Origin of the sequence: Cohnella sp. GbtcB17, from assembly GCF_019091135.1 — a bacterium.
In the GTDB taxonomy this organism is placed as follows: Bacteria; Bacillota; Bacilli; order Paenibacillales; family Paenibacillaceae; genus Cohnella.
Genome location: NZ_JAGXJW010000005.1, coordinates 57672 through 115342, shown reverse-complemented (window position 1 = coordinate 115342; position 57671 = coordinate 57672). Strand labels below are relative to the sequence as shown.

At 63.2% G+C, this 57671-nt stretch carries 43 protein-coding genes (2 of these 43 cut by a window edge); 6 read left to right on the top strand and 37 right to left on the bottom strand.

All coding sequences use genetic code 11. The annotated features are described in order from the left end of the window. The 5 genes from KVT38_RS03875 to KVT38_RS03855 form a co-directional block, all read right to left on the bottom strand. Positions 1 to 904, bottom strand: partial view of an ABC transporter substrate-binding protein gene (locus KVT38_RS03875; protein ID WP_217592372.1) — the 5' portion only. The gene continues 425 nt to the left of window position 1, outside the view; only the first 904 of its 1329 coding nucleotides appear in the window; its start codon is at positions 902 to 904; the stop codon falls past the left edge of the window. Positions 905 to 1036: 132 nt separating this feature from the next. Further along, positions 1037 to 2656, bottom strand: a complete 1620-nt coding sequence (locus KVT38_RS03870; protein ID WP_217592371.1) for an ABC transporter substrate-binding protein — start codon at positions 2654 to 2656, stop codon at positions 1037 to 1039. 87 nt (positions 2657 to 2743) lie between these two features. Further along, positions 2744 to 3649 carry a carbohydrate ABC transporter permease gene (locus tag KVT38_RS03865; RefSeq protein WP_217592370.1) on the bottom strand — a complete coding sequence of 302 codons (906 nt, stop codon included), beginning with the start codon at positions 3647 to 3649 and terminating at the stop codon, positions 2744 to 2746. A gap of 23 nt (positions 3650 to 3672) precedes the next feature. Further along, the gene (locus tag KVT38_RS03860) at positions 3673 to 4668 is read right to left on the bottom strand and encodes an ABC transporter permease subunit (RefSeq protein WP_217592369.1); all 996 of its coding nucleotides are present in this window, start codon (positions 4666 to 4668) and stop codon (positions 3673 to 3675) included. 33 nt (positions 4669 to 4701) lie between these two features. Continuing rightward, positions 4702 to 7494 carry a beta-galactosidase gene (locus KVT38_RS03855; protein ID WP_217592368.1) on the bottom strand — a complete coding sequence of 931 codons (2793 nt, stop codon included), beginning with the start codon at positions 7492 to 7494 and terminating at the stop codon, positions 4702 to 4704. Between the two features lie 420 nt (positions 7495 to 7914). Here KVT38_RS03855 and KVT38_RS03850 point away from each other — a divergent pair, with 420 nt between their 5' ends. From KVT38_RS03850 to KVT38_RS03835, 4 genes are all read left to right on the top strand, one after another. Next, positions 7915 to 8121, top strand: coding sequence for a hypothetical protein (locus KVT38_RS03850; protein ID WP_090117551.1), 207 nt, complete (start codon positions 7915 to 7917; stop codon positions 8119 to 8121). Then, positions 8111 to 9370 (top strand): DNA polymerase IV, encoded by a 1260-nt coding sequence (locus KVT38_RS03845; RefSeq protein ID WP_217592367.1) that lies wholly within the window; start codon positions 8111 to 8113, stop codon positions 9368 to 9370. Before KVT38_RS03850 ends, KVT38_RS03845 begins: the two co-directional genes overlap by 11 nt. Continuing rightward, positions 9367 to 9900: a YhjD family protein gene (locus KVT38_RS03840; protein ID WP_217592366.1), complete on the top strand. Its 534-nt coding sequence runs from the start codon at positions 9367 to 9369 to the stop codon at positions 9898 to 9900. Before KVT38_RS03845 ends, KVT38_RS03840 begins: the two co-directional genes overlap by 4 nt. A gap of 205 nt (positions 9901 to 10105) precedes the next feature. Then, positions 10106 to 10795: an SOS response-associated peptidase gene (locus KVT38_RS03835; RefSeq protein WP_217592365.1), complete on the top strand. Its 690-nt coding sequence runs from the start codon at positions 10106 to 10108 to the stop codon at positions 10793 to 10795. Between the two features lie 545 nt (positions 10796 to 11340). On the opposite strand, the gene KVT38_RS03830 is transcribed toward KVT38_RS03835, so the two are convergent. The 5 genes from KVT38_RS03830 to KVT38_RS03810 all read right to left on the bottom strand — a co-directional run bounded on the left by KVT38_RS03830 (position 11341) and on the right by KVT38_RS03810 (position 17023). After that, positions 11341 to 11628, bottom strand: coding sequence for a stage VI sporulation protein F (locus KVT38_RS03830; protein WP_217592364.1), 288 nt, complete (start codon positions 11626 to 11628; stop codon positions 11341 to 11343). 90 nt (positions 11629 to 11718) lie between these two features. Next, the gene (gene recG, locus KVT38_RS03825) at positions 11719 to 13788 is read right to left on the bottom strand and encodes an ATP-dependent DNA helicase RecG (protein WP_217592363.1); all 2070 of its coding nucleotides are present in this window, start codon (positions 13786 to 13788) and stop codon (positions 11719 to 11721) included. A 43-nt stretch (positions 13789 to 13831) separates the two neighbouring features. Next, positions 13832 to 14704: a DegV family protein gene (locus KVT38_RS03820; protein WP_217592362.1), complete on the bottom strand. Its 873-nt coding sequence runs from the start codon at positions 14702 to 14704 to the stop codon at positions 13832 to 13834. Positions 14705 to 14722: 18 nt separating this feature from the next. Beyond that, entirely contained in the window at positions 14723 to 16555 is a 1833-nt protein-coding gene (locus KVT38_RS03815; RefSeq protein ID WP_217592361.1) for a DAK2 domain-containing protein, read from the bottom strand. Between the two features lie 108 nt (positions 16556 to 16663). Next, on the bottom strand, positions 16664 to 17023 hold the full coding sequence (locus KVT38_RS03810) for an Asp23/Gls24 family envelope stress response protein (RefSeq protein ID WP_090115427.1): 360 nt from the start codon (positions 17021 to 17023) through the stop codon (positions 16664 to 16666). Positions 17024 to 17207: 184 nt separating this feature from the next. On the opposite strand from KVT38_RS03810, the gene rpmB reads away from it, so the two are divergent. After that, the gene (rpmB, locus tag KVT38_RS03805; protein WP_090115426.1) at positions 17208 to 17396 is read left to right on the top strand and encodes a 50S ribosomal protein L28; all 189 of its coding nucleotides are present in this window, start codon (positions 17208 to 17210) and stop codon (positions 17394 to 17396) included. 277 nt (positions 17397 to 17673) lie between these two features. Here rpmB and spoVM read toward each other — a convergent pair whose 3' ends face one another. The 19 genes from spoVM to KVT38_RS03710 form a co-directional block, all read right to left on the bottom strand. Further along, positions 17674 to 17754, bottom strand: coding sequence for a stage V sporulation protein SpoVM (gene spoVM, locus KVT38_RS03800; RefSeq protein WP_040711006.1), 81 nt, complete (start codon positions 17752 to 17754; stop codon positions 17674 to 17676). 155 nt (positions 17755 to 17909) lie between these two features. Beyond that, on the bottom strand, positions 17910 to 18557 hold the full coding sequence (gene rpe / locus KVT38_RS03795) for a ribulose-phosphate 3-epimerase (protein WP_217592360.1): 648 nt from the start codon (positions 18555 to 18557) through the stop codon (positions 17910 to 17912). 3 nt (positions 18558 to 18560) lie between these two features. After that, positions 18561 to 19508, bottom strand: coding sequence for a ribosome small subunit-dependent GTPase A (gene rsgA, locus KVT38_RS03790; protein WP_217592359.1), 948 nt, complete (start codon positions 19506 to 19508; stop codon positions 18561 to 18563). Between the two features lie 3 nt (positions 19509 to 19511). Further along, the gene (pknB, locus tag KVT38_RS03785; protein WP_217592358.1) at positions 19512 to 21719 is read right to left on the bottom strand and encodes a Stk1 family PASTA domain-containing Ser/Thr kinase; all 2208 of its coding nucleotides are present in this window, start codon (positions 21717 to 21719) and stop codon (positions 19512 to 19514) included. Continuing rightward, positions 21716 to 22486 carry a Stp1/IreP family PP2C-type Ser/Thr phosphatase gene (locus tag KVT38_RS03780; RefSeq protein WP_217592448.1) on the bottom strand — a complete coding sequence of 257 codons (771 nt, stop codon included), beginning with the start codon at positions 22484 to 22486 and terminating at the stop codon, positions 21716 to 21718. Before KVT38_RS03780 ends, pknB begins: the two co-directional genes overlap by 4 nt. A 2-nt stretch (positions 22487 to 22488) precedes the next feature. Next, entirely contained in the window at positions 22489 to 23574 is a 1086-nt protein-coding gene (rlmN, locus tag KVT38_RS03775) for a dual-specificity RNA methyltransferase RlmN (protein WP_254638958.1), read from the bottom strand. A 201-nt stretch (positions 23575 to 23775) separates the two neighbouring features. After that, the gene (rsmB, locus tag KVT38_RS03770) at positions 23776 to 25467 is read right to left on the bottom strand and encodes a 16S rRNA (cytosine(967)-C(5))-methyltransferase RsmB (protein ID WP_217592357.1); all 1692 of its coding nucleotides are present in this window, start codon (positions 25465 to 25467) and stop codon (positions 23776 to 23778) included. 804 nt (positions 25468 to 26271) lie between these two features. Continuing rightward, the gene (gene fmt / locus KVT38_RS03765; protein WP_217592446.1) at positions 26272 to 27228 is read right to left on the bottom strand and encodes a methionyl-tRNA formyltransferase; all 957 of its coding nucleotides are present in this window, start codon (positions 27226 to 27228) and stop codon (positions 26272 to 26274) included. 6 nt (positions 27229 to 27234) lie between these two features. Further along, positions 27235 to 27726, bottom strand: coding sequence for a peptide deformylase (gene def, locus KVT38_RS03760; protein WP_217592356.1), 492 nt, complete (start codon positions 27724 to 27726; stop codon positions 27235 to 27237). A gap of 55 nt (positions 27727 to 27781) precedes the next feature. Continuing rightward, complete coding sequence (gene priA, locus KVT38_RS03755; protein ID WP_217592355.1) at positions 27782 to 30292, bottom strand: primosomal protein N'; 2511 nt, start codon at positions 30290 to 30292, stop codon at positions 27782 to 27784. Further along, on the bottom strand, positions 30289 to 31557 hold the full coding sequence (gene coaBC, locus KVT38_RS03750; protein WP_217592354.1) for a bifunctional phosphopantothenoylcysteine decarboxylase/phosphopantothenate--cysteine ligase CoaBC: 1269 nt from the start codon (positions 31555 to 31557) through the stop codon (positions 30289 to 30291). The genes priA and coaBC overlap by 4 nt, the downstream gene beginning before the upstream one ends. Positions 31558 to 31618: 61 nt before the next feature. Then, positions 31619 to 31858: a DNA-directed RNA polymerase subunit omega gene (gene rpoZ, locus KVT38_RS03745; RefSeq protein WP_217592353.1), complete on the bottom strand. Its 240-nt coding sequence runs from the start codon at positions 31856 to 31858 to the stop codon at positions 31619 to 31621. A gap of 4 nt (positions 31859 to 31862) precedes the next feature. Further along, a complete protein-coding gene (gene gmk, locus KVT38_RS03740) occupies positions 31863 to 32498 on the bottom strand; it encodes a guanylate kinase (RefSeq protein WP_217592352.1) in 636 nt (211 codons plus the stop codon). Positions 32499 to 32511: 13 nt separating this feature from the next. Beyond that, positions 32512 to 32772 (bottom strand): extracellular matrix/biofilm regulator RemA, encoded by a 261-nt coding sequence (gene remA, locus KVT38_RS03735; RefSeq protein WP_027084220.1) that lies wholly within the window; start codon positions 32770 to 32772, stop codon positions 32512 to 32514. A gap of 167 nt (positions 32773 to 32939) precedes the next feature. Continuing rightward, entirely contained in the window at positions 32940 to 34853 is a 1914-nt protein-coding gene (locus tag KVT38_RS03730; RefSeq protein WP_217592351.1) for a bifunctional homocysteine S-methyltransferase/methylenetetrahydrofolate reductase, read from the bottom strand. 209 nt (positions 34854 to 35062) lie between these two features. Continuing rightward, complete coding sequence (gene dapF, locus KVT38_RS03725) at positions 35063 to 35893, bottom strand: diaminopimelate epimerase (RefSeq protein WP_217592350.1); 831 nt, start codon at positions 35891 to 35893, stop codon at positions 35063 to 35065. Between the two features lie 166 nt (positions 35894 to 36059). Next, on the bottom strand, positions 36060 to 37643 hold the full coding sequence (locus tag KVT38_RS03720; RefSeq protein WP_217592349.1) for a helix-turn-helix domain-containing protein: 1584 nt from the start codon (positions 37641 to 37643) through the stop codon (positions 36060 to 36062). A gap of 86 nt (positions 37644 to 37729) precedes the next feature. Continuing rightward, positions 37730 to 38761 carry an ABC transporter substrate-binding protein gene (locus KVT38_RS03715; protein WP_217592348.1) on the bottom strand — a complete coding sequence of 344 codons (1032 nt, stop codon included), beginning with the start codon at positions 38759 to 38761 and terminating at the stop codon, positions 37730 to 37732. 236 nt (positions 38762 to 38997) lie between these two features. Next, positions 38998 to 41820, bottom strand: a complete 2823-nt coding sequence (locus KVT38_RS03710; protein ID WP_217592347.1) for a calcium-translocating P-type ATPase, SERCA-type — start codon at positions 41818 to 41820, stop codon at positions 38998 to 39000. Between the two features lie 495 nt (positions 41821 to 42315). Here KVT38_RS03710 and KVT38_RS03705 point away from each other — a divergent pair, with 495 nt between their 5' ends. After that, positions 42316 to 44046: an Rqc2 family fibronectin-binding protein gene (locus tag KVT38_RS03705; RefSeq protein ID WP_217592346.1), complete on the top strand. Its 1731-nt coding sequence runs from the start codon at positions 42316 to 42318 to the stop codon at positions 44044 to 44046. 33 nt (positions 44047 to 44079) lie between these two features. Here KVT38_RS03705 and KVT38_RS03700 read toward each other — a convergent pair whose 3' ends face one another. The 8 genes from KVT38_RS03700 to KVT38_RS03665 all read right to left on the bottom strand — a co-directional run. Continuing rightward, entirely contained in the window at positions 44080 to 45357 is a 1278-nt protein-coding gene (locus KVT38_RS03700) for an alpha-L-fucosidase (protein ID WP_217592345.1), read from the bottom strand. Between the two features lie 54 nt (positions 45358 to 45411). Continuing rightward, positions 45412 to 46509: a mandelate racemase/muconate lactonizing enzyme family protein gene (locus KVT38_RS03695; protein WP_217592344.1), complete on the bottom strand. Its 1098-nt coding sequence runs from the start codon at positions 46507 to 46509 to the stop codon at positions 45412 to 45414. A gap of 42 nt (positions 46510 to 46551) precedes the next feature. After that, positions 46552 to 47313 carry an SDR family NAD(P)-dependent oxidoreductase gene (locus tag KVT38_RS03690; protein WP_217592343.1) on the bottom strand — a complete coding sequence of 254 codons (762 nt, stop codon included), beginning with the start codon at positions 47311 to 47313 and terminating at the stop codon, positions 46552 to 46554. Positions 47314 to 47396: 83 nt separating this feature from the next. After that, positions 47397 to 52079 carry a X2-like carbohydrate binding domain-containing protein gene (locus KVT38_RS03685; RefSeq protein WP_254638956.1) on the bottom strand — a complete coding sequence of 1561 codons (4683 nt, stop codon included), beginning with the start codon at positions 52077 to 52079 and terminating at the stop codon, positions 47397 to 47399. A 279-nt stretch (positions 52080 to 52358) separates the two neighbouring features. Then, positions 52359 to 54050, bottom strand: a complete 1692-nt coding sequence (locus KVT38_RS03680; RefSeq protein WP_483298155.1) for an extracellular solute-binding protein — start codon at positions 54048 to 54050, stop codon at positions 52359 to 52361. Between the two features lie 94 nt (positions 54051 to 54144). After that, entirely contained in the window at positions 54145 to 55053 is a 909-nt protein-coding gene (locus KVT38_RS03675; RefSeq protein ID WP_217592341.1) for a carbohydrate ABC transporter permease, read from the bottom strand. A 15-nt stretch (positions 55054 to 55068) separates the two neighbouring features. After that, on the bottom strand, positions 55069 to 56046 hold the full coding sequence (locus tag KVT38_RS03670; protein ID WP_217592340.1) for an ABC transporter permease: 978 nt from the start codon (positions 56044 to 56046) through the stop codon (positions 55069 to 55071). A gap of 295 nt (positions 56047 to 56341) precedes the next feature. Beyond that, positions 56342 to 57671 carry the 3' portion of an AraC family transcriptional regulator gene (locus KVT38_RS03665; protein ID WP_217592339.1) on the bottom strand. 965 nt of this gene lie beyond the right edge of the window, so only the last 1330 of its 2295 coding nucleotides appear in the window; its start codon lies off the right edge, out of view — the gene reads right to left on this strand; the stop codon is at positions 56342 to 56344.

The following is a 57671-nucleotide window of genomic DNA, read 5'->3' as shown; positions in this document are numbered from 1 at the left end:
ACATGCCGATATCCGCGTCCGGCTTGAACGATCGGACACCGTCCACCGTCCAGCTTCCGTTCAGGATCATGGCTGCTTCGCCGCTGGCGAGCAGCTCGAGCGCTTCGTTCCAGTTCGTGCCGAACGGGTCGTCGCCGGTATAGGGGAACCGCTCCGCCAGCCTCCGAAGGACGTTCTTGAAGTTGCCCTTGTCGTCGGCGAACGAAGCCCTGCCGGCTTCGACATCCTCGATCCAGGTCTGCGCGCGGATGCCGGACGCGATCATGTCCGGCTGAATGTCCAGATTCAGCGTCCACATGTCCTGGTAACCGGCCGCGATCGGCTGAATGCCGACCTGCTCGAGCTTGCGGCAGGCCGCGAGAAACGCGTCCCATGTCTGCGGGATATCGCCGATGCCCGCCTTGGCGAACGCAGCGCGGTTGTAGAACACGCCGACGCCGTTGCGGTCGAACGGCACGGCCCACACTTTGTCGTCCTTGCCTTCCACGCCGCCGAGCAGCTTCGGATCGATCCCGGTCAATGCCGGACTTCCCGTCATGTCCATCGCGTATCCCGCATCGATGAACTCCTGAAGCATCTGGATGTTGTCCGTCATGTAGATATCGGGCATCCGCTCGACGGCCGCCAAGTTGTGCAGCGTATTGGCGTACGTGTTCCCGTCTTCCGATATCACCTCGACCGTTACGTTTGGATGCGCTTCCATATAATTGCGTGTGCCGATCTCGAGCCACTTGCGGGCCCCTTCTTCACGAAAATGATGGTACCACGTCAGCTTGACGGCCGGCTCCGCGGCACCGGCCACGGTCCGCTGCTCGGACCGTGCGATATAGCTCCATATCGCCCAGACGAACGCGCCTGCCGACAATAGCACGCACAAAGCGGCGAGCCATCCTCTCGATCTCATCTGATATACCGGCCTCCCCTTCGCAGCAGATGCGCCCAGTATAGCACAAGCCGGCCGTCTTCAAATACGTCCCAAGCGGAAAATGCCGCCCTGGAATTCAAGCGGCATTTCCCCCGGCGGCTCTCGCTGCGGTCAGCCTTGCATTTGCTGCTTATAGGCGTCCAGCTGCTTTTGCAGCTCAGCCTTGACCTTGTCATAGCCGGCCGCCTTCAGCTTGGACTTGAACGCCTCCACCGCCTTGGCCGGATCGCCGGCTTTGCCGAACGCGATCGACGGACCCATCTCGCCCGTGACCTGCGAGATCGCGGTCAGCTCGGCGTCGACCGGCGTTTTGTCGAAGACGAATTGGCCGTACGGGTAAGGATGCTTGATCTTGTCGTACTCGGCATACAGCGTCGTCGGCAGTTGATCCCATACCGTGCTGCTCGGGATCTCCAGCTTGTCGTTGCGGCCGCCCCAGAAGTCGGAGTAGAATTCGTTTTTCTTCGGATCGTAGCCGGCCGGCAGCACGCGTTTGCCGTCCTTGATCTCGTACTGGACGCCTTCGATGCCGTAATTCAGCAGATGGTAGATTTGCTCGTCGTTGCGGATCAGGTCGTACGCCATGTGCGCCCGCTCCGGGTTATGGCTGTGGGCGCCCAGCGACGCGCCGCCGTGCGTGATCGACAGCTCCAGCAGGTTGCCATTCGTCCTCGCGAACGGATACATCTGCAGCTCTGAGCCCGGCTGCTCGCGGTCCATGTCGACGCGAAGCGTGCCGAACGTCTGCGTATGGTGCTGATCCAGTCCCGTCAGTCCGCCCTTCAGCAGCGTGCGCGTGTCTCCCTTGTAGTTGAGCACGTCCTCGCGCCAGAAGCCTTTGTCCGCCCAGGACTTCATCTTGGTCGCGTAGTTCAGCATCGTATCCTCGTCGAAGATCGGGCTGACGACCGTGTACGGATCGTCGACGCTCTTGGTGGCGAATACCGGCAGCCATCCGGTCGAGATCGGCAGCTCCAGCTCCTGCGTATACGAATTGACCCATCCGCCGAACGTGCTGACCCCGGCCGTGGCGTCCCAAGGGATGACATTCTTTTTGTTGTCCTTGATGTATTGCAGGTACTTCTCGATGCCGTCCCAATCCTTGACCGGCTCGGTAATGCCTGCCTCCTTGGCCCAATCGCCGCGGTAGAAGAAGCCGTGGTTGACCCATTGCGTGTATGCGTTTTCTGGAATGAGCACGATCTTGCCCTTGAATTTGCTCTCGGCCCAATCCTCCTGCGGGATCGATTCCCACGTCTTTGGCGCGTACTTCGGCAGCAGCTCGTCCAGGTTCATGAACGCGCCCCGCTGCGCGTTGCCCCACGTGTCGAGCCAGTCGGTGCCGATCGTGATCAGGTCGACCGGGTCTCCGGAAGCTAGCAGCAGATTGTACTTCGTCTGCCAGTCCGCCCACTCGACCCATTTCCATTCCAGCTCCGCGTTGATTTTCTGCTTCATGAGCTTGTTGATCTCGGCGAGCGCGGCGTCGAACTGGCCGTTTTTCGGCTTGTCGCCCAATATGACGTAGCTGATCTTGACGAACTTGGATGTGTCCGCCGCGCCTGCGGCCTGGGATGCCGATGCCGAAGCTGTTGTCGTTGCGCCTGTGTTATTGCCGTCTGCGCTGGGACTCGCTTCCTTGCCATTGCCGTTCCCCCCGCTGCACGCCGCCAGGCCCGCGGCGAGCGTTAGCGCCGGTACGATAGCGCCGAGCTTTTTAGCTTTGATCATGGTATTGCCTCCCCTTCGTTATAATTGGACGACTTGCGAATCGCTGCTATGTGAAGGACGCGCTGCTTGCCGCCTCCCGACACATCATTATCCTTTGACCGCGCCTACCGTGATGCCCTGTATGAAGAAACGCTGTACGAACGGGTACAGCAGGATGACGGGCCCCGTCGCGACGACGGCCGTTGCCATTTTCATCGATTCAAGCGGCAGATCCCTCAGATCCACGTTGGAGGCCGCGGACGAATTTTTGATGAAGTCCGCGCTCGTCACGACGCCGTACAGAAACAGCTGCAGCGTGCGGTACTTCATGTCGGGCGACAGGAACAGCATCGCGTTGTACCATTCGTTCCAATAGCCGATCGCAATGAACAGACCGATCGTCGCGAGCGCGGGCGTCGTCATCGGCAGGATGAGCCGCAGGAAGATGGTGAAGTCCCCTGCGCCGTCGATCTTGGCCGACTCCGTGATGGCGTGCGGAATGGAGCGGACAAAGCTTTTCATCATGATGATGAGGAAAGGAGACAGCAGACCCGGCAGCAGCACGGCAAGATAATTGTCCTTAAGCGCCAGATACTGGTTGACGAGAAGGTAGAACGGGACGAGGCCGCCGGAGAAAAGCGTGGTGAAATAGATAAAAAAGGAAATCCGGTTGCGGTAGTGGAAGTCGGGCCGCTGCAGCGCGTAACCGGTCATGGCGACGATGAACAGCCCGACAGCCGTGCCGACGACGGTGATGCCGATCGTGACCCAATAGGACCCGATGATCAGGTCGGGGTTCTCGAAGACGATCTTGTAGGCGAAGGTGCTGAACACGCGGGGCCAGATATTGAACCCGTGCCTCGCGATCGAGCTCTCGCTCGTGAACGACGTGCCCACGACGAGCATAAACGGAAGGAAACAGGCCAGGGCAAATGCCCCGATGAACCCGTAGCCGAGGATGCGGACCAGCAAGGTCGAGCCGTCCACCTTGATGGCCGTTCGCTGTGCCGACATAGCCGATCACTCCTTTCGCGTTTCTAGAAGAGAGAGTTGTCCGGAGACACTCGCTTGACTAGCCAGTTGGCGCTCAACACGACGAAAAATCCGAAGACCGACTGATACAGGCTCACCGCGCTGCCCATGGAGAAGTTGAAGTTGGTCATGAGCGAGCGGAATACGTAAGTCTCGATAATATCCGTGGTGGCATACAGCGACGAGTTGTTGGCGCCGACTAGGTTGTAGAACAGTCCGAAGTTACCCCGCAGCACGCCGCCGAGTGAAAACAGCAGCAGGATGATGAACGTCGGCTTGAGCCAGGGCAGGACGATGTAGCGGATCCGTTGAAGCGCGTTCGCGCCGTCGATCTCGGCGGCCTCCACGATCTCCGAATCGAGCCCCATAACGGCGGCGAAGTAGACGATCGAGCCGTAGCCGGTCGACTGCCACAAATACGTGACGACGATGATGAACGGCCACAGGTGCGGATTGGAATACGTCTTCACGGGGTCGGCGCCGATCATCTTCAGGAAGCCGTTAAGCAGGCCGTAATCGTAGCTCAGGATGTTGTAGGCGATCAGGCCGATCAGCACGAAGGAGATGAAGTAAGGCAGGAACATGAGCGATTGCGACACCTTCTTGAACCACTTGCTGCGCAGCTCGTTCAGGAAGATCGCGACCGAAATCTGGAGCGCGTTGCCCAGCAGGATAAACATGACGTTGTACGCGATCGTGTTGAACGTCAGCCGCCACAGGTCGCCCGTCATGACGAGGAAGCGGAAGTTGTCCCACCAGACGAACGGGCTCTTGAAGATGCCGGCCGTGTAGTTGTACTGGATAAAGGCGAGATACAGGCCGGGCATGGGCAAATAGGAGAAAATCAGAAAGAAGGCGATGGCCGGAAGGCACATGAGCAGCAGCGTGCGGTTGGCGAGCAGCGTGCGCAAGGACGAGCGTCGCTTGGTCTTGGGCGCAGGCGTTGCCGTTCCGGCTGCCGGTCCGGGATCGTTCGCCGCCGCTGCGTTCGATACGTTCATATGGATCCACTCCTTTTGTCGGCGATTAACGGATCATACGGCCGCGAACCTGAGCGCGCGCAGCTCTCCCGGCTGACCCGGGACGACCGCTTCGACGAGCAGCCGCAGGCGCCGGTCCGCTGCCTCTTGCAGCCACGCCCCGGGAATATAGAAGCTGTCCGGGCTCCCGCCGCTCATCGCAGGGCGCTCATCGCCGCCCGGCAGCCACAGCCTGCCGACGAGGCGGTCTCCGGCGAACGCGGTCAGCTTGAGACAGACGCCATCCGCGGTCGCGCGCCATCCGCGGCCGGAGCCTGCATCGGGCAGCGAAGCATACAGCCAGGCAACGCCGCCGGATTCAAGCGCGTACGGGAATTCCGCATGCGCGGCATCGGGCTCCGCGAGCGACGCGGAAGCGAGAAGTTCCCGCTCCCCGGCCGACCGGAGGCTGCCGAGGACGGCCTTGCCGCCCTCGAGCAGCACCGGCTTGCCGGCCGCGACGCCGAGGCGCCGTTCCAGCGCGAGCGTCAGCTGGCGCGCGCCTCCTTCCGCCCCGATCCACGGCGCGAGCGATAGCCATGGATCACCCGGCTCCAACGTGCCCGCTTTCGCGCCGTCGACGAATACGGTCAGACGGCTCTCCAGCCCAGGCACCCAGAGCGTCCGGCTGTCCAAGCCGGGCTCGAACGTCACCGTGCGGCGATAGTACTCGAGGGTCCTCGGATCGTTCGGATGCCAGCCGCCGAAGCCGGCCATCGGCCAGCGTTCGTCGTCCGCGTCCGCCGTGACCCGTGCCGGATCGGGCGAAGGGTCGGTCGTCCGGCGATAGCGCCAGCCCTTGGACAGATCGCGCTCCGACGTTACCGCCGTCAAGCCCCGGATTCCCTTGGTCGCGTGCAGCCGGAGCGCCGGCAGGCGCGGGTCGTCGAAGTTGGCGTGTCCCCAGATCTCGACCCGGGCGGCGAGCTCGACCGGCGACCGGCCTGCAGGCAGCGGCAGGTAGCGGCTTGCGCCGGCCGGCACGACCGTGCCCGCGTAGTCGCCGTCCACGTAGAGCGACACGATATCGCTGGCGCCTGCGGCGAGGAGTCCCACAAGCGGCCGAGGCGATACCGAATCCACTCCGTGCGTCACGCCGCCACCGGCAGCGGTGTATGAATACCAGGCGAATCCGCGATAAATGCCGCTCTTTTCCAAACATTCATAACCTTCGGTCATTGCGGCGCTCGCCGCAGGCAGCGGCAGATGCGATTCGATCTCGCTCGCATGCCACGGCAGATCAAGCGCCGGCGAGCCTGCTGGATCAACCGGCGGCGTCCCGAACGTCAGCTGACGCCGATCGGCGTCGATCCCCTCGAGCAGGAGCGCGTCCCGCCTCGGAATGCCGAATACGTTCAGCCGCCGGCCGTCATCCCAGGCTAATTCGCAAGACGCTCGGATATGGCCGCCGAAGGCAATCACACATCCGGTATCCGTCAGGGATACGTCGGCCCCTTCGGCCGATACGACCGTCGGTTGCTCGGCGAACTCCAGCGACACCTTCCCGTCCGCATCCTCCGCCGTATGGAAGACAAGCACGCAGTCATCCTCTCCGCCGGCTGCCTCGCATAACTCGGCCGTCGAGGAAAAGATCGCTCCTTCCACGCCCCATGGGGACAGGCTCACCGCTTCGGGCAGCATGAGACACAGCTCCCGCGTCGTGTCCGAAACGAAGACGAGCCGTCCGCCGCCTCGAAGGCCCAGGCGGTAAGGTCCCGCGTCGAAGCCTCGTTCCCGCCATTCAAGTCGCTCCGCCGCGTCCGAAGTCTCGTCGGCATCAAGCGGCGCAGCTTCGGCGAGATCCTCGCCATAGAGGCGAAGCACCCGGCTGAGCAGCCTCCCCTCGTAGGCTTCCTCCCGCACATGGCCCTCCGGCGAGATCATGCCGCCGAAGTCGTAGTCGGACGTCATGAAGGCCATCGGCTTGCCCCAATTGTTGATCGCATTCGTGAAGCCGAAGTCCGTCCCCGACGCTTGAAGATAGGGACCGAGCAGCTTGACGCCGCAAGACAGCAGCCTCCTCAGCAGGAAGTGGCTCCGGTTCGTCTCGGTGACGAGCAGCGGCAGCCCGCGCAGCGTCAGTTCGCGCTTGTACGCCAGCGCGAGCGTCTCGAATTCGGGATCGCGGTTGTCCGGATAGAAGTTGCAGGTGGGCAAGACGCCTTCCGCGTCGCCGCCGGCCTCGGTCAGCCCGCCTTGCCCCGCGCAGGCGACGAGCGGTACCCGGATGCCGTGGCCGAGCGCCAGATCGCGCAGCGCCGAGATATAGCCCGTTGGGTCCGCGCAGCTGTAAAAGTCGAGCTCATTGTCCAGCTGCACGGCGACGACCGTACCGCCCGCGCCGAGCTCGAAGCGCTTCAGCAGCGGCAGGATCTTGTCGTACCAGCGGGCAACGTGGGACAGGAACACCGGATCGTTGTCTCTCAGGCGGATGCCGTCCTTCGCCAGCAGATATGCCGGCAGCGCGCCGCCGTCCCATTCGGAGCAGATATAGGGCCCGGGTCTTGCGACGACCCGCAATCCCGCATCCGCGGCAAGTGCGAGGAAGGCGGCAACGTCCCGCTCGCCGGTGAAATCCCAGATGCCCTCCTCCTGCTCATGATGGTTCCAAGGAAAATACACGTCGATCGCGTTATAGCCGAACGCCTTCAGCTGCTCCATCCGCTCACGCCAAAGCGGGCTCGGAATACGGAAGTAAAACAACGATGCGCATAACAAGATTTCGCTTCTCCCGTTGATCGCCACTCGGTCCGGCCCGAGCCTTACTTGCGATTCGCTCTGCGATTCGCTCCGCGTTTGCGCCGTCATAAGATCCTCCTTCCGAAGTGTAATCGCTATCATGTAACCGGTTTCTATTTCAAATATTAAACGCTTACAATTTACGATTCATTAAACAAAACACCGATTTGCTGTAAAAAACTATCGACTTTGATGATTGCCTTCGCCCGCGCGTACGCACAAAAAAATCCGCAGCCTCCGCCGGCGCCAGCAGGCCGGTCAAGGATACGGTGCGTTCCGGCAAGGCGAACTGCCCGACAACGAAGGAACCGACTCGAGAGTTGAGATTCACCTAGGGGTCATATATATTGACGCCACCCACGATTCGCTACGGCCATGTCGGACAACCGGTATAATTTAGCCCTTGTAAGGGAACGCTAGTTCGTATTAATATAAGAACAAATGTTCTGAAATTAACCTCGTCTCTCCGAGGCACAAGGAGGAGTCGCCATGCCGGTCAACATCGAAAAGTACGTCGGGCAAAGCGTGGAAATCATTTACGAGGACAGCAAGGGACGCTTCACGCAGCGGGTCGTCGCCGTATTCTCGGTACGCGGGGGCAAGGTGCGCGTGCTCGATTGGGGGAAGCGCGCGTTCCGCACGCTGTCGGCGAGCCGCATTCTCGGCGCCAGGCCGGTGAAGCACCATGCCTCATGAGCGAACGATTTTCCTGATCGACGGGCAGTCCTTTTACGCCTCCATCGAAAAGGCGCGGCATCCCGGCCTGATGAACAAGCCGGTCGCCGTCGGCGATCCGGCCCGGCGATCCGGCATCATCCTCGCCGCCTGCCCGATCGCCAAGGCCAAGGGCGTCACGACGGCCGAGCGGGTCGGCGAGGCGCTCGCCAAGTGTCCCGATCTGATCGTCATCCGCCCGCGGATGCAGACCTACATCGGCATCTCGCTGTTCATGACGCAGATCTACGAAGCGTTCACCGATCAGGTCGAGCCGTACAGCATCGATGAGCAGTTCCTCGACGTCACCGGCTCGATCCCCGCTTACGGGCCCCCGGAGCTGATCGCCGAGCTGATCCAGAATCACGTGAAGCTCTCCACCAATATCAATGTCCGCGTCGGCGTCGGCCCGACGAAGATTCTGGCGAAGATGGCGCTGGACAATTATGCGAAAAAATCCCCCGAGGGCGTAGCGGGACTGTCCTTCGACAATTTGAAGGATACGCTCTGGACGCTCCCCGTCCACAACATGTTCATGGTCGGCTCCCGCATGACGCGCCATTTCACCCGGATGGGCCTCGCCGAGATCGGAGACATCGCGCGTCTTGAGCTGGGCGACTTCAAACGGCGGATGCGCCGCGAGATGAAGAAGCAGAGCGACATCCAGGCCGAGTATTACTGGCAGACCGCACGCGGCATCGATCCGAGCCCGGTCGTCGCCGGCATTCGCCACAAGCTCAAGTCGATCAGCCACGGCAAGGCGCTGCGCAGCGGCCTGTACCGCAAGCTCGAGGATATCGAGGTCGTCCTGCTCGAGCTCGTCGTCGAGGTATGCCGCCGCACGCGCCGGCACAAGTGCAGAGGCAGCGTCGTCTCGGTCGGGGCGGCGGAGACGGACGGGACGCGCTCGTCCTGGTTCGGACGCCAGACCAAGCTGCTACAGCCGACCGCGCTCACGCACGAGGTGGCAGCAGCGGCGCTGAAGCTGCTCCGCGAGCATTGGAGCGGCATGCCGGTCAGCCGCCTGACCATCTCGCTCGGCGGGCTGTCGGACGAAGGCGTCGACCAGCTCGACCTGTTCGAGGACCGGCAGGCGATCCTGCGGATGGAGCGGGCGACGGACTATATCAAGGACCGCTACGGCAGCGACGCCATCATGCGGGCCTCCTCGCTGCTGGAGGCCGGCGTGGCACGGGAACGGGCCGAGCAGATCGGGGGACACTACAAATGAGCAAACTCGACGGCAACGACCGCTGGAACGCCAAGCTGTTGCTCACCGAACATCACGAACAATACGAAGAAGAGCATGCCGTCTCCCCCAAGACGACCGGCCACCCGACCGCCGACGAACTGCGGATGATCCGCGACGCCATCGTGCTGCCGCATATGCTGACGATGGTGCAGCGGGCCATGGACGAGGGCGAGCGCTCGGGCAATCTGCTGAGCCGGGTGACGCTGACGGGCGCTCAAGTCGTGCTCAATCTCATCACCCGGGACCTTCACGAGCTGCGCCGGGAACTGAGCAGCCGGCGGATCCGGCTGCTGAACAGCGACGAACAGGTCGACCTCGTCATTTACCATCGCTACGTCTGCCGCGGGTACGAGGAGCGCTTCGGCATCGTGCGGGAGGTGCTCCGCTCGGAGATCAGCGTGCAGCTCGCGCGGTACTTGGGCGAGATCACGCGGCATCTGCGGCTGCTCGACAGCAAGGAAGCGCGGGAGACACGCCGTTCCCCCGTCGCCGCCAAAGGGACGACTTAACGCGCTTCGTTCGTCGACGCAGCCGTCCCGCCGCGAATTCATGCGTCCGCCGAATCGGGCTCGCGCCGCCCATCGTGTACGCCTCTGCTGCGCTCCGCCGTTTCCCGGCGCTTTTCGTCCCCCTCCTTCGCATGATGCCGCCTTTGCGGTATACTACTTCCCGAAGAGGATTGTCTTGGCGCGAAAAGAAAGAGGGTTAAACGCCATGTGCGGACGTTATACGATTACGATTTCGTTCGAGGAGCTGCTCGCTTATTATGCGGCCGACGATGCCGCCGGCTCGCCCTACGGCCCCCGGTACAATATCGCACCCGGGCAGCTGGTGCCGGCGATCGTAAGCGACGGCACCCGCAACCGGCTCGGGCTGCTTAAGTGGGGACTCGTGCCGCCCTGGGCCGAGGACCCGAAGGTCGGCGGCAAGATGCTGAACGCCCGGGTCGAGACCGTCGCCGAGCGGCCCGCCTTTCGGGAGGCGCTGCGCCGCAAGCGCTGTCTCGTCCCGGCCGACGGCTATTACGAATGGCGGCAGACCGCGGACGGCAAGCGCCCGATGCGCATACGCCGCAAGGACCGCACCTTGTTCAGCATGGCCGCCATCTACGAATCGTGGACCGGTCCGGACGGATCGAAGCTGAGCACATGCGCCATCTTGACCGCGCCGGCACAGGGACATCTCGCGGACATCCACGATCGCGTGCCGATCATCCTGGACCGGCGGTCCGAGGCGGCGTGGCTCGATCGCGGCATCCAGCGTCCCGAGCAGGTGCTGCAGCTGGCGATCCCGCTGGACCCGGCGGAGCTCGTCGTCGACCGGGCCAATCGCCGGGTCGGCAACGTGGCCAACGACGATCCCGGCTGCCTCGTGCCGGACGACGAACAGAGCGAGCTGTTCTAAGGGCTCGTACGAATGACAAAAGACCCCGATTCCCGCCATTATGCCGGGAATCAGGGTCTTTTTGGGCTGAGGGCCGCCAGCAGCGGAATTGCCTGCTATACAGAAGGCGACCGGCTTCATTGGGCGGCCACACCACGCATCGCCTGCTATACAGAAGGCGATGGGCCCCTTGGGGCCGCTATCCAATGCATCGCCTGCTATACAAAAGGCGATCCGCCTCTTGAGGCGGCCACGCCACGCATCGCCTGCTATACAGAAGGCGATCCGCCTCTTGAGGCGGCCACGCCACGCATCGCCTGCTATTCAGAAGGCGATCCGCCTCTTGAGGCGGCCACGCCACGCATCGCCTGCTATACAGAAGGCGATCCGCCTCTTGAGGCGGCCACGCCACGCATCGCCTGCTATTCAGAAGGCGATCCGCCTCTTCAGGCGGCCACGCCACGCATCGCCTGCTATACAGAAGGCGATCCGCCTCTTGAGGCGGCCACGCCACGCATCGCCTGCTATTCAGAAGGCGATCCGCCGATCTGTCCCTCCACCGCCCGCTACCGGAACATCGCCCACAGCTTGATCAGATGGAGCGTGCTTTTCGGATCGATCTTCTGCGCGATGACGAAGTTCACCATCTGCTCCTCCTGCAGATCGCTCAGCGGCTCGCTAAGCACTTTGGAGGACGACTTGACGAGACGCTTTACTTTAGCGCGGTCCTGCAGATCGCTTTTCGTCACGCCGTCCAGCAGCGCCTTGATTCTATCCTTCGTGGCGGGATTTTTCATCTTCACCTTGACGCGTTCCACCAGATCCGGCCGGATGCCGAACTTTTGCCAACTCACGGCTGCCCACTTCCCTTCGCGAGGCTCCTATATTGTATGCGGCAGCCGAAGGGAAATGTCAGCGCAATTCATCGTCCCGCAAAGAAACGCCTAATCCAGCGGCTCGCTGTAGTCCGGCGCTTCGCGGCGCAAGTACTCCCGCAGCCCCGCATAAGCCTGCGCCGTCCAGAACGAGGGCTCGGCCGTGAGCGCGGCCGCGTCGTCGCGCGCCTGCTCGAGCGTCTCGAAGTCGTTCATCAGGTTCGCCAGCCTGAACTCCGGCACCCCGCTCTGCTTCGTCCCGAAAAACTCGCCCGGCCCCCGCAGCTCAAGGTCCCTCCGCGCGATCTCGAAGCCGTCGTCCGTATCGGTCATCGCCTGCATCCGCTCGAGTCCATTCTCGGACTTCGGATCGGCGATCAGCACGCAGTAAGACTGATGGTCGCTTCGCCCAACCCGTCCCCGCAGCTGATGCAGCTGCGACAGTCCGAAGCGGTCCGCGTCCATGACGATCATCAGCGTAGCGTTCGGCACGTCGACGCCGACCTCGACGACCGTCGTCGAGACGAGCACCGTCAGTTCGCCGGCCGCGAACCGCCCCATCGCTTCGTCCTTCTCCGCCGATGTCATCCGCCCGTGCAGCAGCCCGATCGCAAGCTCGGGCATCGCCTGCCGCAGCTGCATATGGAGATCGATCGCGTTTTGCACATCCAGCTTTTCCGACTCCTCGATGAGCGGGCAGATAAAAAACGTTTGCCGTCCCAGCTCCGCCTCCCGGCGAATGAAGCCAAACACGCGATCCATCTTGTCGTGCTTGACCCAATACGTCAGAATCGGCTTGCGACCCTTCGGCCGTTCCCCGATCGTCGACACGTCCATGTCGCCGAACACGGTAATGGCGAGCGTGCGCGGGATCGGGGTCGCCGTCATCATGAGCACGTCAGGATTGAGCCCCTTGCGCCGCAAAATGCTGCGCTGATTGACGCCGAAGCGATGCTGCTCGTCCGTCACGACGAGCCCGAGCCGCCGGAAGAAGACGTCCTCCTGAATGAGCGCGTGCGTGCCGATCACGATGTCGATGAGGCCCATCTGCAGCGAAGCCAAAATGTCGCGCCGCTCCCGCGTCCCCCGGCTTCCGGTGAGCAGCGCGACCTGAATGCCGTAAGGCTCGAACAGTCGGCCGAGCGACTTGGCGTGCTGCTCCGCCAGGATCTCCGTCGGCACCATCAGCGCCCCCTGGCAGCCGTCTTTCACTGTCGCGTACAGCGCAATCGCGGCCACGACCGTCTTGCCCGAGCCGACGTCGCCCTGCAGCAGCCGGTTCATCGCGTACGGCCGCTTCATGTCGCGCGTAATCTCGTTGACGACCGACTTCTGCGCCTCGGTCAGCTCGAACGGCAGATTCGCCGCGAACGCACGAATGTCGTCGCTGCTGATCTTGTGCGCGATGCCGTCGGGCGCCTTGCGGTTCATCGCGCGATAAGCCTGCAGCCGCAGCTCGAACAGGAACAGCTCCTCGTATACCATGCGGCGCCGGGCCTCCTGGCCCTCGTGCGTATTTTCCGGCCGGTGAATCCGGTGAATCGCCTCCCGCCGGGGCATGAGACGATGCCGGTCGAGCAGCTCCGGCGGCAGCAGCTCCGGGATCATCGCGCCGTACTGCGCGAGCGCGAGCTCGATGCGCTGGCGCATCCACGCCTGCGTCAGGCTGCCGCCGATCGAATACACCGGCTGCAGCGTCCCCGTGCGGCCGGCGCCTTTGTCGGGAAATTCCGACTCCGCCACCGTGAGCTGGCGCCGCCGCTGGTCCCATTTGCCCGTCAGAACGATATCCCGCCCGACCTCCATCTGATCCTTCAGAAACGCGCGGTTAAACCAGACGGCCGTCAGCAGCATTCCCTCCACCGTCACTCGGCAGAGCAGCCGCGACTTGCCGCCGAACCGCTGCAGCGACGGCGGCGTCTCGATCCGCCCCTGCACGGTGATCTTCTCCCCGTCCTTCACTTCGACCAGCGGCCGCAGCCGATAGTCCTCGTAGCGGAACGGGTAATATTCGATCAGCTCGCCGACCGTAGAAACACCCAAGGCGTGAAGCTCCCCCGCCTTGGGGGCGCTCACGCCTTTGATCTTCGTGACCGGTATGGCGAACAGATCCGTCTCTTCTGCCGAACGATCGGCCATCCTCCATCAACTCCGAATCGCGCCGCCTGCCGAACGATCGTCCTTAGACGATATGGCCCGAGCCGGCGGGAAATACAAACAAGCCTGCCGTGCCGGGACCGGCATGCGTGCCGATCACCGATCCGATCTCCGAGCGGTGGAAGCCGGCGACGTTAAACCGGGCCCGGAGCGCCTCGACGAGATCGTCAGCGGCCGCCGTGTCGCCGGGCGTATCGACCACGGCGAGATCGATCGCCGCCCCCGCCCCGAAGTCGGACTCCAGCAGCTCGACGACCCGCGCGACGGCGCGCTTCTGTCCCCGGACCTTGTCGATCGGGAAAATCACGCCGTCGTCGCCGATCGTCAGGATCGGCTTAATGTTAAGCAGCGTGCCGAAGATCGCCGCGGCCTTGCCGATCCGGCCGCCCTTTTGCAAATATTCGAGCGTATTCACGAGGAAGTACAGCCGCATCTCCTTGCGCAGCCGCAGCACTTCGGCCTCGACTTCCGCCAGGGACGCTCCCCGCGCGGCCGCCTCGGCGGCGGATACGACCAGCGCGCCGTAGCCGTAAGAAGCCGACCGCGAGTCGATGACGGTCACCTTGCTGTCGTCGTCCAGCATCGACCTTGCGATCGTGGCCGACTGATAGGTGCCGCTCATCGCCGAGGACAGATGAACCGACACGACCGAATGGCCCTCGGCGAGAAGCCGTTCGTACACTTCGAGAAACTGGGCGGGCGAGGGCTGCGAGGTCGTCGGCAGCGCGCTCGAGCTTTTCAGCTTGTCGTAAAATTGAGCGGGCAAAAGCGTCACGTTGTCCAGGTAGCTTTCTTCGCCGAAGATGACGCGCAGCGGCACCATCTCGATACCGAGCCGCTCCCGCGTCGCCGGCGGGATGTCCGACGTGCTGTCCGTTACCAAAACAACCTTGCTCATCTGAGCCACCTCCCGCGTCTAATCCGACTTTTCCACCATAATCAGGTACGGATACAAATTCTGTCCGCCCTCATGCCGTTCCACTTCCGCCTCCGGATAAGCCTCGCCCAGCCAAGCGACGAGCTCGGCGGTATCGGCTTCCTCGGCGCCTTCGCCCGACAGCAGCATGACCGTCTCGTCGCCGTTTGCGAGCATCCGCGCAAGCAGGCCTCTGGCGGCATCCGCCACCGTCGCCTCCGAGGCGACGATCTGTTTGTCCAATATGCCGATATACTCGCCGCCGCGAATGTCGATGCCGTCCATGACCGTATCCCGAACGGCGCGGGTGACCGAGCCGGTCAGCACGCGGTCGATCGCCCGCAGCATGCGATCCTCGTTGACCGACGCCGGCTGCTCCTCCTGGAACGCGAGCATCGCCGCCAATCCCTGCGGAATGCTGCGCGTCGGCACGACCGTCACCGGACGGTCGGCCAGCTCCTGCGCCTGCTTCGCGGCCATCAGGATGTTCGAGTTGTTCGGGAGAACGAAGATATGGTCGGCCGCGAGCGAAGAGATCGCCTGCACCAGATCCTCCGTGCTCGGGTTCATGCTCTGGCCGCCGGAGATGATCGCATCCACGCCGAGGCTGCGGAACAGCTCGTCGTTGCCCGCGCCTACGCTGACCGCGACGACGCCGTAGTCGGCCATCTCGAAGGCGACCGGATGCGCCGGTTCGATCGCCTGCGAAGCTGCTTCCGCCGCTCTCAGCTCCGGCATGTCGGGAATGCCCGACGCCGCCTCGAGCCCCATCGGATCGGCCGTCTCGCCGGCGGGCTCCGCGCCCGGCGCCGGATGCAGCAGCTCGCGGTGCTGGTCGCGCATGTTCAAGATATGAAAGTTCGTCAGCTCGCCGTACGCGATCGCCGCGTTCAGCACGTCTCCCGGACGGCGCGAATGCACGTGAACTTTCACGATATCGCCGTCGGCGATCAGAATGATCGAATCCCCGTCCCGCTCGAGCGCTCTGCGAAAGGATGCTTCGGAAAATGCAGTGCGCCCCTGCAGGCGAATAAAAAACTCCATGTCGTACGGAAATTGAATCGACTCGGTCGCAATTCTCGCCTGGGCCGACGACGACGACGCCTGAGCCGAGGCGACCGCTCCCTGCGCCGGGACGGACGAAGCCGAAGCGGAGGCGACCGGCGCGTACGCCGTCCAGCCGACCGAGTACGGAGCCGATGCAACGCCTCCCAGCTCCGCGTTCAGGTACTGTACGAACCCTTCATAAATGCAGACGAGCCCTTGACCGCCGGAATCGACGACGCCGACCTGCTTGAGCACCGGCAGCATATCCGGCGTGCGGGCCAGCGTCTCGGCCGCCTTGTCGTGCACCTCGGCCATCCACTCGGCGATGTCCTCGGTGCGCCGCGCGATCGATTCGCCATGCTTCGCCGCTTCGCGCGCGACGGTCAGAATCGTCCCCTCGACGGGCTTGACCACCGCCTTGTAAGCGGTGTCAACTCCTTGCCTTAAGGCGGCGGCGAACAGCGGCACGGTGATCTCCCGCTGGCCGGCGATCGCGCGGGCGAACCCGCGGAACAGCTGCGACAAAATAACGCCCGTGTTGCCGCGCGCGCCCATCAGAAGCCCCTTCGACAGCACTTCCGCAGCGCGGCCGATGTCGGGCGAAGGTTTATTTTTCAATTCGGCCACGCCGGCCGTCATCGTCAAGTTCATGTTGGTCCCCGTATCGCCGTCCGGGACGGGAAATACGTTCAGCGCGTTGATCAGCTCCGCCTGCTGCGAGAGTCGCTCCGCGCCGGCCAGCACCATGGCCGTCCAGTCGCTTCCGTTTAAAAGCCTCGTAGTCAATGAAAATTCCCCTTTTCGAAGGCGCGACGCCGGCCTCTCCGGCAGGAGAGCCCGGCAAGCCAAGGTGAGATCGGATAATCGCGCAAGTGGTTACGATCCGGTCTTCGCCTAGCGAATGACGCGCACGCCCTGAACGAAAATGTTCAGGCGGTCCACGGCAATCCCGACGACTTCCTCCAGCACGTACTTGACTTTGGATTGGATGTTGTGGGCGACCTCCGAGATCTTCGTGCCGTAGCTCACGATCACGTACAGATCCAGATGGAGCTCCTCCCCTTCGCGGCGCACTTCGACGCCCCGCGCGAGATTCTCGCGGCCGAGCAGCTCGGCGATCCCGTCCTTCAATTGCTTCCTGGAGGCCATACCGACGAGGCCGTAGCAGTCGAGCGCCGCCGAACCCGCGATGACGGCGATGACCTGATCGGCCACGTCGATTTTGCCGTTTTCCGTCGATAGCTGCATAGGCATGGCCACACGCTCCTTTGGCGGTTCTCGAACGCCGTCCGCTATAGACGGCTCCATGGGTGAACCTTTTCCCATTGTACTATAAAAAAGAATCGGTTTGAAGTCGAGCGATGACATTGCAAGCCGACTAGGCCTGTGTTATGATAGGAAAAGTGTGTGCAAGGTCTGGTCAGGGAGGTGGATTTACATGGCTCGCAAATGTTATATTACGGGGAAGAAGCCGGCTTCCGGCAACAACGTGTCCCACGCCAACAATCATAACAAACGCTCTTGGGGCGTGAACGTGCAGAAGGTTCGCATTTTGGTTAACGGCAAGCCGAAGCGCGTATACGTCAGCACTCGCGCCCTGAAGTCCGGCAAAGTCGTTCGCGTATAATTAACTGCCCCGTTCGCCTCGGCGGACGACAGCCCATGGCAAAAGCACCTGGACCTCCAGGTGCTTTTTGTTTTACCGCGCCTCCCCTATGCGGAAGACTCGCGTTAATCGTTCATCATAAAACGTGCCGCAAAAGCGGCATCTCGCCCGGGCCGCCGGCCGCAGCCGGCGCAGGGCGCCGCGAAGCTCCCGGATCGCCCGCCGATGGCGGGGCTGCCCGTACCGGGGACGGGTACACGAGCCTTGCAAGGCCGCGGGATCCATCACCCGGGAGGCATCAGCTTTTCTGAAACGTATTCAGGATCGCTTTGACGAATCCGCCCAAAAACTTCGGCAGCTTGATGGTGTAAAACTTCATCGTTCCCACCCCTCCTCCGGTCCGATGCGTTGCCCGCGGCCCTACGGGCCTTGCATGGGGCGGCGCAGCGCCCGAAGGCGCGCGCTGTTGATAAATGTGTATGCGCGCGCGGAGTTGTCCTATTCCTCGGGCAAAAGGAAAGGGACCGACCGAAGTCAGTCCCTGAGCGAAGCGATGGCCGCGGCGCGATCCGCGTGCCCGAACACGTAATTGCCGGCGACTAGCACGTCCGCGCCCGCTTCGCGCACGAGCTTGGACGTCTCGGCGTTGATGCCGCCGTCCACCTGGATATGGACGTCGCCCCGCCCGCGCGCGACGAGCGTCTGCCGAAGCGCGCGAATCTTAGAGAGCATTCCGTGAATAAAGGATTGTCCGCCGAAGCCGGGATTGACCGTCATGATGAGGATCAGATCGACGTCGTCCAGTACGTAGTCGAGCACGGACAGCGGCGTATGCGGATTAAGCGCGACGCCTGCTCCCTTCCCGAGTTCGCGAATCGCATGCACGGTCCGGTGCAGATGCGTGCTCGCTTCGGCATGCACCGTGATCCGGTCCGCGCCGGCCGCGGCGACGTCCGCGAGCAGCCGGTCCGGCGTTTCGATCATGAGATGCGCGTCGAAGGTCAATGCCGTGTAGGAGCGAATCGCCGCGACCACGGGAGGCCCAAACGTCAGGTTCGGCACGTATTGCCCGTCCATAATATCGATGTGAATCCAGTCCGCGCCGGCGGCTTCCGCCACACGAACCTCCTCGCCGAGCCGAGCGAAGTCGGCCGACAGGATCGATGGTGCGATAATTGCCATGTGCTAGTACCTCCGCGGTTTTTCTTTCCATTCGTTCATGAATTCCTTGTAGTGGCGGTATCGGCTCTCCGCGATGCCTCCCGCCTCCAGCTCGGCCAGCACGGCGCAGCCGGGTTCGTGGACATGCGTGCAGCCCCTGAACTTGCAGCCTTGCGCCAGCTCCCGGAACTCCCGGAAGCACGAGCCGATCTCGTCGATGCCGAGCTCCTGAAAATCCAGCTGGCTGAACCCCGGCGTATCCGCCACGAAGCCCCCGCTCGGCAGCTCTACGAGTTCCACGTGACGCGTCGTGTGCTTGCCGCGGCCGAGCTTTTCGCTGATATCGTTCGTCTCCATCTTCAGCCCCGGCACGAGCGCGTTGAGAAGCGAGGACTTGCCGACGCCCGATTGGCCCGCGAACACGCTGACGTGATCGGCCAGCAACCCGCGCAGCTCTTCGAGCCCCGTCCCCTGGCGCGCGCTGACCGCGAGCACCCGGTACCCGATGCCTTCGTAGAGCGCCACCGCATCGTCGATATCGCGTCCGATTCGCCCTGCGTCATCGGACCGCTCCGCCGCGTCGAGCTTGGTCAGCACGATCAGCGAATCCAGTCCCGCGTGCTCGATATGAACGAGAAACTTGTCGAGCAGCTGCAGGTTCAGCTCGGGCCGGATGACGGAGAACACGAGCACCGCCAGATCCGCGTTCGCTACCGGAGGCCGCACAAGCTCCGACGTCCTCGGCAAAATCCCGTTAACCGCGCCTTCTCCGTTTTCCGTTTCCTCATAGACGACCCTATCTCCGACGAGCGGGGATTCTCCGCGTTTTTTGAAGATGCCGCGCGCCCTGCACTGGATCGTCGTACCGAGTTGTTCGTCGCTTACGTAATAGTAGCCGCTAAGCGCCTTGACGATGATGCCTTCGCGCTCATGGGCGGTCGGACGCGCTGCGCCGTTGTCTTTTTTTTTCATCGGTTAGCCGCGTCCTTTGCCAGGGCCTTTATCTTTATCCTTGTCCGGACCTTTGCCTTTATCTTTGCCGTTAGCCGCGCCTACGGATGCATTCTCGTTGCCTGGCCCGTCTTCCGGCGGCGTGTCTTCGTTCGTCTGCTGCTGCTCGATCGTCCCGTCCGTCGGCGTATCGGCCGGCGGCGTCGGCGTCTCCTCGGGCGGCGTCGGCGTAGGATCCGGCGTCTGCTCTACGTCCGCGTACGGCACCTTGATCCGATCCAGGAACTGATCGTCCCGATATACCGTAATCTGGCCTTCCTTATCCGGCGACACGACGAGGTTGATCGGGAACGTCTGCGTCGTCTTGATCTTCTTCGTGCCCCATTCGCTATCGCCCCGCGCGTCGGTCAGCAAAATTTTGATCGTGCTCGTCTGCCCCTCGACCGCGGGCGATACCGTGACGTTCCAGGTTTTTTCCTTGGCGTCCGCCGGGTAGCCGCTGCTGATCCAGATCGTCACTTCCGTTCCCGGCGTCACGAGCTCGTTCTGCTCGGCGGGGAACTGCTTGAACACTTTGCCCTTCGTCGTGTAGCTCGGCTCCTGCAGCACCTTGTCGTTCGGCAGCGACAGATTGCTCTTGGTAAGCTCCGACCGCGCCTCGGACAACGACATGCCGATCAGATTCGGCATCGGGAACGACTCTGGGCCTTTGCTGACGTTCAGCGTGATCGTATCCTTTTCCGGATCGTATGTCGCCCCCGGAGCCGGAGACTGGCTGAGCACCGTGCCCGCGGGCGTCTCGTCGTCGAATTGCTCATTCTTTTTGATGTTGTCGCCCTGAGCCCCTTGCGCCTTCAGCGCCTCGACGGCGTCGTCGTACAGCTTGCCCGTATAATCGTCGAGCGTCGGCAGCTCCTTGCCCAGACTCACCGTCAACGTGATGAGCGATCCGCTCTTGACCGGCATGTCCTGTTTGCTCTGCCTGATGACGAGATCCTTGTCCACCGTATCGCTCGGCTCGTACAGGACCGGGTCCGCAACCTTGAGTCCGGCCTTCTCTAGCTCCGCGGTCGCAGCTTCGAGCGTCTTGTTCACGACCGTCGGCACCTGCACGTCGGGAGATACCAGTTGTCCCTTCAGCGCGAAGATGGCCCAGATGAGGATCGCGATCAAAATGGCGGCGATGATGCCGAACACGGTGGGCAGCACCCATTTTTTGCGCTTGCGCTTTTCGGGAGCGCCGCTCTCCGCCCGCTGCTCCTCCACCCGTCCGTTTTTTCCGGCGCTTTTGCCGGCGAGCGTCTCCTCGGCGGAGGAACGCATCTCCGGCCGGATCGCCGGAATGACGCGCGTCTGCTCCTCCTCGTCCGCATCGCTCGGGAAGCGCACCTTCGGCTCGTTCAGCCGCTGAGGCTGCAGGCACGTCGCCAGATCGTCCAGCATATCCTGCGCGGAGGCATAGCGCTCGAGCGGATTTTTGCGCATCGACCGCAGGATTACGTTTTCCACGCTTTGCGGAATCGACGGATTCACAAGACGCGGGTCCTCGAACGGCTCCTGCAGATGCTTGAGCGCGACGCTGATCGGACTTTCCCCGAGAAAAGGAAGCCGGCCCGTCAGCATCTGGTACAAGACGATGCCGAGCGAATAAATGTCCGACTTTTCGCCGGTGGCTACACCTTTGGCGTGCTCGGGCGAAAAATAATGGACCGAGCCGACTACGGAGCCGGTCTGCGTGATCGTCGACGATGTCGCGGCGCGCGCGATGCCGAAGTCCGTCACTTTCACCCGGCCGTTCGATCCGATCAGAATGTTGTGCGGCTTGATGTCGCGGTGAATGATCTGGTTGTGATGCGCGTGGTCCAGCGCGTCGCATATTTGCGACGCGATGCGGACGGCCTCGCCCACCTCCAGCGGCGCCCGCTCGCGGATGATCTCGTTCAGGTTCGCGCCGTCGATATATTCCATGACGATATAATGGGTGTCTTCTTCCTGACCCACATCGTAGATGCTCACGATATTCGGGTGGGAAAGCGCAGCCGCCGACTGGGCTTCGCGCCGGAAGCGGCGCACGAACTCGTCGTCGTGCATGAACTGCTGCCTGAGCACCTTGACCGCGACGAACCGGTTCAGCAGTATGTCGCGGGCTTTGTAGACGAGCGCCATGCCCCCGCCGCCCACGCGGCCGAGCAGCTCGTATCTGCCGCCGAGCAAATGTCCGATCGTGCTCATGGCGTCCCTCCATCCCGCGTCACGGTCTCCGCCTCGTATTCGATGAGGGCGACCGTCACGTTGTCGTCGCCGCCGGCGGTAAGCGCCAGCGCGATGAGACGGTCGGCGCGTTGATCCAGAGTGACGCCTTCGGTATTCATCGTATCGAGTATGAGTGCCTTGTCTACCAGGGCGCTTAAGCCGTCGCTGCAAATCAAAAGGCGATCGCCCGGCAGCATATCGATCCGCTGCAGGTCGACCGACACGTCCGCGTCGGTGCCGAGCGCGCGCGTAAGTACGTTGCGCCGGGGGTGGTTCGCGGCCTCCTCCCGGCTGAGCTGGCCCGATCGGGCCAGCTCGTTGACGAGCGTATGGTCGTCCGTCAGCTGCTCGATGGCGCCCCCTCTGACCCGATAGGCGCGGCTGTCGCCAATATGGCCGATCAGCCCTTCCCGCTCGTCAAGGAGGGCAACGACGACCGTCGTGCCCATGTTATGATATTGCGGCTGCGTCGAGGCGGCTTCGAATACGGCAGCGTTCGCCGCAAGCACGATCGCCTTGAGCTTTTCCTCCGCCTCGATAGCCGAGATGACGCCTTCCCATGCGGACAGCGACTTCGACAGGCTGTCGATCGCCAGCGTACTGGCGACGTCGCCCGCGTTGTGTCCGCCCATGCCGTCGGCCACCGCGGCGGCCGTCAGGCCGCCGGGCGTCGTGCCGACCCAAGCCCTGTCTTCGTTCAGTTGCCTGACTCGTCCGATATGACTCCGTACAGCGGTCTTCAACACCGTCACCTCGCCTGCTTCTCCATATGCTTCGCCCGCAGCTGGCCGCATGCCGCCGCGATATCGTGCCCCTGCTCCCTGCGGATGGTCGCATTAATGTTCCTTCGCTCCAGAATGCGGTGAAATTCGAAAATATCGTCGCGCGGCGTGCGGACGTAATCCCGCTCGGGCACGTAGTTGACGGGAATCAGGTTCACGTGGCACAGCATGCCCTGCAGCACCTCGGCCAATTGCTCCGCATGCTCGGGACGGTCGTTGACGCTGCCGATCAATGCGTACTCGAACGTGATGCGGCGCCCCGTTTTCTCGATATAGTACTTGCAGGCGTTCATCACTTCCTCGAACGGATACCGTCTGTTGACCGGCATAAGCTTCGAGCGCAGCTCGTCGTTCGGCGCGTGGATGGAGATCGCCAGGTTGATCTGCGTATTCTCGTCCGCGAACTTCAAAATGTTCGGCACGATGCCGCTTGTCGATACGGTAATATGACGCTGTCCGATATTCAGCCCCTTCGGGTGCGTCATCGTCCGTAGAAACGTCATCGTCGGCTCGTAGTTCTCGAACGGCTCGCCCGAGCCCATGATGACGATGCTCGATACGCGCTCGCCTTCGGGATCGAGCAGTTGCTGCGCCTTGACGACCTGCGCGATGATCTCGCCGGCCGTCAGATTGCGCTTCAGGCCGCCCAGCGTCGAAGCGCAGAACGTGCAGCCGATCCGGCAGCCGACCTGCGTCGTCACGCAGACGCTGTTGCCGTAGTTGTGCCGCATGATGACCGTCTCGATCGCGTGATTGTCGGCCAGGCCGAACAGGAACTTGACCGTCCCGTCCTTCGATTGAAGCTTCGTGATCTCGGTCAGCGTGACGAAGTTGAAGGCGTCCGCGAGCTTCTCGCGCAGCGCCTTCGGCAAGTTCGTCATGTCCTCGAACGTGCTTACCCGCTTCACGTACAGCCAGTCGTAAATCTGGCCTGCGCGGAATGCCGGCTCTCCCGCGGACTTCACCCAGTCCTGGAGCTGATCCAGCGTATAGTCGTAAATAAACGGTTTCCCGTCTGCGGGAACGTAATCTTTATTTTTTAATCCAATCAAGGATAGTCACCACCATTCGCTCTATTTTACCATAAACGCCGCCTTCGCAGTAGAAGGCGGCCCATTGCGCCGAAAAGGAGCCGTTGCCGGCCGCGCATGCGCGATTGCTGCCAAAGTGCCGAGGACGCTCGGCTCTATAATTGTAAGCGAACGCGGTCATCTCGGGTCGGGAGACATTGCGATATCGGAAAACGCCGGCCGTCAATCCGCCCGGACGAGCCGCGCGATGAAGAAGCCGTCGCTGCCGAAGTGCTGGGGCAGCAGCTGCGCCATGCCGGCGAAGCTGCTGTCCACGACGCCGGCGTCGCGAAGCGGCGCAAGCGTCTCATCGGGCCAGGCCGGGTCGAGCCGGAAGTTCGGATGGGCGCTCAGAAAATCGCGCACCGCCTCTTCGTTTTCCTCCGGTGCGATCGTGCACGTGCTGTACACGAGCCGGCCGCCCGGCTTCACCATGCGCGAAGCCGAATCGAGCAGCCTGCGCTGCAGCGCAGCGAGGCTCGCGATATCGTCCGCCGCCTTGTTCCACTTGATCTCCGGCTTGCGCCGGATGACGCCCAGCCCCGAGCACGGCGCGTCTAGCAGCACGACGTCCATCGATCCCGGCGCAAGACGCTCGGGCAGCGAGAGCGCGTCCGCGACGGTCGTGACGACGTTCGGCAGGCCGAGCCGGTCCGCCTGCTCGCGAATGAGCGCTTCCTTGTGCGGATGCACGTCGTTCGCGGTCACGCGGCCCTCGCCTCCCATCCGCTCCGCCAGGTGGGCGGCTTTGCCGCCGGGCGCGGCGCAGCAGTCCAGCACGTTCATGCCGGGCTGCGGATCGCAGACGGCGGCCACGAGCATCGAGCTCTCGTCCTGCACCGACAAGCGGCCGGACGCGTACCACGGCGTGTGCGCCAGGCTGCCGGCGCGAGCAGCCACGATGCCGTCGGGCGACAGCTTCGACGGCTCGGCGTAGACGCCCGCGCTCGCGAGCTCCGCGAGCAGCGCGTCGCGCGTGCCGCGCAGCCGGTTCGCGCGCACGGACATGTGCGGCGGCTCATTGCCCGCCGCCATGAGCGCCTCGGCGCCGCCTTCGCCGTAGGCGGCGACCCATCGCTCGGCCAGCCACAGCGGATAGCTGTGGGCGAGCGAGAGCCGCTCGGCCGGGGGCAGCCCGGCCGGCAGGGGCGGCGCCACGCCCTCGCGCAGCAGGGCGCGCAGCGTGCCGTTCACGAGGCCGGCGATGCCGCCGTGGCCGCGCTTTTTGGCGATGCGCACGGCCTCGTCGGTGACGGCGTGCGCCGGCACGCGGTCGAGCCAGCGCAGCTGATAATAGCTCAGGCGCAGCAGGCAGCGGACCCACGGCTCGACCTTGTTCGGCCAGCCCTTGACGCGGGCCGCCAGCACGTGATCGATCGTCAGGCGACGCTGGATCGTGCCGTAGACGAGCTCGGTCGCGAGCGCCGCGTCCGGGCGGGACAGGCCGGCATCGGTCAGCACGCGGTTGAGCTCCAGGCCGCTGAAGGCACCTTGCTCCTCGACGCGCAGCAGCACCCGCAGCGCCACCTCGCGCGCGGTTTGCGGCTTGCGCGGCGGAGGGGAAGGCTGGGCGCCGACGGGCGGTCGCCGGCCCTGCTGCTGTCCAGACCGTGGGCCGGTCCGCGGCGCCGATGCGGGTCCTGCCTCGACTGCCGGTCGCCTCCCAGGGCTGGACCGTTGCGTCGTTGCCGGCTGCTGTCGCTCGGGATTAGTCCGCTGCTCCTTGCTCGAACGGCCTTGTCCTCCCCGACCGGACGCTCCCCCGCCATCTCCCCGCGCACCCGAAGGCCTGCCTCTCGAGCCTGCGGGTTTCCCGTTTGCCCGGCTTGGCGAAGCCGACTTCGGCGGTTGATTCGGATTTATAGGTTGACTCATTTCACACCTCTTCGATCTGCTCCCTTTCGGGCGCTCGGCGAGACGACGGATGCGCGTTTCTGCCTATTTCCAGCATGCCCGCTCGCGCCGCTCTCTTTTCATGCATTCAAATATAGCACAAAGTGCGCAAAGCTTCATTTGAATAGCCAAAATCTCGCATGTATGAGATATCATGGGGGAGGGGAAGCGCATTTATCGGCGCACGGACGAAACTGCGGAGGACGTAGGGAGAGCGGTAACAATTGAGAGCAGTACCCATTCGCCGAGCCTGCATTGTTTCCAATCAAGACGACTTATTCGAAACGCGGCCACAAGCAAACTCATGTGTTTCTGTCCAGGACTTCTACGGAGTACACAGGTGTCAGTCGGGGCAATTTGTTTTTATCCAAGATCTTTGCGGCGCATGCGAGCAGAAGTCGAATGGATTTGTTTCTACCCAGGACCTTTGGCGGCTAACGGGGGTTAAGTCGGAGCGATTGTTTCTACTCAGGATTTCTGCAGCACATAGGGGCGTGAGTCGGGTGATTTGTTGCTATCTAAGACTTATGTGGTACATGTGAGCGGATGTCGGACCAATTTGTTGCTATCCAAGACCTCTGCGGCACATCTGAGCGGATGTCGAAGCGATTTGTTCCTATCCAAGACCTCTAGGGCACATGCGAGCGGAAGTCGGGTCGATTTGTTGATAGCCAAGACCTCCGCGGCACACGCCAGCGGGAGTCGGACCCGTTTTTCTCCCACTCCCAGGACCTTCAGCCACCTCACGCCATCCCATAGCATAAAAAAACGACGCCCGGTTAACGGTTAACCGAGCGTCGTTCCCGGAGCCAGCCTGGCCCCTCTCGCGTAGTCCGCGGCCGACAGCCGCTTCTTGCCCGCCGGCTGCACCTCCGTCAGCACGACACTGCCGTCGCCGGAGCGCACGCGGATGCCGAAGGCGCCGCTGTCCAGCACCGTGCCGGGCGCGGCCGCCTGCCAGTCCGCCTTAAGCTTCGCGTCCGCCTCCGAAGGTACGGCGATGCCCCATACCTTGAACACCTCGCCGCCGAGCATCGTAAACGCGCCCGCCATCGGGGACAAGCCCCGCACGCGATCGAACAACTCACGCGACGTAGAGCCGAAGTCGAGCCGCTCGTCGTCGCGCGTCAGATTGGGCGCGTATGTCGACAGCGCGTCGTCCTGCGGCTCGCGCGGCGCGTCGCCGGCGATCAGCCGCGGCAGCCACTCGCCGAGCAGCTCGGCTCCGGCGACGCTCAGCTTGTCGAACATCGTGCCCGATGTGTCGGCGTCGGTAATCGGCAGCTCGACGCGCGCGATCATATCGCCCGTGTCGAGGCCTTCCGCCATGAACATCAACGTCACACCGGTCGTCTTTTCCCCGTCGATGACCGAGCGCTGGATCGGCGCCCCGCCGCGGTAGCGCGGCAGCAGCGAGCCGTGCACGTACACGCAGCCGAGGCGCGGAATGTCGAGCAGCGACTTGGGCAAAATTTGCCCGTACGCCGCGGTCACGATCAGGTCGGGCGCAAGCTCCCGTACCGCCTCGACCGCTTCCGGCGCGCGCATACGCTCCGGCTGCAGCACCGGCAGCCCATGCTCCAGCGCGAACGCCTTCACCGGCGGCGGCGTCAGCTCGCGCTTGCGCCCCTTGGGCCGGTCCGGCTGGGAGACGACGGCGACAACCTCGACGTCCTCGCGCTCGAGCAGCAGCCGCAAGGAAGGCACGGCGAAGTCCGGCGTTCCCATAAATACGATTCGGATCATGCCTTACGCCTCGCCCTCTTCGGCCGGCTCAGGCGCGCGGCGCTCGTAGATCGATTCGGCGAGGTCGATGAACAGGACGCCGTTCAGATGGTCGATCTCGTGCAAAAACGCTCTTGCGAGCAGCTCCGTCCCCTCGAACTCGACCGGGTTGCCGTTGCGGTCCTGCCCCTTGACCTTCACCTTGAGCGGACGGCGCACATCGCCTTGAAGGCCCGGGATGCTAAGGCAGCCTTCCGGTCCGAACTGCTCGCCCTCGGAGGAGACGACCTCCGGATTCACAAGTTCGATGAGGCCGTGCTCCTCGTCCGCGTCGACCACGATCACGCGCTTGGAGACGCCCACCTGCGGCGCCGCCAGACCGACCCCGTCGGCATCGTACATCGTGTCCGCCATATCGTCGAGTAGCTTGTGCAGATTGGCATTGAACTTCGTCACTTCCTGCGCTCTCTCGCGCAGCACGTCATCAGGATGCTTCACGATCAGTCGGATCGCCATGCCATCCCCACCTTTCAGTCTATATCTAATCTAAAATGCCGGTAAACATGCGCGGTTAAAGCATCATCTGCGGATCGACGTCGACGCCGAGCTGCACGCCGTGGCGCTTGGCGCCGTCCTGCAGTTCCTTCAGCACTTCGGCCGTCCAGCCGGGCACGTCGGGATTTCCTTGATATTTTATCATACATTGAAAACGGTAGCGATCCTTAAGCCGCGCGATCGGAGAAGGCACGGGGCCAAGCACCTCGACGGCGATCCCTCCGGGACCGGGCCTGCCGTCCGCCTTCACGCCGGCGGCCGCCGCGCGTTCGCGCATCTTGGCGGCGAACGTCTGCCCCATGGACAGCAGCAGCGGTACCTGCTCATGCGTCAGCGTGAGCGTGAGCAGCCGACCGTAAGGCGGATAACCGAGCGCGCGGCGGTGCCGGAGTTCCTGATGCGAGAAGCCGCGGTAATCGTGCCGCTCGACGGACGAGATCGAGGCATGCTCGGGCTCGTACGTCTGCACGATGACCTCCCCGGGAAGCTCGTGTCTGCCGGCGCGCCCGGCGACCTGCGTCAGCAGCTGGAACGTCCGCTCGGCCGCCCGGAAGTCCGGCAACCGCAGCGCGGCGTCCGCGGCCAGTACGCCGACGAGCGTCACGTACGGAAAATCCAGGCCTTTGGCGACCATCTGCGTACCGAGCAGCACGTCCGCCCGGCGCTCGCGGAATTCCGTCAGCCAGCGCTCGTGCGAGCCTTTCTCCGTCGTCGTATCGACGTCCATTCGGATGACGCGGATGCCGGGAAACGTCGCGGCGAGCGCCTCCTCGACTTTCTGCGTGCCCGTTCCGAAAAAGCGGATGTGCGGGCTCGCGCAGGAGGGACAGGCTTCGGGCTCGCGCTCGGAGTAGCCGCAATAGTGACAGCGCAAGTTGCGCGAACCCCGGTGGTAGGTCAGCGCGATGTCGCAGTGCGGACAAGAAGCCGTGTATCCGCAGGAGCGGCACATGACAAACGTCGCGTAGCCGCGGCGGTTCAGTAGCAGCACCGTCTGCTCGCCGCGCGCGAGCCGCTCTCGCAATGCGTCCGCGAGCGCCCGGCTGAACATCGCCCGGTTGCCGAGCCGCAGCTCCTCCCGCATGTCGATGATGCTGACGCGCGGCAGCGGCCGGTCCGCGACCCGTTCGGGCAGCGGCACGTAGGCGGGCACGACCTCCTCGCCGCGGCCGCCGCTGCCCGGCGCGATCTCGATCGCCGCGCCGTACGTCTCAAGCGACGGCGTCGCCGAGCCGAGCACGACGGCCGCGCCGTGACGCTGTCCGCGCCGCACCGCGACGTCGCGCGCATGATACTTCGGGCTCTCTTCCTGCTTGTAGGTCGTCTCGTGCTCCTCGTCGATGATGATGAGTCCGAGCCGGGAAAAGGGCGCGAAAATCGCGGAGCGCGCGCCGACGGCCACCGTCGCTCTGCCCTCGCGGATTTTACGCCACTCGTCGTACCGCTCGCCGCTCGACAGCCGGCTGTGCAGCACCGCCACCTGCGCGCCGAAGCGGCTTTTGAACCGCTCCACCATCTGCGGCGTGAGCGCAATCTCCGGCACGAGCACGATCGCTTCGCGTCCCTGTCGCAGCGCCTTCTCGATCGATTGCAAGTATAGCTCGGTCTTGCCGCTGCCGGTCACCCCGTGCAGCAGAAATACCCGGTGCGCCTCGCGGTCCACGGCGTCGGCGATCGGCGCGAACGCCTGCTGCTGCGCCGGCGTAAGCGGGAGCGGAGCCGAAGGCTCGAAGCTGCGGCCGGCGTAAGGATCGCGCTGCACCGTCACCTGCTCGAGCCCGATCAGCCCCTTGTCCGCGAGGCTGCGGATGACCGCCGTCGTCGTACCCGCAGCTTCGGCCAGCGCCTGCTGGGCGATCGGCTCGCGGTTCGCGAGCAAATACGCAAGCACCTCGCGCTGCTTGGCCGCCCGGTTCGGCAGCTCGAGCAGCGCGCTGCGCAGCTCGGCTTCGGACGGCGGAACGACCGTCAGCACGGTCTTGACCGACAGTCGGTCCTCGACCTGCTGCCGCTCCTCCAGCTTGCCCTCCGCGAGCCAGCGCTTGACGGCCGCGCCGCGCTCGGGATGCTGCTGAAGCAGCTGCGACAGCTTCAGCGTGCCGTGCCGCTCCAGCGCCTCGAACAGCTCGGGCTGCTCGAAGCGGTCCAAAGGCGACCACTCCGCGTTCGGCGCAGCCGAGATATACTTCTCGGCCTTGCCCTTAAGCGCGGCGGGCAGCATCGCCTGGAGCGCGACGGTGAGCGGGCACAGCCAGCGTTCGCTCATCCAGATGCCGAGCTCCACGAGCTCGGGCGACAAGGGCGGCACGGCGTCGAGCACGTCGGCGATCGGCTTCAGCCGCCGGCGGTCGACCTCCGAATCCTCCGGCAGCGCCAGCACGATGCCCTGCAGCGTTCGGCCGCCGAAAGGCACCGCCACTCGGCTCCCGACCTCGACCCAGCCTTCGAGATGCGCGGGCACCGCGTAGTCGAACGGCCGGTCCGCATCGCGCGTCGGCACGTCTACGCTGACTCTGGCGACGCTCATGCCCGCGGGCCTCCATCTTCGCCGTCGCCGGCGCGCAGACCGGGCGCGCGCGCAAGCGCGATTCGCCAGATGCGGCCGGCCGCCTCGCGCTTGGACTGCAGCGGCAGCGATTCGACGAGGCCTTCGGCACCGTACAAGCTAAGGATGTTCGTATCCGTGCCGAATCCCGCGCCTGCCTCGGATACGTTGTTGGCGGCGATCAAGTCGCAGCGCTTGCGGCGCAGCTTGTCCAGCGCGTAGCGTTCGACGTCGCCCGTCTCCGCGGCAAACCCGATAATATAAGGCTTGTCCCGGCCTGCGCCGCCCCCTTCATGCTTCCAATCACCAATCGCCTGCAAAATATCGGGGTTGCGGACGAGCTCGAGCGTCAGCTTGTCCGGTCCCTTTTTCATCTTGACCTTCTCGCGCTGCACCGGCCGGTAGTCCGCGACCGCCGCCGCCTTAATGACGACGTCCATGGCCGGCAGCCGCGCCATGACGGCGTCGTACATCTCCTGCGCAGACTCGACGCGCACGACTTCGGCGCCGGGCGGCGGTTCGAGCTCCGTACGCGCCCAGACGACGGTTACTTCCGCGCCAAGCGCGCGGGCCTCCTCGGCGAGCGCGAAGCCCATCTTGCCGGACGAATCGTTCGTGATGTAGCGGACCGGGTCGAGCCGCTCGATCGTGCCACCGGCGGTGATGAGCACCCGTTTGCCGGCAAGCGGCTTCGGTCCTGCGAGCAACTCGGCCACGACCTGCACGATCTCGTCCGGCTCGGCCAGCCTGCCCTTGCCGACATAACCGCAGGCGAGCTGCCCGGTGCCGGACTCGACGAACCGAACGCCGCGGCGCGCGAGCGTGTCCAGATTGTCCTGCACGGCCGGATGCGCCAGCATGTGCACGTTCATCGCGGGCGCGATCAGGACCGGCGCCGTCGTCGCGAGCAGCGGCGTGCTCAGCATGTCGTCGGCGATGCCGTGCGCAAGCTTCGCGATGCTGTTCGCGGTCGCGGGAGCGGCCACGACCAGATCGGCCGCGTCCGCCCAGTCGATATGCTGCACGACTGCGGCATCGCGCTCGTCGAACACATCCGTCGCCACCGGATGCCGCGACAGCGTCTGGAGCGTCAGCGGCGCGATGAACTTCGTCGCCCCCTCGGTCATGATGACGCGCACGTTCGCGCCGAGCCCGACGAGACGGCTGCACAGCGTGGCCGCCTTGTACGCCGCGATGCCGCCCGTGATGCCGAGGATGATCGTTTTTCCCGCAAGCGAATGATTCATATAGCGCCCCTCCCTCGCGATTCTGAAAAAAAAACAACCTCGAAGGGTTGTTTGCAGCTTTTTATGCTTCTTCTGCTTCGTTCTGTTCCGCAGCCAATTCCTCTTCGGAGATCGCTTCTACGGTAATGTAATCCTTGAAAATCTCTTCGAGCGCGACGCCTACGACCTTGTGGGACTTGGGGGCGTGCAGCTTGCTGTTCTCGCCTTCGCGCAGCGACCGCGCGCGCTTGGAAGCCGCGACGACCAATGTGTATTTGCTGTCCACCTTGCGGACGAGCTCGTCGATCGATGGGTATAGCATCTAATCACCTCTCCGGTATGTTCTGCTTTTCGCGCAAGCCCTCAAGCTCGACGAACAGCTCGTGCAGGAAGCGCTCGCGCTTGCAATGCTCGGCGATCATGATGCTCTCGATGCGGCGGCAAGCCGCGTCGATCTCGTCGTTGACGACCGCATAATCGTAATGCTCGAGCAGATTCATCTCCTCGACCGCGACGGACAGGCGGTGATCGATGGTTGCCTGGGTCTCCGTGCCGCGGCCCGTCAGCCGGTCCTTCAGCTGCTGCAGCGACGGGGGCAGCAGGAAGACGAGGACGCCCTCGGGAAACTTCTCCCGAACCTTGACGGCGCCCTGAACCTCAATCTCAAGGATGATGTCCTTGCCCTCGGACAGCGTCTTCTCCACGAAGTCGCGCGGGGTGCCGTAGTAGTTGCCTACGTACTCGGCGTGCTCGAGCAGCGCGTCGCGTTCGATCATATCCATGAACTGCTCGCGCGTCTTGAAAAAATAATTGACCCCGTCGATCTCGCCGGCCCGCGGAGCCCGCGTCGTCGCCGACACGGAATAGGTCAGGTCCGGCAGCTTGCGGCGCAGCGCCGCGCAGACCGTGCCCTTCCCGACGCCCGACGGACCGGACAATACGATCAGCAAACCTCTGTTCATGGACTTCCCCGATTCATTCGTCATGTTCGTCGTCTTTGGTGGACAGGCGATGCGCCACCGTCTCCGGCTGGACCGCGGACAGTATCACATGATCGCTGTCCGTAATAATGACGGCACGCGTGCGGCGGCCGTACGTCGCGTCGATCAGCATATGCCGGTCGCGCGCTTCTTGAATGATCCGCTTGATCGGCGCGGACTCGGGACTCACGATGGAGATGATCCGATTCGCCGATACAATATTGCCGAATCCGATGTTGATGAGCTTAATCGCCATGCCACTATTCCCTCCGGTCCATGTCTTGCTGGCAGCGGCCGGATGGCGCCGGATAGGCACCATTGTTGCCACTGCAGCGCTTCCGCATACCGCAATCGATGGAATACGCTTGGCACCGTCCGCGTTCGTCATGTTAAAATTCGTCGACCGCGGCAGGCCATATTGATTCATTTTACTTGATAATCGTTGGTCGGACAAGAGGCGCAGCCGCAATTGTCGGCATGAATGCCGCTTTTCTCCTTGACGTACCGCGTCAATTCGACCGTCATCTCGTAATGCAGGAACGGCGTCATCAGATAGATGCCGTTAAAATGCTTCATCGCCGCGTCGAGCAGCTCCTTGGCGACCGCAATCCCCTCCGCCTTCCCCTCGGCGCCCTCAAGGCCGCGCATCCGCTCGCGCACGGCGTCGGACAATTGGATGCCGGGCACCTCGTTGTGCAGATACTCGGCGTTGCGACCGCTCGCCAGCGGGAAGATGCCGAGAAAGATCGGAACGCCGATATGCCTGGTCGCCTCGGCGATGCGCTCGATCAGCTCGGGATCGTACACCGGCTGCGTCATGATGTAGTCCGCGCCGGCAGCCACTTTCTTTTCGAGCCGCTGCACCGCCTTGTCCAGATGCTTGACGTTCGGGTTAAACGCCGCGCCGATGACGAACTTTGCCTTCTGCTTGAGCGCGCGGCCGGAGAAGGCGACGCCTTCGTTCAGCTGCTTGATCATCTTGATGATCTCGAACGAGGTCAGATCGTATACCGAGCTCGAGCCGGGCAGGTCCCCGAACTTCGCCGGGTCGCCGGTCACGGCCAGCACATGGTCGATGCCGAGCGCGTCGAAGCCCATCATGAGCGATTGCGTGCCGATCAGATTGCGGTCGCGGCACGCGATGTGTACGAGCGGCCGGATCCCGACCCGCTCCTGCACGAGCGCGCCGAGCGCCATGTTGCTCATACGCGTGACCGCAAGCGAATTGTCAGCCATCGTCAGCGCGTCGGCGCCGGCATCCCGGAGCGCCGCGGCGCCGTCCATGAAGCGGCCGATGTCCAGATCCTTCGGCGGATCGAGCTCGACGATGACAGTGTGCCGCTCCCGGACGAGCTGTACGATGTTGGCCGGCTCTTTGCCGCCGCCGACCGCCGCTTCGGACGGCTGACGGGACGGCGCGACGCGAACCTCGGCGGCCGTCGCCGGGCGCGACGATTCCGTCTCGTTCGGCGCGTAGCCGCGCAAGGCCGCAGCGATCTCGGCGATATGCTCGGGCGTCGTCCCGCAACACCCGCCGATCAGGCGGACGCCGTTGTCCGCGAACGTCCGGGCGTTCTCGCCGAAGTAGGCCGGAGAGGCGGAATAGACGACCTTGCCGTCCTCATAATCCGGCAGGCCGGCGTTCGGGAAGGCGCTGAGCGGCAGCCCGAGATCGAGCGGGATGTTCTGCACGGCCCGGAGGATGCCGTTCGGACCGCTGCGGCAGTTGAAGCCGACGACGTCGGCCCCTTCGTCCCTCAGCCGGCGCAGCGCCTCGCCCATCGGCACGCCGTCGCGCGTCACCGCGGGATCGTCCACGGCGAACTGGCAGACGACCGGCAGATCGCCGAGCTTCCGCGCGACGCGCAGCGCCAGCATCAGCTCGTCGAGTTCGAAAAACGTCTCGAGCAAGATGCCGTCGGCGCCGGCGCCGACGAGCGCGCCGATCTGCTCCTCGTAGTCGCGGGTGATCTCCGCCGTCCGCGCGTTTTTGCGCTGGCCGGCCCGGATCGCGCCGACCGCGCCGAGCACGTAGGCCGACTCGCCGCCGGCCTGGCGCGCGAGCGCGACGCCGGCCGCGTTGATGTCGGCGGTCCGCTTTTCGAGGCCGAACCGGACCAGGTTGCCGTGCTGCGCGGCGAACGTATTGGTCTCGAGAACTTCGGCGCCGGCGGCCGCGTAGCGGCGATGAACCTCGAGGATCATCTCCGGCTTGATCAGATTGTATTCTTCGAACGCGACGCCGATCGGGAAACCGAGCTGGTAGAGGTAGGTTCCCATCGCCCCGTCGCCGACGAGCGGCCGCTGGCTCAGCGCTGTGCGAAAATCCGGTTTCAAGAGGCTTCCCATCCTATCTATGTCATAAATGATATGCGTGCAATCGTTCTATTAATGTAGCATACTTCTTCCCCCACGAAAATGGCAGTCGCGCCGCAGCAAGCTCCTGCCGCCGCTAAACCGCCTAAATATATAGAAAGAACCCGGACGAGTCCGGGTTCCCGATAAGCGAAGCGGGTGCAGGCGACCTATTCGCCTCAGCGTCTTCTTCAGACCGTGCCGGCGTATACCGCTTCGGCCGGACCGGTCATGTATACGCGATTGTTGTCCTCGTTCCACTCGATGAACAGGTCCCCGCCGGCGAGCGAGATCGTCGCCGAGCGACCGGTCAGCCCGTTCAGCACGGACGAGACGAGCGTCGCGCAGGCGCCGGTGCCGCAGGCGAGCGTCGGGCCCGCGCCGCGTTCCCAGACGCGCATGTCGACTTGCTCGGCCGAATTGACCTTCGCGAATTCGACGTTGATCTTGCGCGGGAACAGCGGATGCGTCTCCAGCTTCGGTCCCCAGGTCGCCAGATCGAAGCCGACGGCGTCGTCGACGTAGATGACCGCGTGCGGATTGCCCATCGAGACCGCGGTGAACTTGAACTCGCGGCCGTCGACGACGACCGATTGCCCGATGACGGGATTGGCGTCGATCGTCGTCGGCACGTCGAGGCCGTTCAGGATCGGCTCGCCCATATCGACGCGGACGCGGCGGACGAGACCGCCCTCGACTTCGAGCTGGACGGGCTGCACGCCGGCGCCCAGCGTCTCGATCGTGATCGATTCGCGGTCGATCAGACGATTGTCGTAGACGTACTTGGCGACGCAGCGGATCGCATTGCCGCATTGCTCGGCTTCCGAGCCGTCCGAGTTGATGATGCGCATTTTAAAATCCGCGCGCTCCGAAGGCAGGATGTAGACGAGACCGTCGGCGCCGATGCCGAAGTACCGGTTGCAAAGCTTGACCGCGCGCTCGGCCGCGTCGGCCGGAAGCGCGGATTCGCCGTGCACCACGATGAAGTCGTTGCCGAGGCCGTGCATTTTCGTAAATTGCATAGGGGTATGCCCTCCTGATATGAAGTTCGTGATCGGACCTGTCCTTCCGTGTCCCTATCATACCGCAACGCGAGTTCGCTGCGCATACAGGATTCGCAAATTAGTTTGTACTTTTCCGCATCGAATGCCGCGGCCGGCAAGCCTGCTCGCGAATCGCCGCCATCCGCTACACGCCGCCGTTCCCGAGCAGACGCTCCATCTCGCCCAGGTGGCTTTCCAGCGTAATCGGATTGTAGTTCCCCCAGGAGTCGTTCACCACGTAGGCGCGTCCCTCCGCGACCGCGTTCAGGCCGTTCCAGTGCGGCGTGCGCAAAATAAACCGCCCGGAGGCCTCCTCCGACAATCCGCCGCCATCGGGCAATGCGAGGCAGACAAGGTCTCCCGCATAGCGAGGCATGTCCTCCAGCGCGACGCGTACCCAGTTCGCCGCCTTAGTCCGCGCGATAAGCGCGCGAATGGGCTCCGGCGCTTCATAGCCGAGTCCTCGGTACAGCGTATGGCCGAAATGCCGGTCGAGATACACGTACAGACCGCCGTGATGATAAACGAAGGCCGTCGCCGTACGGCCCGCGCGTACAGCTTCTCCCAGACGGCCTCGCGCTTCCCTCGCCTTTGCTTCGTAGTCCGAGATCCAGCGTTCGGCCGCCTCTCTTCTGCCCAGCAGATCTCCCATCCGGCGAAGCCTCGTGTACACATCCTCGTCCCAGGCGAATTCGAAGGCCGGGGCGACGCTGCCGAGCCCGGCCGACTGCGAGGACGTCAGGTAGCTGGGAAACACGATCAGGTCGGGCTTAAGCGAGGATAGACGCCGCGGATCCGGGGGACTCTCCACGGCGTCCACGCCCTGCGCGGCGTCGCCGAACAGCGGCAGTACCTCGGGGTTCGAAGCAATGGGCTTGATTCCGAGCGCCAAGAGCTCGCCCGTGTACTGAATGGCGTACACCCGGGGACTGTCGGCCATGCGCAGGCGGTAGTCGCTCGGCGCGACGCCCGTCGCGCGCTTGAAAGCCCGGCTGAAGTAATATTCGTCCCGGTAGCCGGAGCGCTGCGCGATATCCCGGACGCGCAGCCGCGTCTCCAGCATGAGCCGCTTGGCATGGCTGATGCGCAGATCCGCGAGATAAGCGGACGGACTGCGGCCTGTCAGCGCCCTGAACCTGACGCCGAACTGCCAGCGGCTAAGCCCCGATCGACCGGCCAGCGCGTCCAGATCGACCGGCTCCCCGAACGACCGCTCCATCGATGCCATGGCTTGCCGCAGCGCAGCGCCGTCGCCTTCGTCAAGCGGTCCGACGGCGCGCAGCGCCTCCAGCAGCACTTGCTGGCAGGCGATGCCGGCCTGCATTCGGTCGAGCGGGTCGGACGAATGCCAGTCGGACAGCGCGCGCCTAAGCCCTGCCCAGACTCCGCCGCCGCTCGATCTGGCCACACGTCGCGGTTCCGGCCAAGGGCCCTCTTCCGTCGGAGAAGCGAGCGCGAAGCGCAGCTCGAATCCCCGCAGGCCGTCCCCTTCGGCCGCGCGGAGCGCGACTTCCGCGCCGGGCGCGGCAAGCAGGCAATCGCCCGGCGACAGCGTGCCGGCTTCGTTTTCCGCAAGATACCGCCCGCTTCCGCGGACGATGGCCAGCAGCCTCAGCTCCGGCGATGCGGGCACCGCCACCTCGCCGTCGATGGCCCTCTCGCCGATATGCGCCAGCACGGCAGCAGGCGCCGGACCGCCTTCGCGGCCCGTCCGAAAGATGAAGGACATAACGCGCACTCCATTTTAATTGATAATTATTATCAATCAATTATAACAGGCACGATGCCGTTTGTCCCCAGCTACGCAAACTCGGCTTAAGGCGCGAGCAGCTTCGCCGCCTCGTCCAGCTGCCAGTCCAGCGTAAGCGGGTCGTTCAGGCCCCAGCGCGAGGGGACGACGTAGGCATGGCCCGCCTTGACCGCGGGCAGCGTGCTCCACACAGGGCTGTCCTTCAGCGCCTGCAGCGTATCTTCGCTCCCTTCGGACTGGACGAGCAGGATGCGGTCGCCGGCATAGTCCGGCAGCTTTTCGATCGAGATTTCCTTCCACAGCTCCGATCCGCCCGCGAAGGCGTCCCCGACGGACTTCGGCATGACGAAGCCGAGCGAACCGTACAAGGTGACGCCGACGCGAGCCGGTCCGTATACGTACAGCTTTTTGTCTCCATACAAGATGAAAGCCGTCGCGGTCTCCCCTTCGCCGATGGCGCCCTTTAATTTGTCCCGTGTCTTGGCGGCCTTGTCCTCGTAGGCGGCGATCCAGGCATCGGCCGCGTCGGCGCGTCCGACCAGCTCGCCGAGCGCCCGCAGGCGCGCGAACTCGTCCGTGCCGTATGCGACGGCGACCGTCGGCGCGATTTTGTTCAACTGATCCAGATCGCCCTTCTCGACGAAGTCCGGCACCACGATCAGATCGGGCGCCAGCGCGATCAGCTTCTCGGCGTTCGGCACGAGATCCGCACCGCCGACGTCGGCGATGCCCGCGAGCTGCTCCTCTGAGAGCGATTGCTTGGCGTTGACATAATTGGTGCCGAGCATCGGCTGGCCGAGCGCGACCATCTCGGAGGCAAAATAGTGCGCGATCAGCTTCTCGGGCTTGACGGGTATCTCAACCTGGCGGCCTACCGCGTCCGTGTACGACCGCGTGGCGGCTATCGCGGCCGACGGAGCGGCGGCGGTCGATGCGGCGGCGGAAGGCGCGACCGACGCAGAAGGCGATGCGGCAGCAGACGAAGCGGACGATGCGCCGGAGCCGGCATTCTTCCCGTTATCTCCGCAAGCGGTGAGTGCGGAGCCAAGCATTAATCCGACGCCAAGCAGCGCCATGGTCCATTTCTTTGTTTTCATTTCCGACAGATCCCCTTCACTATGAATGATAATCATTCTCATATGAGTCGGAATCAGTCTACAGCATGCCCGGTCGGCGGACAATGGACATTTCGACAGCGGCGGATGGACAAAATGAGAAAAGCCCGCCCCTCGTGCCAGAACGGCACGGTCGGGGCAGGCTGACCATACGACGAATGAACGGGACGGCAACGATAGCGGAACGATTAAGCTGGCGGATCGGCGGAGTACGCGAATCAACGGGCGACCGTCTTGACCGGACCTGCGCCGCGGCCGCCGTACGAGATGCGACCGCCGTTGCGACGGCGGCGGGACGATCCCCACACGCTGCCGATGCCCATCGCGAAGGTCGGAATGCCGGCGGCCACGAACACGAGCGCCCAGTCGCGAAGGTTAAGCGGGACGGTCTTGAAGATCGGCTGCAGCGGCTCGAAGTACAGGACGGCGAGCAGGAGCAGCAGAGAAGAGAGCACTGCGAGCACGAGAAACTTGTTTTCGAAAAAACGGCGGTGGAAAATGGAGCGCGAGCTCCGGCAGTCGAACACGTGGATCAGCTGCGCCATGACGAGCGTGGCGAACGCGACGCTCTGCGCGTGGACGAGCGTTGCGGCATCCGCGTCCCGGCCGCCGAGGGCAAGGACGAACGCGGCCAGCGTGCAGGCGCCGATCAGCACGCCGCGGCTGATGATTTTCCAGCCGAGACGCCGCGCGAAAATGTTTTCCTTGGCCGACCTCGGCTTGTGCCGCATCAGGTCGCTCTCGGCTTGGTCGACGCCGAGCGCCATCGCGGGCAGCCCGTCGGTAACCAGATTGACCCACAAAATCTGGATCGGGATGAGCGGCAGCGGCAGCGCAGCCATCATCGCGAAAAACATGACGAGAATCTCGCCGACGTTCGAAGCCAGCAAATAGCGGATGAACTTGCGGATATTTTCGTAGATGCCCCGGCCCTCTTCGACCGCCGCGACGATGGACGAGAAGTTGTCGTCGGCGAGGACGAGCGCCGAGGCTTCCTTGGTCACGTCGGTGCCGGTAATGCCCATCGCGATGCCGATGTCCGCCGCCTTGACGGCAGGCGCGTCGTTCACTCCGTCGCCGGTCATGGCGACGACGTGGCCGCGGCGCTGCAGCGACTGCACGATGCGCAGCTTGTGCTCCGGCGATACCCGGGCGTAGACGTAGACGTCGTCCGAAATTTTGTCGAGCTGATCGTCGGTCATGCCCGCCAGCTCCGCGCCGCTGACGGATTTGCCGTCGCGAGGCAAAATGCCCAAAGTGCGCGCGATCGCCTCGGCGGTCATCTGGTGATCGCCGGTGATCATCACGGCTTTGATGCCGGCCGCCTTGCACTTGACGATCGCGTCGTGCACCTCGCGGCGCGGCGGATCGATCATGCCGCCGAGGCCGACGAAGACGAGCCCCTCCTCCGCCTCTTCCTCGGACTCGCAGTTTTCGCCGCTCTTGGCGTCGCGGTACGCGAACCCGAGCACGCGCAGCGCTTCGTTCGCCATCGCTTCGTTTGCGCGCAATACCTTTTGACGAAGCGTCCCGGTGAACGGCACGACCTTCCCGTCCCACAAAACGTAAGCGCAGCGGTCGATCAGCAAGTCCGGCGCGCCCTTCGTGCAGACGAGGCGACCGCCTTGGTGCGACACGAGCACCGACATCCGCTTGCGGTCGGCGTCGAATGGGAACTCCTTCACGCGCGGGTACAGCGCTTCGAGCGAGGTTCTGGGCAATCCCGACTTGGCCGCAAGCGCCAGCAGCGCCCCTTCCGTCGGGTCCCCTTTGACCTGCCAGTCGGCCTCCTCCGGCGTTTCCTCCTCGCTGCGCTCCGCCTTCCGGCCCCGTTGATCGGGCCCGCGGTCGGCTTTGGCCAGCTCGGCGTTGTTGCACAGCGCAGCGACCTGAATAAGCCTGCGCAACGAGGCGTCTCCCTTCACGTCGACTGCGTTCCCGCGTTCGAGCAGCTGGCCTGCCGGCCCGTAGCCTTCGCCCGTGACGTCGATGTCCCTGCCGCCGGTCCAAACCTTCGTGACCGTCATCTTGTTCTGCGTGAGCGTGCCGGTCTTGTCGGAGCAAATGACGGACGCGCAGCCGAGCGTCTCGACCGATGGCAGCTTGCGGACGATCGCCTTGCGCCGGATCATGCGCTGCACGCCGAGCGCGAGCGCGATCGTGACGATAGCGGGCAGCCCTTCCGGAATGGCCGCGACGGCGAGGCTGACGCCGGCCAGGAACATGCCGTAGAGCGGCTGGCCGTGCAGCACGCCGGCGACGACGACGAGCACGGTGAGCGCCAGTGCGACGACGATCAGGATCTTGCCGAGCTGCTCCAGCCGATGCTGCAGCGGCGTCTCGGCTTCGTCCGTCTGCTGGATCAGGTCGGCGATCTTGCCCATCTCGGTGCCCATGCCGGTTCGAACGACGATGCCGCGGGCGGTGCCGCGCGTCACCATCGTGCCGAGATAGGCGCAGTTTTTACGGTCGCCGAGCGGGAGCTCGGCGGCATAGAGCGGCATGGACTGCTTGGCCGCCGGCACGGACTCCCCGGTGAGCGCGGCCTCCTCGATCGTGCACTGGCTGCTCTGCACGAGCCGAAGGTCCGCAGGCACCCGGTCTCCGCTCTCAAGCACGACGAGGTCGCCGGGCACGAGCTCGCTGGCGGGGACCACTTGGAGGCTGCCGCCGCGTATGACCTTGGCGTGGGGTGCGGACAGCTCCTTAAGCGCCCTGAGCGAACGCTCCGCCCGGAACTCCTGGTAGAAGCCGAGCAGGCCGTTCAGCACGATGATGGCGATGATCGTGAGCGCGTCCAGCATCTCGCCGAGCAGCCCCGACACGACCGTCGCCCCGGCCAGCACGAGCACCATGAAGTCTTTGAATTGATTGAGCAGCAGCTTGATCGGAGACTCCCTGCGCTTCTCCGCCAGCTCGTTTTTCCCGTGTCCCGCCAGCCTCTCCTGCGCGGCGCTCGGCGCCAGCCCTTCCTTCGTGTTCGTCTGGAGCAATACGGCTAGCTCGTCTTCGCTTAGCTGATGCCAGGCCTTCCCTTCCACGACGGGTTCCTCCTCCCGGATATCGCCCTCCGGACGAAGCCGGACAGCCTACTAGGTTATGTCTATTCGAACAAGCCCGGAAATATCCCCTTGTCCGCCGCTTTATGTGCGCAATCGGCAGAGCGAACGAGATAGGGCGCGAATGCGCTTATCGCGACGCATGTCCGGCTCGCGGCGGCCAAGATAAGTTCCAAATGAGCTTATCGCTAGGCCGAGAAGGCTCAAAGAGCGTGCGATGATGCCCAAACGACCTTATCTTGACGCCGAGAAGGCTCAAAGCGAGCGCGATAAGGTCCAAACGACCTTATCTGACGCCTTCATATGCTCGAGGGACCCGTGATAAGGTGCAAATGCGCGTACCCCCTTCTCCATTGCGCTCCTCCCCCCCCCACAATCGGTCATCACACTGTCCGCCGCCTTTCCCTTTGAGACCATCTGTGGCATCATAAAGGAACGGAAATTCCGAAATTCGCACCGGTCAGGAGTCATGCCTTTATGTCACTCGACGGCATCGTCGTGCGCGCGCTCGTCCACGAGCTGGAGGAGATCGTCGGCGCCCGCATCGCCAAAATCTATCAACCGACCGAAAACGAGGTCGTCCTGCATATCCGCGGCCAAGGCTTCGGCCGCAAGCTGCTGCTGTCCGCGCATCCGTCTATGCCGCGGCTTCATTATACGGAGCAGCCTTGGGCCAACCCCCAGGAGCCGCCGATGTTCTGCATGCTTCTGCGCAAGCACTGCGAAGGCGGCATCATCGAAGCGGTGCGCCAGCTTGGCGCCGAGCGGATCGTGGAGATCGACGTCCGCCACCGGGACGAGCTCGGCGATCTGTCGCTCAAGCGGCTCGTCCTCGAGATCATGGGCCGCCACAGCAACCTGGTGCTGCTCGATCCGGCGACCGGCATCGTCCACGACAGCATCCGGCACGTGACGCCCGCCATCAGCAGCTACCGGGTCGTGCTGCCCGGCGTCAAGTACGTGGCCCCGCCCGCCCAGGACAAGCGCAATCCGCTCGAAGCGACCGCTGCCGACGCGGCGGCCGCGCTGACCCGAGCGGCCGGCTCCCAGCCCGCAGGCGCCTTGGTCGAAGCGTTCACAGGACTCAGCCCGCTGCTCGCCAAGGAGATCGTCTTCCGCGCCGGCGGCCGCGAAGCCGACATCCCGGCCGCCTTCGTCGCGCTGATGGCCGACGCCGCGGCTCATCGCTACGCGCCGGCGATCGTCGAAGAACCGTCCGGCCGGACCCAGTTCCACGCGCTGCCGCTGACACATGTGCACGGCGAGCCTAAAAGCTGCGATTCCATGCACGCTTGCCTGGAGACGTACTATATCGACAAAGCCGAGCGCGATCTCGTCCGGCAGCGGACCGTCGATCTGACCCGGCTGCTGCAGAACGAGACGGCCAAAAACGTCAAAAAGCTCGAGAAGCTCCGTCAAACGCTCGAGGAAGCGGCAGGCGCGGACAAGTACCGCCGGCTCGGCGAGCTGCTGACCGCGCAATTGTACGCGATGAGCAAAGGGGACAAGCAGGTCGAGGTGACCGATTATTACGAGGAGGATCAGCCGACGGTCCGCGTGCAGCTGGACCCGCTGCTGACGCCGAACGAGAACGCCCAGCGCTATTTTCGCAAATATACGAAAATGAAAAACAGCCGCGACGTCGTCACCGAGCAGATCGAAGAGACCGAGCGCGAGATCGCCTATCTCGAATCGGTGCTGCAAGGGCTCGACACGGCCACGCCGGCTGACATCGAGGAGATCCGCGCGGAGCTGACGGAGCAGGGCTACATTCGCGCGCGCGGCAGCCGCAAAGGCGACCGGGGCAAAAAGAAAAACGACCGGCCCGCCATCCTCTGCTATACGTCCAGCGAGGGCGTGCCGATCTATGTAGGCAAAAACAATACGCAAAACGACTACGTGACCAACCGGCTGGGACAGGCGAACGATACCTGGCTGCATACGAAGGACATGCCCGGCTCGCACGTGCTCATCCGCGCCGTCGACTACGGCGAGCAGACGCTGAAGGAAGCCGCCATGCTGGCCGCGTACTACAGCAAGGGCAAGGAATCGAGCCTCGTGCCGGTCGACTATACGAAGATTCGTCTCGTTCGCAAGCCGAGCGGCGCGAAGCCGGGCTTCGTCATCTACGAAGGACAGAAGACGCTGTTCATCACGCCGGACGAGTCGCTCGTGCGCAATCTCGCCAGCGTCGTCAAAAAGGCTTAAGCGCCTCCGCGCCCTGATCGTCCGGTTAGGGATTCAGCGGCCCTTGGCCGGCCATACCGGACGGTCCTCGAATTCGACCGCCACGACCGTATTCCATTCATCCAGCAGCGCGGCGGGCAGGTCGATCGAGAGCCGACTGACACTGTGATGCCCGTCGACACCGCCCGAGAACCCGCTGACGACTTCCGTCCGGTAATGGAGCGGCTCGCCGGTCTTAACCAGCCTGACGTTCCGAACCCGGCCGCCCATCTCGCGCAGCTCCAGCCGGAAACGGGGAATATCCCTGACGTGCAAGTACACTGTGTTCCCCTTGACGGTCGTCGGACCGTAAAACGCCGGAGGAAAATGCGCCGGCGTTCTTTGCGTGCCGTAAACGCTCTCGCCGGAATGCCGCAGCCAGGCGCCGATCGCTTCCAGCCGCGCGAGCGCCGGCTCAGGCCAGGTGCCGTCCGGACGCGGGCCGACATTCAGGAGCAGATTGCCGCCCTTGCTCGCGACCTCGAGCAGCGTGTCGAGCAGCGCCACCGGCGGCTTGTACGTATCGGGGTCGGAATGGTACGCCCATTGATGGTTCATCGTCAAACACGTCTCCCACCACTCGTCCGGCGGATGCAGCGGCACGAATTGCTCGGGTGTCTCGTAATCGCCTGCGTCCGGCAGCCGGTCGTTGACGACGAGATGCGGCTGCAGGTTCAGCATCATCCGCTTCACCTCGTGGCTGCGCCAGCGGTCCGCGCCGAACCCCGGCACGTCGAACCAGATCAGGTCGATCCGCCCGTAGCCCGTCAGCAGCTCCCGCAGCTGCTCGACGAAGCGTTGATGAAACGACCACCAACGCAGCGGATCGTAAACGTTGGGCTTCGGCGACTGCAGCCAGGACGCGATCGGAATCGTCGCAAAGTCCGGATCGTGCCAGTCGATCGTCGTGAAGTAGAGGCCGACTTTAAGTCCTTCTTCCCGCATCGCGTCAACATAAGGTCCGATCAGATCGCGCTTCGGTCCCCGCCGCGCGGCGTTGTAATCGGTCGTCTTCGTGTCGAACAGGCAAAACCCGTCATGATGCTTGGCGGTCAGCACGACGTACTTGGCTCCCGCCTCCTTCGCCGCGCGCGCCCAAGCCTTCGGATCGTAGCGCTCAGGATTGAATTCGTCCGCCAGCGCCTCGTAGGCTTCGACGCCGATCGCCTGGTCGCTCTTGTCGAGGAGCGGCCACGACGCCTCGATCTCCCTCAAAGAATAAGGTCCCCAGTGGATAAAAAGGCCGAATCTCGCTTCGTCGAACCACTGCGCTTCCGGGTGCAATGCTCTCATGCCCAAGTCGCTCCTCCCGATGCGGCGACGCGAGAGCTTCCGCTCCGCGGCCGCTTATTTAACGCGATACTCCTCAAAATAACGCGGCAAGATCGTCGTGGACGCGCCGGGCAGCTCGGGCAGCTTGTAAAATCCGTTCGCCACCTCGATCGGCTCCTCGAAAATATGCCGAATCCACGGAATGTATTCGAGCATGATCGCGTTCGGCGTCGCCGCCACAAGATGCTGGTGAATCTGTCCCATGTCCCCGACGTGCGGACAGACCGGTAGATCGTACGCGGCGGCCAGGCCGGCCACCTGCAGCCACTCGGTCACGCCGGCGACCCGCGTCACGTCCACCTGCACGTACTCGACGGCGCCCTGCGAGATATAATCGCGGAACGCGTATTTGTTGTACACATGCTCGCCGAGCGCGATCGGCACGTTAAGTTCGTCGGCGAGCTTGCGGTGACCCGGGATGTCGTCGGGATTGAGCGGCTCCTCGAGCCAGATCAGGTCGAACTGCTCCAGCTTTTTGCCCCAGGTCATCGCCGTCGTGATGTTCCATTGCTGATTGACGTCGATCATGAGTCCGGCCTCGTCGCCGATCGCCTTGCGGACCGCCTGCACCCGGTCGAAGTCCTCGCGCGGGTCCGGCTTGCCCACCTTCATTTTCACCGCCGTGAAGCCCTGCTCCAGCATCGCCGTCATGTCCGCGATCAGCCGCTCCTTGCTCCAGTTGAGCCAACCGCCATTCGTATTGTACGCCTTGATCTTGTCCGGCTTGTGCCCGCCGAGATACTGCCAGAGCGGTTTGCCTGCCGCCTTGGACATGATGTCCCACAGCGCGACGTCCACGGCCGCGAGCGCCATATGCGCGATGCCCGCGCGTCCGATCCAGTGCATCGGCCCGAAGCGCAGATCGTCCCAGATGCGCCTGACCATAAAAGGATCCTTGCCGATGAGCGCCGGCGCGTAATAGCGGTCGATCGTATCCGCGATCATCTCGTCGCCCTTGGCGGTCGTTCCGGTATAGCCGTAGCCGACGATGCCTTCGTCGGTCTCGATGCAGACGCCTGTGACGCCCCAGTGCGTCGCGACGTTGATGGCGTCCGTGATGGGCGGCGTGATCGGCACGTGCAAAATAAAGCTTTCGGCTTTCGTGATTTTCATCGGTATCCTCCTGGATTCAAAAGTGCCTTGAGTGCATTAGCCTTAATAGCCGAGCGAGGCTCCGCCGTCTACGGGCAGCGCGACGCCCGTAATGAACCTCGCGCCGTCCGAGGCGAGGTATAAGGCTGCGTCCGCGATCTCCTCCGACGTAGCGGGCCGCCCGAGCGGATGCATGTCGGCAAGCAGCCGGGTCGTCGCCTCCGGATCCGGCTGCCGCAGCCGCCATTGCTCGAGCAGCGGCGTCATGACGCCGGCGGGGCACAGGCAGTTCACGCGGACGCCGTCAGGCGCGTAATCGAGCGCCAGCGACTTCGTCATGGCGATAACCGCCCCCTTCGTGGATGCATAGACGGCGTTTTGCTTCTGGCCGACGAGGCCGTTCAGCGAAGCCATATTCACGATGTTGCCCTTCGAGCGGCGCAGCGCCGGGATCGTATGCTTGATCGTCAGGTACACGCTTTTCAGGTTGATGGCGATGACGCGCGTCCACTCCTCCTCGCTCACCTGTTCGAGCGGCTTGGGCAATATCGCCGCCGCGTTGTTGAGCAGCACGTCGATCCTGCCGTGACTCCGCAACAGCTCCGCCACGGTGCTTGCGACATCCGCTTCCGACGAGACGTCCGCGCGCACGGCGCAGGCTCTCCCGCCTTCGGCCGCTATTGCGTCCGCGACACGGCGCCCGCCTTCGGCGTCGATATCGACAACCGCGACGACCGCGCCTTCTGCCGCGAAGCGGCGGGCGGACACCTCGCCGATCCCCGAAGCGCCGCCCGTAATCAGGCAAACCTTGTCGTTTAGAACCATCGCGTCTTTCCTCTCCTTTCCTTTAGACAGCGGGACTCCTCCATATCGGAAGAGCCCGAACCTGTCCGCTCACATCGAATCCGTCAATCTGCCGCAGCTTCGAGCAGATCGGCCAGCGCCCAGTGCCCCGCGGGCACGTCGGACCATTTGGAGACGCCGCCCGCTTGCGCAGGCGCGCGGCCCAGCACGCGGTTCAGCAGCGTGACCGCTTCGGCGCGCGTCAGCGCCTGACCGGGACGGAACGTGCCGTCCGCGTAGCCGCCGATCCAGCCCGATCCCTGCGCCTGCTTGATCGCCGCTTCGGCCCAGCTGCCGGCCGTGTCTTTGAAGCCGGCGCCCGGCGTGCCGGAAGGCTGCGCGAGCTTCGCGGCCAGCGCCGTCATCTCGGCGCGCGTGACCGCCTGATCCGGGCGGAACAAGCCGTCCGCGTAGCCGTTCATCAGTCCGAGCTTGGTGACGGCGGCGATGTCGGCCGCGGCCCAGTGGCTGGCGGACACGTCGCCGTAGCTCTTGGCTTGCGTATCATTTGCGCCCGCCGTGCCAGCCGTGCCTGCGGCAAGCCTCGCCACGATCGTTGCGATTTGCGCCCGCGTCAGCGCCACCCCGGGCCTGAACGTGCCGTCCGCAAAGCCTTGAATATAAGCCTGATGCGATGCTGCCGGCCGGTCGCCCAGCTTCAGCAGGGTGAACGTGCTGAACTTGTTCACGGTAATTTTCAATCCTTTGCCGCTTCCCAGGTCGACGATCTCGCCGCGCTTCAACTCGGTCGAACCGTCGCTGTGCTCGACGTAGACGCCCAGCCTATCCGCGCCTGCGCCGGCGGCTTCGCCGAGCGGCAGCACGACATCGACGTCATGTCCCTGCCCATTCGTGTCGATCGACAGCGGGCGCCCGATGACGGCCGCCTCTCCGCCGTACGCGGCCTTGACGACGCTCGACGCGTTCGCGCGGCTTTGCGCGCCCGTCCGGTCGGCCTCGCTCTTGAGCGGCTTGATCGTAAAGACAAGATCCGTGCCCGCCGCGCCAAGCGACGAAGCCGGAATAACGATTTTAGAGCCGCCGATCGCAAGAGCCAGGTCAAGCTTGCCGTCCGCGAGTTGCTTCGCGATGTCCGTCGGCACCGTCACTTTTGTCTCGGATACTTCGTCCCTCGCGTCGGAAATGGCAAGCGTAATCGACTTGGCGCCAGCTGCAGCCTGCTTGGCGATCGCATCCTTGACCGACGCGCCCGCCAGCGTCAATTCGTCCCGCTTCGTGCCATCGCCAAGCGTCATACGGCTGACGTCGACGGAGATCGCGCCGCTGCCGGCAGTGCCTTCCACGCTGCCTTGAACCTTTTCAGGCGCAGGCGTTTGCGGGGCGGGGCCGGACGGATTTTGCGGCACGACGTCCGCGCCGGACACCGTATTATAAGCCAGGCCGTCCGCAAGCAGCAGCTCGCCGGATTTTTTAACGACCTTCACCGTATGCGTGCCGTTCGCAAGTCCATCCAGGTGGAATACGTTCTGCTGCAGCTTGAGCGTGTCGCTATAGGCGCTGCCCGTACCTCTGGCTTCCCCGTCCACGTAGACGTCGAAGTCGCCTTGCGACGGGCCGGTCGGCATGTTCAGCGCGAAGCCCGTTCCTTTAAACGTGTAACTGTAGGAATCGCCGTTTTTTGTCGTAAAGTGGATGTCGCTGAACGCATCTCCCTTAAAGCCGAACGTGAGCGTCGTCGCGCCGGACGGCAGCGATGCCAGATAGGAAGCGCGAATCGTGACCGCATTGCCGTCCACGATATAATCCGTTCCTGCCGCCAGCGTTTGGGTTCCGTTCTTGACGTCGATCAGGCTGCCGCTGTCGCGAAGCAGGGTCACCTTCGCGTCCGCCGGCTGCGCCGGATCGAATCCGACCGCCTCCTCGCCGAGCAGGCTCGGTTTTTCGATCCGAAGCGCGTCCAGCAGCATGAATTGGCCGTTTTTCTTGACGCCCTTCAGCGTATGCTGGCCGTTCGGCAGCCCCGATACGCTGTACACGGTCTGGAAGCCCTTGCGGACCGCGCTCCGCGTATCGACCGTCGAGACGAGCTGGCCGTCCAAATACACTTCCATATCGCCTTGGGAGTTGTCCAGCTCGGTGACGATTCCGATGCCCGTGCCCGAGAAGACGTATGTGAACGAATCGCCGTTGTTTTCCGTAAACTGCACGTCGCCCTGATAGTCGCCGTACGGGCGGCCGCCGTTGTTGTTCCAGGAGCCGCTGTACGCGATGCCCGCATCGCTGTTGTTCACGAGCACGTACCGAAGGCCGGGCGTGTCGGTCACATTGATCGTCAGCGTCTGCGCCGCGCCCCCGCTGAACGAGAACGCGAGCTGCGCGGTGCCGACAGGCAGCGTGGCCAGATACGACTTTGTTATCTTAACCGTCGCGCCGTCGACCGTATAATCCGTGTCCGCCGCCAACGCCTTGTCTCCGTTCGCGATGCCGACAAGCGTGTTGCCGTTCAGCGTCAGCGTCGCGGAAACGTCGGCTTGGTTCGCGGGCTTCTTGTCAAAGGAAGCCGTCTTCGGGTTGATCGCGCTGCTCTGCCCGCTGATCGTGACTGTCTTCGTCTCCGAATCGCCGCCAGCGAAGGAGAAGGCGAGCGTCGCATCGCCGGCGGCAAGTCCCGCGAAGGCGTCCTTTTTCACCGTGACCGTACCGTTTGCGATCGTGTAGTCCGCGGGACTTGCGAGCGCGCTGTCGTTCAGCGTCACGCCGTTCAAGTAGCGGGCGTCCACCTTCAGCGCGGTCGCAATATCAGCCGGATGCTCCGAGTCGAATGCGGCTGCCGCCGGGTCGATCAGATGGTCGACATGCACCTTGAGCGCATCCAGCAACGCATAGCCGCCGGACTGCTTCACGCCTTTCAGCGTATGGGTCTCGCCGTCAAGCCCTTCGACCCGGTAGACGGTCTGCTGCACCGAACGTCCGCCGCCGTCGTGCGTATCCGCCGTGCCCTGGAGCGCGTCGTCGAGGTAAATGTCGACATAGCCCTGAGAGCCTTCTTTTTCGGTAATATAGTCGATGCCCGTACCTTTAAAAGTCAACTGAAACGCATTGCCGTTCCCTTCCGTCCAGTGGACGTCGTTCGAATAATCGCCGAAGCCACGATTGTCGCTGTCGTTCCAGCCTCCAATGTACTTAACGTCCGTATCGTCGTCATTCACTACGTAATAATGATCCGCGGCGGCCAACGTCAGTACGTTTGTCTGTTGAACTTGAACGAGATCGGCTTCCTGAAGGGCATCCGGCGCAAACCCCGGCGCCGCCGCGCCGACGTTCACCGTCAGGTCCTGCGACTCGGCCGACACTTCCTTGCCGCCGTTGCGCGTCCATTCGCCGTCATAGACGAAGCCGGTGTCGTCGTCGTTCACGAACGACATGCCGCTCTTCGCCGTTACTTTAAACAGACGCGACGCATGCGGATCGACGCTTTCCGCCGTGTAGCCCTTCTCGAACGTGCCGAGCTCGCTGTGGCTCCACAGGTCGCGGACCGATGCCGGACCGTCCAGCCCGATATCCCGCCAATTGACCGTGATCGATTCGGCTTTTGTGCCAAGATTGAACACCGCGACGTTATAGGTACCGTCTCCGTTGTTCGCATACCACACCTGCTGGCTTGTCGCGGTCGATACCGGATGCGCCGGACGGCCCGCCTGATTGACGGCGATCACCTCGTCGTTCGTCAGCAGCTGGAGACCGAAGCTGTCGAGGCGAGTCAGGTCGTTGCCCGTATACAGCGGCGCGGCCGATACGGACCAGAACGTCATCGCCGTCTGGCGCTCGTCCTTGGTCAGGCCGTCCATCGCGCCGTTGCCGACGTTCAGGGAGTCGAAGTCGTTCCAGCCGGTGCGGGGACCCGCGTCGCGCCACCAGATCGCGGCGTCCGGGAACAGGCGGGCGATGTTCGCCCACTGCGTCAGGCCGACCTTCGGGTCGTAGGACTCGACGTCCCAGTTGACGCGCCAGCCGTTGGCGTACTTTTTCCATGCGTCCGCGTAGTTGTGATCGAGCGCCCAGGACAGCTCGAACCAAATATTGTGACGGGCGAGCGCCTTGGACCAGGCGGCTACGTCGTCGCGCGCGTCGATCGTCGTATCATTGTGGCCGGAGCCCGGCGTCACGCTGACGAACTTGACGAAGTCGATGCCCCAGGAGCCAAGCAGATCGGCGATCGAATCGATGTAAGCCTGCGCGCAGCCGGGATTCGTTTGAAAGTCGATCTTGTAGCCGATGTTCCAATAATCCGCATACTGAATGGGCTGCTTTGTGATATCCCGAATATGGCAGCTTTCCGTGCCGTAGATCGGCAGGTTGGCTTTGTAGGCATCGGGCGACAGGCCGGGAATCAGGTAAATGCCGATCTTCTGCCCGTTGGCGTGGACATAATCGATGACGTCCTGAAAGCCGTCCGGATACAGCGTCTCGCTCGGAATCGGCCGGGCGTATTCGTCCATGCCGCCGTTCCAGCCCGCGTCGATATTGATATAGTTGTAGCCGTGCGATTGGAGCTTTTCGTGCATCGCGTCGGACATTTGCTTGATCTTCGCCGCCGACGTCCAGTTGCCGGACGGACCGTCGTACACCTGCATGCTGTAGCTGCTCCAGCCCATGTACGGCTTCTGCGCCAGCTCTTTGTTAGCTGCGGCAGCCCGGTTCGCGCCCGGCGCGACGAGGCCGAGCTGCGCGAAGAGCGCGACGACGAGCAGCAAGACGAGACTTTTTTTCTTCAACAATCGATGCAAACGGATCAGCCCCTTATCGAATGAAATCATTCTTCATGAACCGGCGTCCACCTTGCGGACGATCTCTGCGCTTGTGCGTATCCGACTTAAGGAAGCGCTTACCGAAGAAACCAAAAACATTTATCGTCTTGCCCCTGCGGCGGTATCAGAAGCCCGCCTCCCCTCGATTTCCTTTTCGGGCATGACAAGCCAGGCCTTCCGGCTTTGCGGCCAGAAGGCCTGTGCTGCGCGTTATTATGCAGGCTGCCCGCTTGCGCTTAGCTTGTGCTTCGCTTGCGCTTACTTCGCGGCCTTGTCGTATGCTTGCTGGAGAATTTCCAGGTAACGGTCCAGCTTCAGGTCCTTCAGACCCTTCACGTAGCTGTCCCAGTCTTTGTTGAGGTCAAGATTGCCCGTGATGAATTGAAGCTCGCTGCGCTCGATGTAGTTCTTGAGGTTCGTCTGAAGAATGCTGGCTTCGTCGGTGAGCGCCGGATCGATCCAGAGCGACCAGAGCGGGAACAGCTCCTTCGGCTCGTGGCCTTGGTACTCGAGGGTCGCTTGATACAGTCTGCGCTCGTAGCCGGCCGAATCGTAGATGTCCGTCGCCGAGACGAAGCTGTCGCGGTATTCCTTCGGCTGGTAGAAGTGGGCGACGCCGCTCCAGCCCGCATTGCGCGGCGCTTCGCCTTCGGTCGCCGGAATCGGCTTGAACTGCGCCTTGATGCTCTCGTCCAGCGCGACGTCGTCCGGACCCGGCTTCTCCCAATCGATGCCTTCCATGCCCGATGCGCCGTTCGTCTGTCCTTCCGGCGTGAACATATAGTCGACCATCTTGATCAGCGCAACCTGCGCTTCCTTGCTCGCTTTGTTAGTGATGACGAACTTGGCGCCCGGATCGACGCCGCCGCCGTCATGCGTCGCCAGCGAGCCGTGCGGACCGGTCAGCGGCGGCAATGCGTCGTAGTCGGCGGAGAAACGGTTGCCTTTGTCGATGTTGACGAAGATGGCGGGGTGCATGCCTGCGCCTGCGCCGAGAATTTGTGCGTCGCCGTTCTCGCCGATCTTCTTGAACGCTTCGGCGTTTTGCGTGAACGCGCCCGGATCGATCAGCTTCTCGTCGTAGAGCGACTTGATATAAGCGAGGCCTTCCTTCCACTCCGGCGTGATGGCCGCGGATACGACCTTGCCATCCTTCAGATTCAGGTAATTGCGGTCGTCGTCATAGACGAAGCCGTTCATCAGGTAAGGCACGACGCGGACGCCGAAGTCTTCGATCGAGCCGCTCAGCGGCACTTCGTCCTGCTTGCCGTTGCCGTTCGGATCCTTCGTCTTGAACGCTTCGAGCATCGCCTTGAATTCTTCGGTCGTCTTCGGAGGCTGGATGCCGAGCTGCTTCATCCATTTGGTATTGACCCACATTTTGTTCGGATACGAGCAGTGGAAGCATTGCGTGTAGGAGACGAGGCCGTAAATGTTGCCGTCCGGCGCCGTAATGTATTGCTTCAGGTCGGGATGCGCTTCCATCGCCGCCTTGATGTTCGGGCCGTATTGATCGATCAGGTCGTTCAGCGGGACGATGACGCCCTGCTTGCCGTACTTGAGCAGATCCGCTTGCGAGAAATGATCGATGTAGGAAGGCAGGATGTAGGCGTCCGGATAGTCGCCGCTCGCGAGGGAGATTTGGCGTTTTTCCTTCGCGCCGTCGGACGGGTTGAGCTGCCAGTCGAACTTGATGTTGAATTTATCCTCGATAAACTTGGAAAATTTGTTCGTGGTCAGGTCGATGCCGGACTCCTGGATCGAAAATACTTTGATCGGAACCGGCGCTGCGGATGCCGCATCGCTTCCCGACGCGGATGCGGAAGCGGACGAGGACGAGGATGAAGCGCCGCCCGAGGAGGCGGACGAATTGTCGTTTTTCGCGCAGGCCGCGAGTGCCATGCTGAGGGCGATGACGATCGCCAGCAGACTTACGATTCTCTTTTTCAAGTGGGTCGCTCCCTTTTCTTGGATAGTTGCAGGCTAAGTTTGCGGCAGCGTGCTACATACGCATCCCCCCTCTCACATTCGCCGCCCGACGGCGTTATCCCTTCACGGAACCGACCAGCATGCCCTGTACGAAATAGCGCTGCACGAACGGATAGATAATGAGCACGGGCAGCGTCGCCACGACGATCAGCGAATACTTGAGCAGCTCGGACAGCTGCTGCCGCTCGACCATTTTCATCGCATCCATCATGCCGGAGCTGTTGTTCTGAATGATGATGCTGCGCAGCACGAGCTGCAGCGGGAACAGGTTGGCGGACTTTAGGTAAATGAGCGCGTCGAAGTAAGCATTCCACTGACCGACGGCATACATGAGCACGAGCACGGCGAGTATCGGCTTGGAGAGCGGGATGACGACGCTGCGCATAAAGCGCAGATCGCTGCAGCCGTCGATCTCGGCGGCCTCGGCGAGTTCATCGGGTATCGAAGCCTGGAAAAACGTGCGGGCGATAATGACCTGCCACACCCAGATCGCGTTCGGGATGAGCAGCGCCCACCGGGTATCGATCAGGTGCAGCGACTTGACGACCATGTAGGTCGGGATGAGGCCGCCGCTGAAAATCATCGTGAAGGTGACGATCATCATGATGGCGTTGCGTCCGAAAAACGTTTTGCGCGACAGCGGATAGGCGATCATCACCGTCAGCGCGACGCTGATCAGCGTGCCGGCGGCCGTATAGAAGATCGAATTGCCGTAGCCGGTCAGGATCGCGGGCGTGTTGAAAAGCGTCTCGAAGCCCTTGAAGGAAATGTCCACCGGCCAGAGGAACACCCGTCCGGACGTGACGGCGGCGGGGCTGCTGATCGAGCTGCTGACAATGTAAATGAGCGGATACAGGACGGCGATCAGCACGATCGTGAGGATCGTATAGACGACGGCCATGAACAGACGGTCGCCGGTCGATTCCCGGATCGCCGTTCGCTTGGTTGCGGCTTGTGCTTGCATGTTCGAATCTCCTTTCTACCAGATGCTATTGCTCGTCAGACGCTTGGCGATGCCGTTGACCAGGAGCAGCAGCACCAGATTGATGACCGAGTTGAACAGGCCGACCGCGGTGGCGAAGCTGTAGTTCGCGTTGAGCAGGCCGATGCTGTAAACGTAGGTCGCAATGATTTCCGAGGTCGACTGGTTCAGCGGATTTTGAAGCAGGTACACCTTTTCGAAGCCGATCGCCATCACATTGCCGACGTTCAGAATGAGGATGACGACGATCGTGGGCAGGATGCCCGGCAGGTCGACATGAATGATCTTCTGAAAGCGGGAGGCGCCGTCGACCTTGGCCGCCTCGTACAGCGTCGGGTCGATGCCCGCGAGCGCCGCCAGGTAGATGACCGCCGAATAGCCGGCCGTCTGCCAGATGTCGGACCAGACGTAGATCGAGCGGAACATGCCGGGCTCGCCGAGGAAGTTGATCGAATCGAAGCCCAGATGGTTCAAGGCGACGTTGGCGAAGCCGAGTCTCGGCGCGAGAAACAGCATGATGATCGACACCATGACAACCGTCGAGATAAAGTAAGGCGCGAACGTCACGAGCTGCACGATGCGCTTGAAGCGTCCGCTGCGGATCTCGTTCAGCATGAGCGCGAGCAGGATCGGAATCGGGAAGCCCGCCAGCAGCAGGTAGCCGCTCAGCAGAATCGTATTGCGGATCAGATCCCAGAAGATCGGGTTGTCGAAAAAGAGCTTGAAGTTTCGCATCCCGACCCAGGGACTGCCCCAGATGCCTTTGATAACGTTGTAATCTTTGAAGGCGAGCACGGCGTTCGCCATCGGGTAGTACTTAAAAATCAGAAAAAACAAAAGCGGCGGTAGGACGACCAGGTACAGCTGCCAATGCTTTTTGAAGCTTTTCCTGGCTTCGAGCGTCCGGCTCCTTTTTATCCGCTTGCGGATCGGCTGCGTCTGCGCGTTGCCTTCCCATGCGATTTCTCCATCCATCGTCGACGATCCCCTCCTATCGTTCCCTAGCGCCGATTTTGCTTGGCAGCGCTTTCTACAGGTCCGATGATAGCGCATCCAAATCGTCGTTCGGTAGGTACAAATCGGTATTTCGGCGTACCAAAAACCCGATTTGAAGGAGCCGATTCGCCATAGAACGGCCCATTTTCCGCGAAACTGCGCGTGGACGGGCCAGCGGAAAACGGTACGGTCGATCGGGACGCGCCGGAGCGGGGATACAACGCAAAAAAACCGTCAGGGGAATCCCCCGACGGTCGCATTTAGAAAAGCTAATTCAATCGAACGACTGTCTGTACGCGCTCGGCGATACGCCCGATACCCGCTTGAACGCCCTGCGGAACGAATGCGAGCTGTTGTAGCCGACCCTGTACGCGATCTCGTCGATCGTGGCGCTTCGGTCCCGCAGCAGCTCGGCCGCGCGATCCATGCGGATTTTCTCCAGATAATCGGACAGATTCGTGCCGGTGACGTCCTTGAACAGCTGCGAAATGTATTTTTCCGGCCGCTCCACCTGCTCGGCGACCTTGTAGAGCGTCAGTTCGGCGTCCGAGTACTTTTCCGCGATATACTTCTTGATCTCCTCGACCGTCTTGTGGTGCAGATCGTTTTTTTTCGCGGCCACGACGCCGCACAGCGTATCGGTAATTTGGCCGATCTCTTCGCGGACCGCCTCGAGCGAATCCGTCTCCTGGATGGCAAGCGTCCGGTTTTTGACCGATTCGAACGGTTCGGCGGATTGGAACGCTTTCTGATCGAGCACTTTGAGCAGCGTCCCCTTTAACTCGCCGACCAGCTGCCGCTTCATGTCCGGCGAGAGCTCCCGGCTCTCGGCGTTGCGCGCGAGCAGCTCCTCCACCATCCGGCGCGCCTCTTCCCGCTCGCCCGCCCGGATCGTGCCGATCAGCCGAAGCTCCGTCTCGAGCGGATAATAATAGGTCGCGCTCTCGGAGCGGATGTCCCGATGCCATAAAATATCCTTGCGGACGGCATAATCGGCATACTCGAGCGTCTCCCGCGCCTGCTCGCTCGAGCGGCTGACCTCCAGCGCCGTGGCGAAGCTTTCCCCGAAGGCGGCGGTGACGGAAATTTTGTATTCGTCGAACAGGCGAACGGCCAGCGGCCGAAGCTTGCTCTCGAGCTCGCGCTCCCCGGCCTCCTCGGACTGCTCGGGCAAATAGCCGAACAGCGCGGCCACGCGATCCGAGCCCATATCCGTCATCTGCAGGTCGGGAAACAGCTCGCGCAGGTTTTGCTTGACGAGCAAACGCGCGGCGTTCAATTCGTTCAAAATCTCGACCGTGTCGATGCCCGCGTACCCTTCGATGCGCAAAATGCCGACGGCGCCGGACGCGAAGCCGAACCGAAGGCCTGCCTGGTCCGCCGCAGCTTCGGCCTCGTCGCGCGTCTGGAATTCGCCGGCGAGCAGCCGCTTCAAGTAGGCGTCCTGCACGAGCGGCAGCTGCCGGTCGAGCTCGCTTTGCAGCCATTTGTTGTTCGTCAGCATGTTGGCGACGTTGCCGTGCAGGAAATCGTAGGCGTTGCCGAGCGGCGGCTGATCCTTGGCGAATTGATCGCGGAATACGCCTAGCAGCCGGTTGATCGGC

Coding starts and splice junctions, on each gene's coding strand:
- KVT38_RS03870 (WP_217592371.1), bottom strand. CDS start 2,656: ATGATCAAAGCTAAAAAGCTCGGCGCTATCGTACCGGCGCTAACGCTC.
- KVT38_RS03865 (WP_217592370.1), bottom strand. CDS start 3,649: ATGTCGGCACAGCGAACGGCCATCAAGGTGGACGGCTCGACCTTGCTG.
- KVT38_RS03860 (WP_217592369.1), bottom strand. CDS start 4,668: ATGAACGTATCGAACGCAGCGGCGGCGAACGATCCCGGACCGGCAGCC.
- KVT38_RS03855 (WP_217592368.1), bottom strand. CDS start 7,494: ATGACGGCGCAAACGCGGAGCGAATCGCAGAGCGAATCGCAAGTAAGG.
- KVT38_RS03850 (WP_090117551.1), top strand. CDS start 7,915: ATGCCGGTCAACATCGAAAAGTACGTCGGGCAAAGCGTGGAAATCATT.
- KVT38_RS03845 (WP_217592367.1), top strand. CDS start 8,111: ATGCCTCATGAGCGAACGATTTTCCTGATCGACGGGCAGTCCTTTTAC.
- KVT38_RS03840 (WP_217592366.1), top strand. CDS start 9,367: ATGAGCAAACTCGACGGCAACGACCGCTGGAACGCCAAGCTGTTGCTC.
- KVT38_RS03835 (WP_217592365.1), top strand. CDS start 10,106: ATGTGCGGACGTTATACGATTACGATTTCGTTCGAGGAGCTGCTCGCT.
- recG (WP_217592363.1), bottom strand. CDS start 13,788: ATGGCCGATCGTTCGGCAGAAGAGACGGATCTGTTCGCCATACCGGTC.
- KVT38_RS03820 (WP_217592362.1), bottom strand. CDS start 14,704: ATGAGCAAGGTTGTTTTGGTAACGGACAGCACGTCGGACATCCCGCCG.
- KVT38_RS03810 (WP_090115427.1), bottom strand. CDS start 17,023: ATGCCTATGCAGCTATCGACGGAAAACGGCAAAATCGACGTGGCCGAT.
- rpmB (WP_090115426.1), top strand. CDS start 17,208: ATGGCTCGCAAATGTTATATTACGGGGAAGAAGCCGGCTTCCGGCAAC.
- spoVM (WP_040711006.1), bottom strand. CDS start 17,754: ATGAAGTTTTACACCATCAAGCTGCCGAAGTTTTTGGGCGGATTCGTC.
- rpe (WP_217592360.1), bottom strand. CDS start 18,557: ATGGCAATTATCGCACCATCGATCCTGTCGGCCGACTTCGCTCGGCTC.
- rsgA (WP_217592359.1), bottom strand. CDS start 19,508: ATGAAAAAAAAAGACAACGGCGCAGCGCGTCCGACCGCCCATGAGCGC.
- pknB (WP_217592358.1), bottom strand. CDS start 21,719: ATGAGCACGATCGGACATTTGCTCGGCGGCAGATACGAGCTGCTCGGC.
- rsmB (WP_217592357.1), bottom strand. CDS start 25,467: ATGAGTCAACCTATAAATCCGAATCAACCGCCGAAGTCGGCTTCGCCA.
- def (WP_217592356.1), bottom strand. CDS start 27,726: ATGGCGATCCGACTGATCGTGAAGCATCCTGATGACGTGCTGCGCGAG.
- priA (WP_217592355.1), bottom strand. CDS start 30,292: ATGAGCGTCGCCAGAGTCAGCGTAGACGTGCCGACGCGCGATGCGGAC.
- coaBC (WP_217592354.1), bottom strand. CDS start 31,557: ATGAATCATTCGCTTGCGGGAAAAACGATCATCCTCGGCATCACGGGC.
- rpoZ (WP_217592353.1), bottom strand. CDS start 31,858: ATGCTATACCCATCGATCGACGAGCTCGTCCGCAAGGTGGACAGCAAA.
- gmk (WP_217592352.1), bottom strand. CDS start 32,498: ATGAACAGAGGTTTGCTGATCGTATTGTCCGGTCCGTCGGGCGTCGGG.
- remA (WP_027084220.1), bottom strand. CDS start 32,772: ATGGCGATTAAGCTCATCAACATCGGATTCGGCAATATTGTATCGGCG.
- dapF (WP_217592350.1), bottom strand. CDS start 35,893: ATGCAATTTACGAAAATGCACGGCCTCGGCAACGACTTCATCGTGGTG.
- KVT38_RS03720 (WP_217592349.1), bottom strand. CDS start 37,643: ATGTCCTTCATCTTTCGGACGGGCCGCGAAGGCGGTCCGGCGCCTGCT.
- KVT38_RS03715 (WP_217592348.1), bottom strand. CDS start 38,761: ATGAAAACAAAGAAATGGACCATGGCGCTGCTTGGCGTCGGATTAATG.
- KVT38_RS03705 (WP_217592346.1), top strand. CDS start 42,316: ATGTCACTCGACGGCATCGTCGTGCGCGCGCTCGTCCACGAGCTGGAG.
- KVT38_RS03700 (WP_217592345.1), bottom strand. CDS start 45,357: ATGAGAGCATTGCACCCGGAAGCGCAGTGGTTCGACGAAGCGAGATTC.
- KVT38_RS03695 (WP_217592344.1), bottom strand. CDS start 46,509: ATGAAAATCACGAAAGCCGAAAGCTTTATTTTGCACGTGCCGATCACG.
- KVT38_RS03690 (WP_217592343.1), bottom strand. CDS start 47,313: ATGGTTCTAAACGACAAGGTTTGCCTGATTACGGGCGGCGCTTCGGGG.
- KVT38_RS03675 (WP_217592341.1), bottom strand. CDS start 55,053: ATGCAAGCACAAGCCGCAACCAAGCGAACGGCGATCCGGGAATCGACC.
- KVT38_RS03670 (WP_217592340.1), bottom strand. CDS start 56,046: ATGGATGGAGAAATCGCATGGGAAGGCAACGCGCAGACGCAGCCGATC.